The organism is Vibrio sp. ED004, from assembly GCF_023206395.1.
Lineage (GTDB): Bacteria > Pseudomonadota > Gammaproteobacteria > Enterobacterales > Vibrionaceae > Vibrio.
Genome location: NZ_CP066149.1, coordinates 230,685 through 288,355, shown reverse-complemented (window position 1 = coordinate 288,355; position 57,671 = coordinate 230,685). Strand labels below are relative to the sequence as shown.

General features: G+C 44.6%; 44 protein-coding genes and 5 pseudogenes (2 of these 49 cut by a window edge). 36 read left to right on the top strand and 13 right to left on the bottom strand.

Annotation, left to right across the window (positions count from 1 at the left end):
- Window positions 1-249: the 5' end (the start) of a bifunctional 2-polyprenyl-6-hydroxyphenol methylase/3-demethylubiquinol 3-O-methyltransferase UbiG gene (gene ubiG, locus ITG10_RS01175; protein ID WP_017632065.1), read on the bottom strand. Its footprint begins 498 nt before the window's first position; the window shows 249 of its 747 coding nt (coding positions 1-249); its start codon is at window positions 247-249; its stop codon lies off the left edge, out of view.
- Window positions 250-507: 258 nt separating this feature from the next.
- Between ubiG and gyrA the strand changes: the two genes are divergently transcribed.
- Window positions 508-3,168, top strand: coding sequence for a DNA topoisomerase (ATP-hydrolyzing) subunit A (gene gyrA / locus ITG10_RS01170; RefSeq protein WP_017632064.1), 2,661 nt, complete (start codon window positions 508-510; stop codon window positions 3,166-3,168).
- Window positions 3,169-3,342: 174 nt separating this feature from the next.
- Window positions 3,343-3,972, top strand: coding sequence for a tetratricopeptide repeat protein (locus ITG10_RS01165; protein WP_017632063.1), 630 nt, complete (start codon window positions 3,343-3,345; stop codon window positions 3,970-3,972).
- Between the two features lie 32 nt (window positions 3,973-4,004).
- On the opposite strand, the gene ITG10_RS01160 is transcribed toward ITG10_RS01165, so the two are convergent.
- Complete coding sequence (locus ITG10_RS01160) at window positions 4,005-4,349, bottom strand: rhodanese-like domain-containing protein (protein WP_017632062.1); 345 nt, start codon at window positions 4,347-4,349, stop codon at window positions 4,005-4,007.
- A 125-nt stretch (window positions 4,350-4,474) separates the two neighbouring features.
- Window positions 4,475-5,905 (bottom strand): ammonia-forming nitrite reductase cytochrome c552 subunit, encoded by a 1,431-nt coding sequence (nrfA, locus tag ITG10_RS01155; protein WP_026084373.1) that lies wholly within the window; start codon window positions 5,903-5,905, stop codon window positions 4,475-4,477.
- 482 nt (window positions 5,906-6,387) lie between these two features.
- On the opposite strand from nrfA, the gene nrfB reads away from it, so the two are divergent.
- The 15 genes from nrfB to ITG10_RS01080 all read left to right on the top strand — a co-directional run bounded on the left by nrfB (window position 6,388) and on the right by ITG10_RS01080 (window position 21,144).
- Window positions 6,388-6,972: a cytochrome c nitrite reductase pentaheme subunit gene (nrfB, locus tag ITG10_RS01150; RefSeq protein WP_017632060.1), complete on the top strand. Its 585-nt coding sequence runs from the start codon at window positions 6,388-6,390 to the stop codon at window positions 6,970-6,972.
- Window positions 6,973-6,975: 3 nt separating this feature from the next.
- Window positions 6,976-7,662 carry a cytochrome c nitrite reductase Fe-S protein gene (nrfC, locus tag ITG10_RS01145; RefSeq protein ID WP_017632059.1) on the top strand — a complete coding sequence of 229 codons (687 nt, stop codon included), beginning with the start codon at window positions 6,976-6,978 and terminating at the stop codon, window positions 7,660-7,662.
- Between the two features lie 2 nt (window positions 7,663-7,664).
- Window positions 7,665-8,639 carry a cytochrome c nitrite reductase subunit NrfD gene (gene nrfD, locus ITG10_RS01140; RefSeq protein WP_017632058.1) on the top strand — a complete coding sequence of 325 codons (975 nt, stop codon included), beginning with the start codon at window positions 7,665-7,667 and terminating at the stop codon, window positions 8,637-8,639.
- Window positions 8,640-8,770: 131 nt separating this feature from the next.
- On the top strand, window positions 8,771-10,687 hold the full coding sequence (locus tag ITG10_RS01135) for a heme lyase CcmF/NrfE family subunit (RefSeq protein ID WP_248386636.1): 1,917 nt from the start codon (window positions 8,771-8,773) through the stop codon (window positions 10,685-10,687).
- Window positions 10,668-11,222: a DsbE family thiol:disulfide interchange protein gene (locus ITG10_RS01130; RefSeq protein WP_026084372.1), complete on the top strand. Its 555-nt coding sequence runs from the start codon at window positions 10,668-10,670 to the stop codon at window positions 11,220-11,222. Before ITG10_RS01135 ends, ITG10_RS01130 begins: the two co-directional genes overlap by 20 nt.
- A complete protein-coding gene (nrfF, locus tag ITG10_RS01125; RefSeq protein ID WP_017632057.1) occupies window positions 11,219-11,659 on the top strand; it encodes a heme lyase NrfEFG subunit NrfF in 441 nt (146 codons plus the stop codon). Before ITG10_RS01130 ends, nrfF begins: the two co-directional genes overlap by 4 nt.
- An 89-nt stretch (window positions 11,660-11,748) precedes the next feature.
- Window positions 11,749-11,925 (top strand): hypothetical protein, encoded by a 177-nt coding sequence (locus ITG10_RS01120; RefSeq protein WP_017632056.1) that lies wholly within the window; start codon window positions 11,749-11,751, stop codon window positions 11,923-11,925.
- Window positions 11,926-12,173: 248 nt separating this feature from the next.
- On the top strand, window positions 12,174-12,770 hold the full coding sequence (gene ribA / locus ITG10_RS01115) for a GTP cyclohydrolase II (protein WP_017632055.1): 597 nt from the start codon (window positions 12,174-12,176) through the stop codon (window positions 12,768-12,770).
- Window positions 12,771-12,947: 177 nt separating this feature from the next.
- Window positions 12,948-14,207, top strand: a complete 1,260-nt coding sequence (locus ITG10_RS01110; protein WP_017632054.1) for an imelysin family protein — start codon at window positions 12,948-12,950, stop codon at window positions 14,205-14,207.
- A 112-nt stretch (window positions 14,208-14,319) separates the two neighbouring features.
- Window positions 14,320-15,708 carry a di-heme oxidoredictase family protein gene (locus tag ITG10_RS01105; RefSeq protein ID WP_017632053.1) on the top strand — a complete coding sequence of 463 codons (1,389 nt, stop codon included), beginning with the start codon at window positions 14,320-14,322 and terminating at the stop codon, window positions 15,706-15,708.
- Between the two features lie 176 nt (window positions 15,709-15,884).
- Complete coding sequence (locus ITG10_RS01100) at window positions 15,885-16,946, top strand: imelysin family protein (RefSeq protein ID WP_026084371.1); 1,062 nt, start codon at window positions 15,885-15,887, stop codon at window positions 16,944-16,946.
- A complete protein-coding gene (locus tag ITG10_RS01095; RefSeq protein ID WP_017632051.1) occupies window positions 16,936-18,024 on the top strand; it encodes a DUF1513 domain-containing protein in 1,089 nt (362 codons plus the stop codon). Before ITG10_RS01100 ends, ITG10_RS01095 begins: the two co-directional genes overlap by 11 nt.
- A gap of 81 nt (window positions 18,025-18,105) precedes the next feature.
- Window positions 18,106-19,644, top strand: a complete 1,539-nt coding sequence (locus tag ITG10_RS01090) for a L,D-transpeptidase family protein (RefSeq protein WP_017632050.1) — start codon at window positions 18,106-18,108, stop codon at window positions 19,642-19,644.
- Window positions 19,645-19,841: 197 nt separating this feature from the next.
- Window positions 19,842-20,390 (top strand): YcbK family protein, encoded by a 549-nt coding sequence (locus tag ITG10_RS01085; RefSeq protein ID WP_017632049.1) that lies wholly within the window; start codon window positions 19,842-19,844, stop codon window positions 20,388-20,390.
- 100 nt (window positions 20,391-20,490) lie between these two features.
- Complete coding sequence (locus ITG10_RS01080) at window positions 20,491-21,144, top strand: MBL fold metallo-hydrolase (RefSeq protein ID WP_017632048.1); 654 nt, start codon at window positions 20,491-20,493, stop codon at window positions 21,142-21,144.
- A 103-nt stretch (window positions 21,145-21,247) separates the two neighbouring features.
- Here ITG10_RS01080 and ITG10_RS01075 read toward each other — a convergent pair whose 3' ends face one another.
- Window positions 21,248-22,048 carry a DUF2982 domain-containing protein gene (locus ITG10_RS01075; protein ID WP_017632047.1) on the bottom strand — a complete coding sequence of 267 codons (801 nt, stop codon included), beginning with the start codon at window positions 22,046-22,048 and terminating at the stop codon, window positions 21,248-21,250.
- Between the two features lie 220 nt (window positions 22,049-22,268).
- On the opposite strand from ITG10_RS01075, the gene ITG10_RS01070 reads away from it, so the two are divergent.
- Together ITG10_RS01070 and ITG10_RS01065 are read left to right on the top strand one after the other, a co-directional pair.
- Window positions 22,269-22,661, top strand: coding sequence for a hypothetical protein (locus ITG10_RS01070; protein ID WP_017632046.1), 393 nt, complete (start codon window positions 22,269-22,271; stop codon window positions 22,659-22,661).
- A 123-nt stretch (window positions 22,662-22,784) separates the two neighbouring features.
- A pseudogene (locus ITG10_RS01065) lies at window positions 22,785-23,798 on the top strand (IS110 family transposase).
- A 249-nt stretch (window positions 23,799-24,047) separates the two neighbouring features.
- On the opposite strand, the pseudogene ITG10_RS01060 reads toward ITG10_RS01065, so the two are convergent.
- Window positions 24,048-25,254: pseudogene (locus ITG10_RS01060) on the bottom strand (IS256 family transposase).
- 586 nt (window positions 25,255-25,840) lie between these two features.
- On the opposite strand from ITG10_RS01060, the gene ITG10_RS01055 reads away from it, so the two are divergent.
- From ITG10_RS01055 to ltrA (ITG10_RS01005), 11 genes and pseudogenes are all read left to right on the top strand, one after another.
- Entirely contained in the window at window positions 25,841-26,935 is a 1,095-nt protein-coding gene (locus ITG10_RS01055; RefSeq protein ID WP_017631192.1) for a TRAP transporter substrate-binding protein, read from the top strand.
- A 208-nt stretch (window positions 26,936-27,143) separates the two neighbouring features.
- Window positions 27,144-27,689, top strand: coding sequence for a TRAP transporter small permease subunit (locus ITG10_RS01050; protein ID WP_017631193.1), 546 nt, complete (start codon window positions 27,144-27,146; stop codon window positions 27,687-27,689).
- Window positions 27,690-27,698: 9 nt separating this feature from the next.
- Window positions 27,699-28,982 (top strand): TRAP transporter large permease subunit, encoded by a 1,284-nt coding sequence (locus tag ITG10_RS01045; RefSeq protein WP_026084279.1) that lies wholly within the window; start codon window positions 27,699-27,701, stop codon window positions 28,980-28,982.
- Window positions 28,983-29,086: 104 nt separating this feature from the next.
- Window positions 29,087-30,442, top strand: coding sequence for a cache domain-containing protein (locus tag ITG10_RS01040; RefSeq protein WP_017631195.1), 1,356 nt, complete (start codon window positions 29,087-29,089; stop codon window positions 30,440-30,442).
- Complete coding sequence (locus ITG10_RS01035) at window positions 30,435-31,073, top strand: response regulator transcription factor (protein ID WP_017631196.1); 639 nt, start codon at window positions 30,435-30,437, stop codon at window positions 31,071-31,073. The genes ITG10_RS01040 and ITG10_RS01035 overlap by 8 nt, the downstream gene beginning before the upstream one ends.
- A gap of 169 nt (window positions 31,074-31,242) precedes the next feature.
- Complete coding sequence (locus ITG10_RS01030) at window positions 31,243-32,841, top strand: BCCT family transporter (protein ID WP_017631197.1); 1,599 nt, start codon at window positions 31,243-31,245, stop codon at window positions 32,839-32,841.
- Window positions 32,842-33,112: 271 nt separating this feature from the next.
- On the top strand, window positions 33,113-34,684 hold the full coding sequence (locus ITG10_RS01025; RefSeq protein ID WP_017631198.1) for a BCCT family transporter: 1,572 nt from the start codon (window positions 33,113-33,115) through the stop codon (window positions 34,682-34,684).
- Between the two features lie 925 nt (window positions 34,685-35,609).
- Window positions 35,610-36,458, top strand: a complete 849-nt coding sequence (ltrA, locus tag ITG10_RS01020) for a group II intron reverse transcriptase/maturase (RefSeq protein ID WP_348983566.1) — start codon at window positions 35,610-35,612, stop codon at window positions 36,456-36,458.
- Complete coding sequence (locus ITG10_RS01015) at window positions 36,455-36,535, top strand: group II intron maturase-specific domain-containing protein (RefSeq protein WP_248386815.1); 81 nt, start codon at window positions 36,455-36,457, stop codon at window positions 36,533-36,535. The genes ltrA (ITG10_RS01020) and ITG10_RS01015 overlap by 4 nt, the downstream gene beginning before the upstream one ends.
- Before the next feature lie 562 nt (window positions 36,536-37,097).
- A pseudogene (locus ITG10_RS01010) lies at window positions 37,098-38,981 on the top strand (methyl-accepting chemotaxis protein).
- 787 nt (window positions 38,982-39,768) lie between these two features.
- A pseudogene (gene ltrA / locus ITG10_RS01005) lies at window positions 39,769-41,051 on the top strand (group II intron reverse transcriptase/maturase).
- Window positions 41,052-41,407: 356 nt separating this feature from the next.
- Here the strand turns inward: ltrA (ITG10_RS01005) and cydC are convergent.
- The 3 genes from cydC to trxB form a co-directional block, all read right to left on the bottom strand.
- A complete protein-coding gene (gene cydC / locus ITG10_RS01000) occupies window positions 41,408-43,129 on the bottom strand; it encodes a cysteine/glutathione ABC transporter ATP-binding protein/permease CydC (RefSeq protein ID WP_017630575.1) in 1,722 nt (573 codons plus the stop codon).
- Window positions 43,122-44,906 (bottom strand): cysteine/glutathione ABC transporter permease/ATP-binding protein CydD, encoded by a 1,785-nt coding sequence (gene cydD / locus ITG10_RS00995; RefSeq protein WP_248386634.1) that lies wholly within the window; start codon window positions 44,904-44,906, stop codon window positions 43,122-43,124. The genes cydC and cydD overlap by 8 nt, the downstream gene beginning before the upstream one ends.
- Before the next feature lie 161 nt (window positions 44,907-45,067).
- A complete protein-coding gene (trxB, locus tag ITG10_RS00990) occupies window positions 45,068-46,027 on the bottom strand; it encodes a thioredoxin-disulfide reductase (RefSeq protein ID WP_017630577.1) in 960 nt (319 codons plus the stop codon).
- A 313-nt stretch (window positions 46,028-46,340) separates the two neighbouring features.
- On the opposite strand from trxB, the gene ITG10_RS00985 reads away from it, so the two are divergent.
- Window positions 46,341-46,718: a DUF6575 domain-containing protein gene (locus tag ITG10_RS00985; protein WP_017630578.1), complete on the top strand. Its 378-nt coding sequence runs from the start codon at window positions 46,341-46,343 to the stop codon at window positions 46,716-46,718.
- A gap of 253 nt (window positions 46,719-46,971) precedes the next feature.
- Here the strand turns inward: ITG10_RS00985 and ITG10_RS00980 are convergent, their stop codons facing one another.
- The 3 genes from ITG10_RS00980 to ITG10_RS00970 form a co-directional block, all read right to left on the bottom strand.
- On the bottom strand, window positions 46,972-47,520 hold the full coding sequence (locus ITG10_RS00980; protein ID WP_164913295.1) for a hypothetical protein: 549 nt from the start codon (window positions 47,518-47,520) through the stop codon (window positions 46,972-46,974).
- 632 nt (window positions 47,521-48,152) lie between these two features.
- The gene (locus ITG10_RS00975; RefSeq protein WP_017630580.1) at window positions 48,153-48,431 is read right to left on the bottom strand and encodes a hypothetical protein; all 279 of its coding nucleotides are present in this window, start codon (window positions 48,429-48,431) and stop codon (window positions 48,153-48,155) included.
- On the bottom strand, window positions 48,424-48,747 hold the full coding sequence (locus ITG10_RS00970; RefSeq protein WP_017630581.1) for a hypothetical protein: 324 nt from the start codon (window positions 48,745-48,747) through the stop codon (window positions 48,424-48,426). Before ITG10_RS00970 ends, ITG10_RS00975 begins: the two co-directional genes overlap by 8 nt.
- A 1,090-nt stretch (window positions 48,748-49,837) precedes the next feature.
- Between ITG10_RS00970 and ITG10_RS00965 the strand changes: the two genes are divergently transcribed.
- Window positions 49,838-50,494: a 2OG-Fe dioxygenase family protein gene (locus tag ITG10_RS00965; protein WP_017630583.1), complete on the top strand. Its 657-nt coding sequence runs from the start codon at window positions 49,838-49,840 to the stop codon at window positions 50,492-50,494.
- Complete coding sequence (locus ITG10_RS00960) at window positions 50,478-51,713, top strand: cysteine desulfurase-like protein (RefSeq protein ID WP_017630584.1); 1,236 nt, start codon at window positions 50,478-50,480, stop codon at window positions 51,711-51,713. Before ITG10_RS00965 ends, ITG10_RS00960 begins: the two co-directional genes overlap by 17 nt.
- A gap of 155 nt (window positions 51,714-51,868) precedes the next feature.
- Here the strand turns inward: ITG10_RS00960 and ITG10_RS00955 are convergent, their stop codons facing one another.
- Complete coding sequence (locus ITG10_RS00955; RefSeq protein ID WP_017630585.1) at window positions 51,869-52,540, bottom strand: type 1 glutamine amidotransferase domain-containing protein; 672 nt, start codon at window positions 52,538-52,540, stop codon at window positions 51,869-51,871.
- A 207-nt stretch (window positions 52,541-52,747) separates the two neighbouring features.
- Between ITG10_RS00955 and ITG10_RS00950 the strand changes: the two genes are divergently transcribed.
- Entirely contained in the window at window positions 52,748-53,632 is an 885-nt protein-coding gene (locus ITG10_RS00950; RefSeq protein WP_026084212.1) for a LysR family transcriptional regulator, read from the top strand.
- Window positions 53,633-53,916: 284 nt separating this feature from the next.
- Complete coding sequence (locus ITG10_RS00945) at window positions 53,917-55,209, top strand: GGDEF domain-containing protein (RefSeq protein WP_017630587.1); 1,293 nt, start codon at window positions 53,917-53,919, stop codon at window positions 55,207-55,209.
- Between the two features lie 125 nt (window positions 55,210-55,334).
- Here the strand turns inward: ITG10_RS00945 and ITG10_RS00940 are convergent, their stop codons facing one another.
- Window positions 55,335-56,159 carry a DUF2797 domain-containing protein gene (locus tag ITG10_RS00940; protein WP_029235797.1) on the bottom strand — a complete coding sequence of 275 codons (825 nt, stop codon included), beginning with the start codon at window positions 56,157-56,159 and terminating at the stop codon, window positions 55,335-55,337.
- Between the two features lie 304 nt (window positions 56,160-56,463).
- On the opposite strand from ITG10_RS00940, the pseudogene ITG10_RS00935 reads away from it, so the two are divergent.
- Window positions 56,464-57,671 (top strand): annotated as a pseudogene (locus tag ITG10_RS00935) (GGDEF domain-containing protein) (it continues 87 nt past the right edge of the window).

The following is a 57,671-nucleotide window of genomic DNA, read 5'->3' as shown; positions in this document are numbered from 1 at the left end:
CTCAACAGCCATACTTTCAGCCAAAATGCCGCCACCGCAGCCAACGTCGAGTACTTTCTTACCAAATAAACCTTCGGTCTTTTCTAGCACATAATTTAGGCGCAGTGGGTTGATTTGATGTAGAGGCTTAAACTCGCCTTTCAGATCCCACCAGCGCGACGCCATGTCTTCGAATTTTTTGATTTCTGCTGGGTCTACGTTCTGTGATTTAGTCATAATCGGCATTTCCAAGTTAAATAATGCATCCATGAAATTGCAGGCATTATAACTTGCCTTTTCGCCCTGACCAGAAGATCTACAATTTTGCTAGTTTATTGGATGTAAAGTGACCATGTTTCAGCAAGATATGATGCGGAGGTGCAATTTCTCATCAATTGATTGGCTACAAGGGTCACAAGATGGTAAAAGGAGAGGGAAAGTGATGCCTCCGTAGGTAAATTTGTGTTATATTTTTCGGTCTTATACGTATTCAAAAATACGATCTGACTATAGAGGGAAAATGGCTCTATGAGCGATCTAGCGAAAGAGATCACGCCCGTAAATATTGAAGATGAGCTTAGAGGTTCATACCTAGACTACGCGATGTCCGTCATCGTTGGTCGTGCCCTTCCAGATGTGCGTGATGGCCTAAAACCTGTACACCGCCGCGTTTTGTTCGCGATGAATGTACTAGGTAATGATTGGAACAAACCATATAAAAAGTCTGCTCGTGTAGTAGGTGATGTAATCGGTAAATACCACCCACATGGTGATAGTGCTGTATACGATACTATTGTTCGTATGGCGCAACCGTTCTCACTGCGTTACATGCTAGTTGATGGCCAAGGTAACTTTGGTTCTATCGATGGCGACTCCGCGGCTGCAATGCGTTATACCGAAGTTCGTATGGCGAAAATTGCTCACGAGCTCCTGGCTGACCTTGATAAGGAAACTGTGGATTACGTACCGAACTACGATGGTACAGAACAAATTCCAGCAGTACTTCCTACAAAAATTCCTAACCTATTGGTAAACGGTGCTTCTGGTATCGCAGTAGGTATGGCTACCAACATCCCACCACATAACCTTGGTGAAGTTGTTGATGGCTGTTTAGCATTTATCAATAATGAAGATATCACTATTGATGAGCTAATGGACTATATCCCTGGTCCTGACTTCCCAACAGCAGCACTTATCAGTGGTCGTAAAGGCATCGTAGATGCATACAAGACTGGCCGCGGTAAGGTTTACATGCGTTCAAAAGCGGATATCGAAGTAGAGAAGAATGGTAAAGAAACCATTATCGTTACTGAGATCCCTTACCAAGTAAACAAAGCTCGTTTGATCGAGAAGATTGCTGAACTGGTTAAAGATAAGAAAGTAGAAGGCATCAGTGCACTACGTGACGAGTCTGATAAAGACGGTATGCGTATTGTTATTGAATGTAAGCGTGATGCAGTAGGCGAAGTGGTTCTTAACAACCTATACGCTCAAACTCAACTGCAAACGACTTTCGGTATCAACATGGTTGCGTTGAATAACGGTCAACCACAGTTGTTCAACATCAAAGACATGCTTAAGTGCTTCGTAGACCACCGTCGCGAAGTTGTGACTCGTCGTACTATCTTCGAACTGAAGAAAGCGCGCGACCGTGCACACATCCTTGAAGCTTTGTCTCTAGCACTTGCTAACATTGATGAAATCATTGAACTGATCAAGAGCGCGCCAACACCAGCAGAAGCTAAAGTTGGTTTAGTGTCTCGTGGTTGGGATCTTGGTAACGTTGCTTCAATGCTTGAGCGTGCTGGTACTGATGCGGCTCGTCCTGATTGGTTGGAAGACCAATACGGCATCCGCGATGGCCAATACTTCCTAACGGAAACACAAGCACAAGCTATTCTAGAACTTCGTCTTCACCGCCTAACTGGCCTAGAGCACGAGAAGATTCTAGACGAGTACAAAGCACTTCTAGAAGAAATCGCTGAGCTAATGCACATTCTTGCAAGCACTGAGCGTTTGATGGAAGTTATCCGTGAAGAACTTCAAGCAGTACGTGAAATCTATGGCGACGAGCGTCGTACAGAAATCACAGCTGCAGTTCATGATATCGACATGGAAGAGCTGATTGCTCAAGAAGACGTTGTAGTAACGCTTTCTAACGCAGGTTACGTTAAGTACCAAATCCTAAGCGACTACGAAGCTCAGCGTCGTGGTGGTAAAGGTAAGAGTGCAACTAAGATGAAAGATGAGGATTACATTGAGCGTCTGCTTGTTGCTAATACTCACGATAACATCCTATGTTTCTCTACTCGTGGTAAGACATACCGTCTGAAAGTTTACCAACTGCCATTAGCAAGTCGTACTGCTCGTGGTAAGCCTATCGTGAACATTCTTCCTCTAGAAGAAGGTGAGCGTATCACGGCTATCCTGCCTGTTTCTGAGTTCTCTAACGAGAAATTCATCTTCATGGCAACAGGCGACGGTACTGTTAAGAAGACATCTCTGGATCAATTCGCAAACGTACGTGCTAACGGTCTAATCGCTGTTAACCTACGTGACGACGATTCACTGATCGGCGTTGACATCACTAACGGTGATAGCGACATCATGCTGTTCTCTAAATCGGGCAAAGTTGTTCGCTTTAACGAGGACAAAGTACGCGCAATGGGCCGTACTGCCTCTGGTGTTCGTGGTATGAAGCTTCCAGAAGACGATCAAGTGGTTTCACTGATTGTTCCTTCTAACGAAGGCGATATCCTAACTGTGACTCAAAACGGTTACGGTAAGCGTACTGAGCTAGCTGAATACCCAACGAAAGGCCGTGCAACGCAAGGTGTAGTATCTATCAAAGTCTCTGAACGTAATGGCCCAGTAGTTGGTGCTGTTCAAGTTGAAGAAGGCGATGAAATGATGATGATCACCGACGCAGGTACACTAGTACGTACTCGCGTAGCGGAAGTGAGCCAAGTTGGTCGTAACACTCAAGGTGTAACACTGATTCGTACTGCTGAAGACGAGAACGTTGTAGGTCTACAACGCATCGACGAAGTAGAAGAAGCTGAGATTGTAGAAGGCGAAGCTGAAGAAGCAAATGCTGAAGCAGTTAACGCTGAAGTTGCTGAATCAAGTGAAGAGCAAGCATCAGATGCTTCTGACTCTGAAAGTGATAGCGAGCAAGACACTGAGTAATCTCGATTACGCTAAGTAATTAAGCTTACCATTGAAAAAACCGAGCCTAAGTGCTCGGTTTTTTATTGCCTGTTGTTTATGGAGAATCGTTAAATACCAATAGCTATACCTTGATCAAGTTTGCTTTGTGGCGAAAGAGGTAGAGTGAATGGGCGGATAAAAAGGGGGAGTAAAATGGATATCTGGTTACTGGTTGCTTTGTTATTGATGAGCCTGTTTTTGGTGGTGATTGTCGTTGCATCAAACAAAAACAGTCGTAGCCTTAAGGGGAACCTTGTTATCTCACTTACCGCAGTGCTACTCAGTGGCATTATCTGGTTTCAAATGAAGCAAGAGCTGCCTCAGCCTCCTTCCAATGACAACGAAAATTACACCACAACAGATTTCCAAGATGAGCTGCAACAAAGCCTTAAGCAAGACCCAAATCAATCTGATTTATGGTTTAGGCTGGGCGGTGTTTATATGCAGAAAGGGGAGTTTGATGCGGCTTTTACCTGTTACGATTACGCGATTCGTTTAGATCCTCAAGCGCCTTCAGGCTTGTATGCCGCTAAAGCCACCGCACTTTATTATCTCAGTTCACAAGCGATGAGTGATGACGTCAACAGACTGCTAGAGCAATCTATGGATCTTGATCCGAACGATCGAACGGCCTTAATGTTAATCGCGACCGATCACTTCATCAGTATGCGCTATCAACAAGCGATCGATGCGTGGACTCAAATTCTCGACTCTAATCAGAAGGGGATTGATCGTGTTTCTATTATTCACTCGATCAACCAAGCCAAACAGATGATCCGATAAGCTTGGCATAATCGCTAGTCGTTTGTTTTTAGCTATTTACTTTCCTGCATTTCAATCAGGCCACCTGCGTTGTGGATTTGAGTAAACCCTTGAGCTTGCAAGAACTGATAGGCTTGTCCTGAGCGGTTACCACTGCGGCAATACAAGACAATCGGTTGGTCTTTATCTATGTTGGCAAAGTGTGTTGCGACCTCAGACAGTGGATAGTTTATGGCGTTGTCTAGATGCCCTTGCTTGAACTCCTCAGGAGTTCTGACATCAACCACTAATGCGCCTTTCTCAATTAACTCCCAACCTATATCGGCGCGCTCAGACGCATGAACGCCAGAACTCAACAGTGCAACGCACAATGCTGAAAGTGAAAATAAGGTTTTCATTGTTTATTCCTTGAATTGGCGAGTAGATCGGAGGTAGGTATTGATGTGTATTCCTCCAAAACCTAAAAAACCAGCCACACAATAATAGTGTGACTGGTTTTTACGTAATGGTCTATTTGAAGAAACTAGTATTCGTAGTTCGCTTCACGTTTTTCAGCTTGTTCTTCCCACTTAGGAACAACCGTGTCTAAGAAGTGTTGTTTCTCAGCGTTCATCTTATCCATGTCCATTCCTAGCGCTTTTTGAGCCGCTTCTTTGGTTGAGATATCAGGAATTTCTATAGGGTCGGTGATGCCTTTCTTCGCTAATAGACGAATGATCTTAGTACGAGCGTCGGCTGCACGGTCAACGGCTGTACCTAGAACCTCAAGCGCAACTTCTGGTGCATGCATATGAACACCATGAGATGCGATTGCGTAGTCCCAACGCCATTGAGCGTGACGAATATCCAGTAGGATTGGCTCCATCTCTTGCTCTGTTGCACCCGCTTCCCATGCCGCGCCTGCTTCAAAGTGAGCAGCAACGATTTGTTTCTCAGCAGTCAGCTTCATGTTTAGCACTTGAGCTTTACGGCTTGAAACGATATTACGCATGGTCTCTTTAGATTGAGTATGACAGTTGGCACACGTATCTTCGAAGCGGTCAAACGGGTTACCTACTTTATGATCGGTGTAAACCGTGCCGTCTTCTTTGGTGACTTTAGGCATATGACAGTCAGCACAAACGACTTTGTTTTTGCCGTGAATACCTTCACGCCATGTTTCATAGCCAGGGTGCTGCGCTTTTAGCATTGGCGCTTTAGATACCTTGTGCGTCCAATCCTTAAAGTTGATGTCATCGTAGTACTCTTCCATTTGCTCAACACGTGTCCCTTTATCCCAAGGGAATTTCACGCCTTTGGTTGGACCGGTGAAGTAGTATTCCACATGGCATTGTGCACAAACTGAAGCTTGTTGGTCTAAACGGCTCTGCTCATCAAACTTTTTACCAATCGCTTCGAAAGCGCGTTCAACATAAGGGCGTGTCACTTTCAGTGCTGGCTCGCCGTTTTTGAACTCATCGCTTTGGGTGTCATGACAGTCGGCACAACCAATAGGGTTGACGATCTCGTTACCAAGACGTGCCCACTTACCTTCGAAGTAGCCATCTTCACCGCGTTCTTCAATAACACGTGCAACGTCTGGGCTCTTACAGCTCCAACACGCCATTGGCATAGGACCTGAGTTTTCGTCGGTCGGACCGCCAGTACGCAAGGTTTGTCTTACATCGTCAATCGCGTAAAAGTGGCCGCGAGCTTTGTTGTAGTCTTTTGCGAACCCGTAGCCAGCCCACATGATCACCATGTTTGGATCTTCTTTTAGCGCATCTTCAATGGTTTCACTTTCTGACGTTTGTCTCCATGAGTGATATTGATCAGGGTGGTTCTGCTCGAACTGGTTGTTACGAGGATCACCAATTTCTTTTTGTTCAGACGCAGCAAAACTGGTTGCGCTTGCTAGTGATGCGCTAACCATTAATAGTGCTGTGACGGAATTACGTATCCAGTGCTTTTTCACAGTGATATCTCCAATATACTGATTTTTATACCAAGCGTTGTGAGTTTGCTATTCAAATTAAGAACTGGAGAATTCCTGTTTATATTAATTCATAAATAAACACATTTTGTTACGTGTCGGAAGTTTGCTTGTTTTAGATCAATTAATGGCAGTGACTTTAATCACGTTGAAGTTTATATAACCCTAAAGGGGTATGTATTGGCTTGTGGAGAGAAATTTAAGTGATAATTATTATCAAATATAACAAGCAATTACATACTATGCCCTTGTGATAAATAGGGTGATTGTGTTCACATATTAACCTTCGTGAATTTCGCATTACCTAATTAGAGGTATATTCTAAATATAGAAAGCGTTGTGGCTTATCCAAAATAAGAATTGATATCATTTAAACGTTAATAATATCGTTTAAGGGTACTTTTGTTTAACCGGAATATTATTTAGTTGAGAGTTAAATAATGCCGGTATAAGGAAAGGATAAAATGGGCAATATTAAATTGGCCATAGTCATAATGCTTAAATCCCTTCTAGCATTCTGCCTCTATGGTTATTCCATTCATGCTGTTGCTGAGCCTGCTGTTACGCCAGTAGGAGAATCAACAAGACATGAAGTCGAATTAATCCGCGACAAAGACTACAAGTGTGTTCAATGCCATAAAGATTCCAAAGAAACGATATTGGGTTCACACGGTAAGAGCGCACACGCTTTACTTGGTCGTGAAGTGAATTGTACCGATTGTCATACCTCTATTGGCCCCGATCACCGTGAAGGTGCACCTGAAGTGGTGAAGTATCGCGCGGCCCAATCAAAGCAGGGAACTGAAAAGGTCTTCCTCGATCCTAGCTTAATTCTAGACGCCAATAGCCAATGTATAGATTGTCATAAACCGGATGATCTGCGTGAAGCGAGCTGGACTCACGATGTTCACGTACAAAACTTAACGTGTTCAAACTGCCATGATGTTCATGCGACCGAAGCTAAGGTGCTGAGCTTAGATAAAAAGCAAACCATTAAGTTGTGCGTGGATTGCCATTCAGACTTCAACCAGAAGAAAGAAGGGGAGTAATCTATGAGCTGCTCAAGAAGAAACTTTTTAGCTGGCGCAGGCGCTGTGATTTTTACGACTGGGGTTGCAGGAACGGCGGCGGTAACAAGCCGTAAAACGTTGGCCAATGTTCAGGAAGATGGCACTAAGCGCTACGGGATGGTTCATGATGAAACCGCGTGTATCGGTTGTACAGCCTGTACTGAAGCGTGTCGTGAAGTAAACAAAGTGCCTGAGGGTGTATCGCGCTTAGAGATCATTAAGAGCGAACCTCAAGGCGAATATCCAAATGTTGATTACCGTTTTACCCGTAACTCTTGCCAACATTGTGATAATGCTCCGTGTGTGATGGTTTGCCCAACGGGTGCAGCCTATAAAGATGAGAAAACCGGCATTGTTGATGTGCACAAAGAGAAGTGTGTGGGTTGTGGTTACTGCTTATTAGCTTGTCCATATCAAGTGCGCTTTTTCCACCCAGAGAATAAATCCGCTGATAAGTGTAATTTCTGCCGTGATACTAACTTGGCTCAAGGGAAGTTACCTGCTTGTGTTGAATCTTGCCCAACTAACGCGCTGATATTCGGCGACCTGAACGACCCTAAGAGTGAGATAAACCAAGTGCTTCAATCGGAAGTGGTTTACAGAGATAAAGCCTACCTAGGGACTCAGCCAAAACTCTATAAAGTGCCACACCAAAAAGGGGAGATTTGATTATGAGTGCATGGGACACTGCTTTTCAGTCTGGTACCGTGGTATGGGACTGGATTATAGCTATTTATCTATTTCTGGCGGGGATGTCGGCGGGTGCCGTCATGATTTCTATTTACCTTAAACGAAAGGTCATTGAAGGTGACCCCGCTCATAATGGTGTGTTAAAGGCGACCGCTTTTCTTGCGCCATTTGGGATCATTTCAGGTCTGCTGATCTTGGTCTTCCATCTAACAAAACCGTTATCTTTTTGGAAGATCATGATCTTTTATAATCCAACGTCTGTGATGTCGATGGGTGTGATCTTATTCCAAGTGTATATGGTGATCTTATTCCTTTGGATCGGCATTATATTCCGAGATCAAATCGTAGTGTTCTTGAATGACCAAGCTTGGTTAAAAGGGCGACTCGATTTTGTTGGGAATTGGATTGGCAAAATAGAAGTGTTTGAAAATGCTTTGGAAATATTCTTAGCTATTCTTGCTCTGATGCTTGCCGCTTATACTGGCTTCCTGCTTTCGGCGTTAAATACCTTCCCAATGCTGAATAACCCAGTACTGCCGATTCTATTCTTATTCTCGAGTTTATCTTCGGGTGCTGCTGCGTGTATTTTGTTTGGTGTTTTGGTTTTCAAAGAATCGCCACACAGCATCAGTGTTTCTTGGATTCACGGATTTGAGCGTCCGGTTGTGATGTTCGAGTTGTTTGTTCTGGTGACTTTCTTTACTGGATTAGTATTTGCTGGTGGACAAAGCGAACAAGCAGTGTGGAACGCAATTGGTAGCGGCTTCTGGGCAAGTTGGTTCTGGTACGGCGTTATTGGGGTAGGCATGGTTTTACCCTTGTTACTCAATGCTGTCACGCCAGACTCTATTCGTCATAGTTCGGTGTATATCTTTTCCGTGACGTCTTTGAGCTTAATGGGCGTGTTAATGCTTCGAACCTTTGTTCTTTATGCTGGGCAATTAACACTCGCTTAATTCTGCTCAAGTTTGTTAGTGAGTAGATGTTGGATACTAGGCATCTGCTTACTAATTCTCTGTTTCTTTGCATAAAGAAGCTAACAACGGTTTTACTTGGTTCTGCTTTGGTGGAGCCTTATTGAGGTGATATGGTCGGTTCTTTGGGGCTGTTTAATTTAGTTTTGGTCGCTGTTCTTAGCAGCATTATCGCTGTGCATTCGATTTATCCAATGCTCGCCAGGCAATCACCGAATCTAGGTTTAATTCGCAGCTTCTCTCTTTCAAGCGCACTATTTTCCATTGGCGCTATTGTTCTGCTTGGCTATGCCTTTATCAGTGACGACTTCTCGATTCTATATGTCGCAGAACATTCTAATACACAGTTACCTCCCTTTTTCAAAATGGCCGCCGTGTGGGCAGGGCATGAAGGCTCATTGCTGTTTTGGGTACTGACCATCAGCTGTTGGTCCGGTGTTATCGCTTTGCAAAAACGCTACTCAAGTGAATATCAAAGCCGTGTGCTGTGGATGATGAATGTATTACTCGCGATATTCGCTTGGTTTACGTTATTTGCATCCAACCCATTTGAATTGAATTCAATCTTGCCGCTTGAAGGACGAGATCTTAATCCAATGCTGCAAGATGCCGGTTTGATATTCCATCCGCCGTTACTATATCTGGGCTACGTAGGGTTTTCGGTTGTACTGGCCTTTGCTGTCGCGGCCTTATTGGTGGATCCGATCGAGTTTGATTGGGTCGCTCATTGTCGAAGCTGGTGTTTAGTCGCGTGGATCTTTTTAACCGCGGGGATCATTCTTGGTTCTTGGTGGGCATATTACGAATTGGGCTGGGGCGGCTGGTGGTTCTGGGATCCTGTTGAGAACGCGAGCTTGCTACCGTGGCTCACTTCTAGCGCTTTGTTACATACCTTAGGTGTTGCCAAGGGCAAGCAACAACTGTTGAAATGGTCTCTGAGCCTTGCCTTCATTACGTTTTGTCTAAGTATTCTCGGCACCTTTATTGTTCGCTCTGGCGTACTCACTTCAGTACACGCTTTTGCGGTTGACCCAAGTAAAGGCATCGCACTGTTACTGATCTTGGTCGTGGTGTTGGTGAGTTCGTTTTCTCTGCTCATTGTGCGTGGTGAGTCTTTCGAATCGAGCCCAATCACGCACTTTGCCAGCAAAAGCTTTTTGAGTTTAGTCGCCGCACTCATTTTCGTTTTGGCAACGGCGGTTGTGGTGTTCGGTACCTTCTATCCCATGGTGTTTGAGCTGTTAGGTCTTGGAAATATATCGGTAGGCGCACCTTACTTTAACCTGCTAATAGCACCGTTAGCTTTACTCGCTATGGGCGTTGTTGGCCTTGCTCCATTACTCAGTATCAAACCCCAAGCGTCGAAAGGCGTTATGGCGTCAATCGCTCTGCTATCTATTGGTCTCGGTTTTACCTGCTATGTTGTGCAAGTAGAGAAGATTCAAGTGATGGTACTGGTGACGTGGGCTCTCGCGTTTTGGGTTGTACTGACTCATGTTTATGGTTTAGCGGTCACGCGCAGTTCCAAATTCCAACGCAAAGTCTGGGTGATGACGTTCGCACATGTGGGTGTCGCTGTGTTAGCGGTAGGTGCCGCGATGAACAGCTACCATTCGTTTGAGCGCAGCTATAAATTGAGCCCAGGAGAACAGGTTGAGTTTATGGACTGGATGCTTTCTCATCGTGATACTGAGCTTTATGTTGCATCGAACTTTACTGCCGAAAGGGCAGTGCTTGATCTAGAGGCTAATGAACGAAGCTTTTACATCACACCTGAAAGAAGGCATTACCAAGTTCGAGTCATGAACATGAGTGAGCCAGCAATGAAGTGGTTCTGGCATGGCGACGTGTATATCACCATGGGTGAAAAAGTGGATTCAACCGCTTACGCATTCCGCGTTCAATATAAGGCTTATGCTCGTTGGATTTGGTTCGGTGGGTTGATCTCTATTTTAGGTGCGTTGCTCTCATTGATTTATCGTAAAAAGAAAACCGTTAAGGCGTCACAGTATGAATACCAGCGTTCGTAACAAACTCATCACGCTTATTGTATTGGCACTGATAGTGGTGTTGGCATTTTTGTTCGGGCTTGATAACAAGCAGCAAACCACCACAGTATCGACGCAACAGAGATCGTTTCCTGAATTTACATCGATAGCGTTATCCAATAGCGAAGGAGTCACAGGGCAACAAGAACTGACGCGAACGGATATTACTGAGCACCCTTACCAGTTAGTGAATGTCTGGGCGTCATGGTGTGGTATCTGCAAAACCGAACACGCCTTTTTGCTCAAACTCCACGATAAAGGCATTCCTATTGTTGGTCTTAATTACCGAGATAACACAGCTGCCGCTATTAATGTGTTGTCGAACGATGGAAACCCATATTCAAAAGTCATTAGCGATCCTCAGGGGAAGTTAGCCTTGGAGTTAGGGGTCATCGGTACGCCGGAGACATACTTGGTTGACGCTTACGGCCAAATCATTAAGAAGCTACTGGGTGTGATTAATGAATCCGTATGGCAAAACGAACTTGCCATGTATTTTGATGGTGAGATTGGATGATGAAGTCTTTAATACAGATAGTCGTAATCTTGTCTGCAATTGCTACTATTAGCTTTCCGGCCATGGCTGAAGAGTTGTTTACAGCCAGTAATAAAGAGACAAGCATTCAGGTTGAGCTGTTTGAGTTTGAAAGCCCGGATCAACAGCAGCGTGCTATTAACTTGGCAAAAACGCTGCGCTGCCCTCAATGTCAGAATCAAAACCTGATTGAATCGAACTCGCCGATAGCAAAAGATTTACGTCTTGTTGTGTTTAATATGGTGAAAGAAGGGAAGAGTAATAATGAAATCACTCAATATATGACAGAGCGATTTGGCGAGTTTGTGCTTTATAAGCCAGCAATGAGCGCCTCAAACCTATTACTTTGGCTTTTACCAAGCCTATTATTTCTCTTATTTATATATTTATCAGTAAAAAGTGTTAGAAAGGGCTCATAAAAATTATGTATTAGTGTTTACCAATTGACCTGTATTTTGTAACATTGACCGATTATAAAGGCTAAGCACTGCTATATAAGGATGTATCTGTGGATAACGTAATCTCAAATTTAAAGAAAGAGTTCCATACTCGTGTCCAGTCAGACAAATGGGCAGAGAGATACAGTGCTAAGTCGAGCATTTCTACGCTAACTCAAGAAGAGTTAACCGAATTAGAGAATGCTTGGGTGCAACTTGTCATCTGGAAGCAAACTCAAGTAAGTTGAGCGTTCTGTAAAAAGTGTCACTTTAGCCGCAACTGTTTAATTTATAACCCCATGTTGGTCATTCCAATGTGGGGTTTTTTCTTACTTGAAAATTAATTGTTATATTATAACAATTTGTGCGTAGTCGACCTTGAAAAAAATTGTTAACAGCCTCATAGTGTCTATCATTAGATAGTTAGCTACAAAATATTGCCTAGACATATAATGTAGTGTCGTTAAATACATCGAATTTTCAAGTGAGTATAGCTATGGCGGAAGTACGTGCCAGAATAGATTTCAAAGTAGGGGCAACAAGCAGTATCGATGCTGAACTTCTGTCTTTTCATGGGTTGAAAACAGATAAAGAGCATGTTGCTGTGATATTTAAATCAGCAGACAAAACACAAGACATACCTCTTGTTCGTATGCACTCTGAGTGTCTTACTGGTGATGTTTTCCATTCTTCTCGATGTGACTGTGGCGAGCAGCTAGACGAAACCATTAGAATTATGGGTGAAACAGGCGGCGTAATTCTTTACTTACGCCAAGAGGGACGTGGTATTGGTTTGTACAATAAAATCGATGCGTACCGCCTGCAAAGCGAAGGTATGAACACCTATGAAGCCAATAACCACCTAGGTTTTGGTGATGACTTACGTGATTTTACTGAAGCCGCTGAAATGCTACGTGCTTTAGGTACCACAAAAATCCGTTTAGTAACCAACAACCCTAAGAAGATCAACGAGCTGAAATCCTTTGGTATTGAGATTGAAGAAGTGGTGAATACTTCTGCTCATATCAAGTCAGGTAATGAAAGCTACCTGAAGGCGAAAGTTTCACATGGTAAGCATAATCTGGATATCTGATCAGCCTTCTTTGTTACGCTTAACACAAAAATGTTCAAAGACCTCACAAATGTGAGGTTTTTTTGTATTTATCTTGCAATAAAATTGTAAGTTTGTATTATTCAAATCCGTAGTGCAAATGATAATGGTTTGCACTATTACTACGAATAATAATTTAAAGCTCAACAAGGATGCTTCATGACCATTAAATCTTTAGTGACAAAAGCCGTAACTTCGTCACTCATTTTTGCCTCTGCTTCTTCTTTCGCAGCAGTAACTCAAGATCAAGTTGTAGAACATTACGCAGATATTGCACATGCAGTGTTTGCAGACTCAGTAATTACAGCAAAAGCGTTGAACTCTTCTATTGATACCTTCTTAGCTTCTCCTTCTGCTGGCAACTTTGAACAAGTAAAACAAGCTTGGCTTGAGTCTCGTGTTCCTTACCAACAATCAGAAGTATTCCGCTTCGGCAACGCTGTTGTTGATGATTGGGAAGGCCAACTAAACGCATGGCCACTAGATGAAGGCCTGATTGACTATGTATCTTCTGATTACCAATATGAGCTCGGTAACGAAGGCGCTAGCGCAAACATCGTGGCGAACAAGACTTTCCAAATTGGTCAGACTACTGTTGACTCAACGAACATCACCCCTGAGCTAATCGCAGACCTTAACGAGATCGGCGGTTCTGAAGCGAACGTAGCGTCTGGCTACCACGCAATTGAATTCCTACTTTGGGGCCAAGATCTAAACGGCACAAACGCAGGTGCAGGTGAGCGTGCTTACACTGATTTCGTTGTTGGCGCTGAGTGTACTAACGGCAACTGTGACCGTCGTGGCGCATACCTAAAAGCATCAGCTGAACTACTTATCCAAGACTTAGAGTGGATGGAAAAACAGTGGGCTGAAGGTGAGAAAGGCAACTACCGTCAAGAGCTTCTTTCTGAGTCTAGCGAGAACGGCCTACGTAAAATGCTATTCGGCATGGGTTCACTGTCTCTAGGTGAACTAGCGGGCGAGCGTATGAAGGTTGCACTAGAAGCGAACTCAACTGAAGACGAGCATGATTGCTTCTCTGATAACACGCACAACTCTCACTACTACAACGAGCAAGGCATCTACAACGTTTACACGGGTCTATACAAACGTGAAGACGGTACTTTGCTTTCAGGTCCAAGCCTGTTTGATCTAGTAGAGCAAAAAGATGAGCAAGCTGCGAAAGAGATCCAAAAGCAGTTTGACCTAGCACGTGCACAAGTAGGCGAGCTAGTAACGTCTGCAGAGAAAAATAACCAGCACTTCGATCAGCTAATCGCTGCTGACAACGCTGCAGGTAACGCGCTAGTAAACAAAACAATTGTTGCGCTAGTGTCTCAAACAGCTGCAATTGAGCGTGCTGCGGGTGTGATTGGCATTGATAGCCTAAACCCAGACACAGCGGCTCACGAGTTCTAAGAACCCGAGCCGAAAACCAATGTAAGGGCTCTCATTGAGCCCTTAATTGTTTGCTATTCAAGAAAGTCACTTCCAAATAAAAACTAAAATCAAAAACACAGCAAGGCAATGTATGAAGTCGTATCTCTCAGCCTCACTATTAACCGCACTGTTTTTCGCATCTCCATTACACGCCCATGAAACCTACTCTGGTGGCAAAACGACCGTGAAGAAAGAGGGAGCAAACGCTTTTTCTCTTCCCGCAGCCAATCTGCCAATGAGCAAACGCTTAGATTTCAGCGTGGGTAACAGCTTTTTTAGAAACCCTTGGGTTCCAGCACCGTCATCAACTGATGCTCGTGATGGATTAGGACCACTGTTTAACACCAACGGCTGTCAAAATTGCCACATCAAAGATGGTCGTGGCCACGCGCCAGAAAAAGGCGATGAGAACGCAGTATCCATGTTGGTTCGTTTGAGTATTCCGGCTGAAACGCCAGAACAAAGACAGGCATTCATTCGAGATGGCGGCATTCCTGAACCAACTTACGGCGGTCAGCTACAAGATTTCGCACTTCAAGGTGTTAAGCCAGAGGGTAAAGTGAACATCAGCTACACCGATGTTCCTGTTGAATTCAAAGACGGCACGGTTGTTACTCTGCGTAAACCTACTTTAAAAATCACGGAACTCGCTTTCGGTGAGATGCACCCTAAAACTGAATTTTCAGCTCGTGTTGCGCCACCAATGATCGGTCTTGGTTTGCTCGAAAGTATTCCGCAAGAAACGATTCTTGGTTTCGCGAAGCAACAAGCAGCGGACAACCAAGGTGTATCAGGCAAAGCCAATTACGTTCTTGATGTTCGAACAAACAAAATGGCATTGGGTCGTTTCGGTTGGAAAGCGGGGCAGCCAAACCTAATGCAGCAAAATGCGGCAGCGTTTAACGGTGATTTGGGCTTAACAAGTAGCTTGTTCCCGAATGAAAACTGTACATCAGCGCAATCAACCTGTGATGACTTCCCTAATGGTGGTGAACCAGAAGTTAGCGACAACATTTTAGATTTTGTTGAGTTCTATTCGCAGCATCTCGCGGTACCTATTCGTCGTAATGTCGATAACCCAGGGGTTGTTCAAGGTAAAAAACTGTTCAAAGAGATTGGTTGCCAAAGTTGCCACCAAGCTGAAATTCGCACAGCAGAACGTGAAGGCTTACCTGCGTTGTCTAAACAGCTAATCAGCCCATATACCGATATGTTACTGCACGATATGGGTGAAGGCTTAGCCGACAATCGCCCAGAGTATCTAGCGAATGGACGCGAGTGGCGAACCACGCCATTGTGGGGATTAGGCTATACCAAAGAAGTGAATGGTCATACGTTCTTACTGCATGACGGTCGTGCAAGAAACGTTATGGAGGCCGTACTTTGGCATGGTGGTGAAGCAGAAATGGCAAAACAAAAAGTATTAGCTTTGAGTAGCAGTGAACGCGAAGCACTACTGGCGTTTTTGAATTCGCTGTAGTCGGGCTGAGATGTAGAGTTTCGACTCCTCTGTTAACTTAAAGAGCGAGCTAACCCCAAGAATAAGTGCGCTAAAAGCACATTACCGCTGAACTTGTAGGAATACGAGGTCAGCGGTCGTTTCGAATTTAATGAACTCATATAATTAAAAGAAAAATTAGGAAGTAAGGTAACAGCATGACACATAAATTTTTGTTAATGCCTTTATCGGTATTAGTCATAGCAGGCTGTCAATCATCGGGTGAGCAAGCCGCTTCATCTGAGGTTAACGGGGTGTCTTATCAAGCAGACACAACGAGTCATATTAGTCGCAGTGTTTATCAGCAGGAGTTTGATTCTGCAATCCTATTTGCCGAGCAAGCTAATGAGCTAGAAATCTTGATGCAGGGCTACTGCCAAACCAATGATGTTGAGTTAGACGCTTTGAAAAATCAGTGGCAGCTCACTATGAACAGTTGGATGGCACTGCAAGGCCAAGAAAGAGGCCCTACAGCCGCACTTGAAGAGAGCTGGAATGTTCAATTCTGGCCAGACAAAAAGAACACTACCGGCCTAAAAATGCGCCAGCTCACGCAGCAGGATAAAACTTGGTCTCAAGATGAGATTGCGCAACAAAGTGTGACTGTTCAAGGGCTAGGCGCGTTGGAATGGTCGCTTTATGACGGGCAATCGCCACTACTTCAAGACAAAGCGCTAGGATGTCTATCATCACAAGCTATCGCACAAAACTTGGCAATGAAATCGGCCTCTATTGCAGAGGCTTGGCAGGTTAACCCTTGGTTAGCGCTAGACGAGATGCGTTGGGAATCTGAATACATCGCTTTACTGACTAATCAACTTGATTACAGCATGAATAAGCTGAGTCGACCAATGGCAAAAATTGGTCATCCTCGCCCTTACTTCTCAGAATCATGGCGTGCTCAAACCTCAATGACTCAGTTGAAAGCTAACGTAGCAACGCTAGAGAAACTGTACCTAGCCGATGGCAATGGTCTTGATGGTTTATTGAGAGAGAAGGGCTTAAATGACCTTGCCGATCGTGTTGCTGCTCAGTTCACACTAACGTTAGATACTTGGCCGACCGATTCTAGCTTGTTTACTCTACTGCAGAGCAAAGAGGGTTACCGCGATGTGCTGACGCAATACAACAAACTCGAACGTTTGAAGTATCTGATTCATGAAGAAGTGGCGATAGAGCTTGGCGTGGTAATAGGATTCAATGCTACCGATGGTGACTGATACTACACGAAGAACGTTACTCAAAGCTGCACTGGGTTGTGCAGCTGTTCCAGTACTTCCGTTTGGGTGTGCGAGTCGCTCTGGTGATTTAAGTACATCTAATGCCCCTCAGCTGATTGGTTGTGCGCTTAACGGTCGTGGTCAATACTCTGCAGTTGTGGCTGACGAATTTGGTATGCCATTGAGTCAGTTGCCGATTCCTGCTCGTGGTCATGGCGTTGCTATTTGCCCAACATCATCACATGCAGTGGTGTTTGCCCGTCGCCCTGGTGACTATTTTATGGTGTTTGATTACAAAAACGGTCAGCAGATCAAAATGGTGGTGAAAGGTAACAACCGCCATTTCTATGGTCATGGCGTTTATTCGTTAGATGGCAAGTTACTGTATGCGACCGAAGGAAAAACGGACACCAGCCAAGGTGTGATCGGTGTGTACGATGTCGCGCAAGGGTATCGTAAAGTCGAAGAGTTCACTGGTTTCGGTATCGGCCCACATGAAGTGATCATTATGCCTGATGGTAATCTTGCGATTGGCGTTGGTGGTGTTCATACAGATGGCAGAACACCAAAAAACTTAGATTCAATGCAACCGAGCTTGAGTTATGTCTCTCCCGAAGGCGTGCTGCTTGATCAGGTTGAATTGCTAGACAAGAAGCTAAGCATTCGACATTTAGCTCATGATGGCGCTGAAACCGTGCTTTGTGGTCAGCAATATCGCGGTGAACCGGATGAGTATCCTTCGCTGTTGGCGATGCACACTAAAGGCGGACAGTTTGAATCTCTGAACGCAGAGCCTGAACAGTGGGCAAGGTTTAATCACTATATCGCAAGTATTGCGGCGTCAGATGATTGGATTATTGCTACCTCACCACGAGGCAATTGCTACGGTATCTGGTCTAAAGAGACGAAAGAGTTAGTGGAACTGTCTGCGCTATCCGATGCTTCTGGTGCTGTGCTACTTGATGGTGAGTTTAGACTCAGTTCTGGAGCGGGCGGTGTGGTCAGCCAACGCAAGCCTTATGAGAAATCAAGCCAGCAATCATCCGTCCAGTGGGATAATCATTGGAGTGCAATCTGATTCATAAAATCCCTTAAAAAATAACATGCTTACTCCCATTTCTTTGCCATACTTATGGGATTACTGGTGACGGAGTTAAGCATGTTAGCGAAATACTTCTGCGGATTATTGGTGTTAGTTTCTGTGCATGCATGGAGCTATACGAGTTCTGACGAGAGCCGTTTCATTCCGGCTGATTCAGAACTCTCTTTTATGCTGATTTATCCAGAGCTCACCCAGAGTATTTATCAAGACTCTTCTCTTCCTATCCTTTGGGATTCTCCTGAACTTGTTAAAGCGTTTGAATTCCAACTGTCGCTGTTAGAACAAGCGCAAATGGCACCGCTTTTCGAACGACAAATTAAGCAAATCCGCCAGTATCAATCTCGCCGCCAATGGCAAGAGTTAGACATATTATTAACAGATACCTTTATCTACTACCTCAGCTACGTTGAAAATGCGCCACTGGCCGGCAAAGAGTGGTACTTCTCGGGTAAGCTGCACTCTAAGTTGCCACCGCCTTCTCCGCATATTCTGATGAGACTGAAAAGCAGCGTCGCCAATGATTACTTATTGGAGATGGTGTTATCTTACGCGCCTCCTGTGGGGGACTTTGACCAATTCAAGGCAACCTATTCCGTGTTGGAAACCGCCTCTGAACTCAATATCGAACGATACCGACAGAAGGGCTTGAAACGCTTTGGAGACACGCTCTCAGACAAAACGACTCTGGTTGAGCGTATTGCACTCGTCGGCGTTGATACCTCGATGATAGCGGTCGATTTCCCGGAGTTCGATCGAGATTTGAAAACGGCGATTAAATCTTTCCAACGAATGCACGGTCTTACAGATGATGGGATCATTGGGCCAGACACGATCAAATGGATCAATACGAGTTTTGATGATCGGTTGAAGTCTTTAGCTCTGAATGCTGAACGCGTTCGCTTGTGGCCAACAGACCGAGACTCTCTCATTGTCGTTAACGTACCTAGCTTTGACATGAAGTATTGGGAAGATGGCGAAGAGGTGTTTGAGTCGAAAGTTGTGGTCGGAAGAAAGTCGAGAAAAACGCCGCTTTTAGAGATAAATCTAGATTCAGTCATCTTAAACCCGACTTGGAACGTGCCATGGAAAATCATGGTAAAAGACATCCTACCTAAGGTCAAAGCCGACGAAAGCTACCTTGAAACACACAATTTCCAAGTGATCGATGGTTGGCGTTCAATGGAAACCGTCGACACAACTGAGATCGATTGGCAGACCATCAACTTCAATTCTTTCCCATATCGAATGCGTCAGCAGGCAGGGTCGCGCAACGCACTTGGATTGTACAAGTTCAATACGCCTAATAAGCGTGCGATTTATCTCCACGATACACCAAGTAAAGGCCTGTTTAATGACGATTTCCGTGCATATAGCTCAGGTTGCATACGCGTTGAGCATGCAGAAGAACTGGCTGAGTTGTTGTTTGCCACTAAGGTAAGAAAAGTACCGAAGCAAAATGGTGACCTTGCTCCGAACACCAAGGTTCGACTTAAGAAACGAATCCCTGTGCACATCATCTATCAAACCGTGTTGTTTGAAGAAGGAGGCATCCAGTACCGTGGTGACATCTACCAATATGACAAAGAGGGCGGTTGATCAAACTACGACCAATAAAGGTGATCTTGACCAAAAAATGACAACCAAGCTTCTATTGATAAAATTATAATGACTATCAATAACTAACCGTGCAAAGGTTACAAATACTAACGTTTTGCGCGGTTTTTGTACGTTGACGCAGCAAATTCCATTATGTATCGTGCATTTTTCGTTCGATCTAATTGGTTTTTTGCTGTATGTCTCAAAGTTTATTTTCACGCCGTCAGTTTCTGACTTACGCTGGTGGTACTGCTGTTGTCGCCTCACTTACTCCTTCTATCGCTTTTGCTTCATACCCTGATCAACCAAGAACGATTAGCATGAATAATCTTCACACTGGTGAACGATTAGAGACTTGTTATTTTGATGGTACTAACTACGTTGGTGACGAGATGGCACGTCTGAGCAAACTATGCCGCGATTTCCGTCGCAATGAAATTCACCCTATGGATAAGAACCTGTTCGATCAGATTACTCAGATTCAGAATATCTTAGGTATCCAAAAAGAAGTCCAGGTCATCTCTGGTTATCGTTCTCCGGCAACCAATGAAGCCCTTCGCTCTAACTCGAGCGGTGTGGCTAAAAAGAGTTACCACATGCTAGGCAAAGCGATCGATTTCCGTATCGATGGCGTTGATTTAAAAGAGCTGAGAGACGTAGCTAAAAGCCTGAAAGCGGGTGGTGTTGGTTATTATGCGCGTAGCAACTTTATCCATATCGATACAGGCCCAGTCCGCAGCTGGTAGAGCTAGGATGAATTGAAGGGCGATACGGTAGGCACTTGTCAAAGTAGACATCCAATGTCATAGTTTGCCCAAATTTCAGTTTGCCCTCTAAGGTTTGTATATGTCTCTTAAGTATCAAGTTGTACCTGTTACCTCTTTCGCTCAAAACTGCTCGATTGTGTGGTGTGATGAAACCATGGAAGGCATCGTTGTCGATCCAGGTGGCGACATCCAACAGCTAGCCGCAATTATCGAAGAGTTGGGTGTTAAGGTTGTGAACTTGGTGCTGACTCATGGTCACTTAGATCATGTTGGTGGCACGGTGCCACTTGCAGAGATGTTGAACGTTGAGATTGTTGGCCCACATAAGGCAGACAACTTCTGGCTGCAAGGTTTAGAAAACCAGAGCCAGATGTTTGGGTTCCCACTGTGTAAAGCGTTTGAGCCAAACACTTGGTTAGAAGAGGGCGATAAAATTACTTTTGGTAATCAAGTTATCGATGTGATTCATACGCCGGGCCATACTCCAGGTCACGTTGTACTGTTCAGCGAACAAGCACGTCTAGCGTTCGTGGGTGATGTGTTGTTCAATGGCGCAATTGGCCGAACTGACTTTCCTCAAGGTGATTTCAACACACTTATCGCTTCAATCAAGACTAAGCTTTGGCCACTAGGCAGTGACGTAACATTTGTTCCGGGTCATGGTCCAGAATCGACATTCGGCCGTGAGCGTGCATCAAACCCGTTCGTCGCAGATGAAATGCCTCTCTACTAAGCCTGTTATTGAAAACTAAAACGATTGAAAATGAAGCTTAGCTTTTCTTATGAAAGCTAAGCTTTTTTATTGGGTGCGAGTTTGTTTTCAAACCGGTTTGATTTTAATCAGCAAGGTGCTCGGCAGCCGCCAAGTAGCGTCGAGCCAGACCAACAAACTCTTCTCCACTAATATTCAAATCATGGGTTGATATGAAAATGTCATAACCGTGGAAGCCTCTTTGGTACTTCATTCTGTTGGCAAGCATCGCCTGTAACCCTGAATAGTCTTTGATCACCGCGTTTTGATTATTTGCTTCATCGTGTGAATCGGCATCCATTTGTGTTTGTTGGGCGCTGAAACTCACGTCGTCGATATTCTTTGCTTCTTTATATTGGCTTAATTCAACACAGCCGTTTTCGGTACAACGCGTGTGGTAGTGCGATGAGTCTAAAACCATGTCTTCAAAGTTCGACTCTTTACCTGCTTGTTTCGCTCCCAAGTACAAAAGTGCACGTTGGCTGAGCAACAATTCACAGGTGATCTTAGGGCAGATTGAATCGAGGTAGGGTGAGTAGTCTTTGACCTTAATTCCGACCCACGGCAGAGGTTGATGCCAACCATCTTGTTCGTAAGTGCAAAGGCCAATTTTTTGGATGTTGCTCCATTTCAAAACCCAACCGCCTTTATAGAAATGCTGCTGAAAATGAGTCGGAGTCAGCGTGAACATCACTCGGCTGCGCAGCATCAAATAATAGCCGGTTCCCAGAAGGGTAATACTGCAAAAAGCACCAACGATCAGTAACTTTGGGTTGTCGCTGTAGAGTGCAACGATTAAGCAAATGAAGCCCAAAATAACAGCTAGGATACGGTACGAGCGAGTGAATGAAGGCAAAGAGAAATTAGTAAGATGACGAGTGTCCATAGGCAACACCAAGTTTTCATATTTTTGTCTGGATGGATAACCAGTGTATATGACCCTGAATTGATAAGTCGATGTTTAAATAATAGACGCTAGTAGACAATATCGGTATTTTTCGTCGACTTTCGACGCTTCACTCTACAAATAGCTCCTGTTTTTTGGTATAAATCGCGCTTCAAATTTTCACCACTGCGAAAAGAGCAGTGAACTGGAGAAATATTCAATGAGACTTGCTCATAAGCGTAAGGTGCAGGCTAAACTGCAGAAACGCACTAAAGCGGCTGTAGTTAAAGCAGTGGCAACGCCGAAAAAAGCGAAGCCTGTCGCAGAGAAAGTTGTAGCAGAAAAAACTGTAGCAGCAAAACCAGCGGTAGAGAAAACAGTAGCAGCAACTAAAGAAGTTGCAGTAGCACTGACTCCTAAGCAACAACAAGTTCTAGACATCGTTGTTAGCAATGCTGAAGGCATTAACCCTAAAGGTATCGGCCTAGAAGCTGGTCAAGAAGACGCGAAAGCAGCTTCATGGGCAACAGGCGCATTGAAAAAACTTTTTGAAGAAAACCTAGTAGCGAAAGAGCAGCTAGCAGGTAACAAGGTTATCTACAAAGCTATCTAATCCTGTGGGATTACATTCGCTTCGTTAAGTTTTTAAGCCTCGATTATCGAGGCTTAATTATATGGTCCGCCTCACTCTCAAGCCCTTAAGCTTAGAGTAGGCTCTCAGAATGAGGTGAACCATATGTCTTCTATTCATATTTTAGGTATCGACCTAGGTAAACACTGCTTCCATGCTATCGCACATAACCGTTGTGGGGTGGAGGTGCTTCGTCGTAAATTTAATCGCAATCAACTCTTAATCTTTCTTAGTAAAATAGAACCAACAACTATTGCTTTCGAAGCTTGTGGCGGTGCTCATTGGCTTGCTCGAAAGTGTGGTGAGCTTGGTCATCAACCCCGACTTATTCCTCCTCAGTATGTAAAGCCTTATGTCAAAGGCAATAAAAACGATTTCATCGATGCTTCAGCGATCGCAGAGGCTGCGAGTCGACCGACCATGAGATTTGTGGCTGTAAAAGTGAAGAGGCTCAAGTCATCGCAGCGATTCATCGAGTCAGAGATAGTTATATCAAGGAGAGAACCGCCACTATGTCGCGGATCGGCGCGATCTTACTTGAGTTTGGCCTTAGCTTTCCCAAAGGGCATGCAAAGATGAAGTCTCTGTTTCAATGGTTAGCAGAACAAACAGTATCACTACCAAAAGCTTGCTATGTGAATTGATATCTATCCATGAACACTACAAGTACCTCAATGAACAAATCAAAACCCAAGATATCAAGCTTCAAACTATTGTTGATAATAACGAAAGTGCTCAATTATTAAAAACTATCCCTGGAATTGGCGATCTTACCTCCACATTGTGTATTGCTGATGTAAGCTCTCCGAGTAATCTTCACCAATGGCCGCGAGATGGCGGCTTGGTTGGGACTTGTACCAAGGCAATTCTCAACGGGAGGAAATACCAAGCTACTTGGTATGAGTAAACGAGGAAATAAGCACCTCAGAAACCCTGTTTATCCATGGCGCAAGAGCTGTACTCTCTAGGCTAGAGACGACAGGGAAAGTGTTTGGAGAGTGGCTTGTGAACCTACGAGCCACCAAACCATTTAATGTAGTGGTAGTTGCATTAGCCAACAAGCTAGTGAGGATAGCTTGGGCGGTGTTATACCACCGCCAAGCTTTTAAGGCTGTTTAGCTATAACCAAGTTTGCAACGCCAATGAACGTGATGACAAAAACGGTCAATCGGCCAGATTAAGAACCTGACACAAAAAATAGCAATCAATGCTTTGGGCTTTTTAAGGATAATCTGGCGCGGATATCATCGTGGAGCTGGGAAGCTAGTGCTCCCAACAAGGACTCCGAATACATTAGCGCAAACCAACTCCGTTATTACTTAATTGTAGTTGCAAGACCCTGTAAATAATTCTGTGTAACTGTCGGGGTTACATATATTCAGTTAATCGGTCTTCGAACATAATCATAAAGCGGTTCAGGGCTTGTCGCCAGTTTCTAATTGGCATCGTCCATCTTTTGGAGGCATCCTGGATCGCTAAGAAGATCACCTTCCTTGCCGATTCATCTGTCGGGAACAGCTTACGCTTTTTAATCGCTTTTCTAATAACACTATTAAGTGATTCTATGGCATTAGTCGTATAAATTGCTCGCCTAATATCTTCTGGGTAGTTGAAGAGCGTGTTCAGGTTATTCCAATGTGCTGTCCAAGAGCGGCTGATCTGAGGGTATTTGCCATCCCATTTATCTGAGAACCGCTCTAGCGCTAGCAAGGCTTCATCTTCTGTCTTCGACTGATAGATCTTCTTAAGATCGGCAGCCACAGCTTTATAATCTTTCCAAGGTACATACCTAACTGAGTTTCTCACCATATGGACGATACAGAGCTGGATCTGAGTATTTGGGAATGCGGCATTAATGGCATCAGGAAAGCCCTTCAGACCATCGACACAAGCAATGAGAATGTCTTTTACTCCGCGGTTTTGTAGCTCTGTTAGCACAGCAAGCCAGAACTTAGCACCTTCCGTCTCTGACAACCACATGCCAAGCAGCTCTTTGACCCTCCATGTTCACGCCTAGCGCAAGATAAACAGCTTTGTTGATGACTTGTTTATCTTGCCTGATTTTAACGACAATGCAGTCGAGATAAACGATTGGGTAGACTTCATCTAATGGGCGAGATTGCCATTCAACAACCTGCTCTAGAACAGAGTCCGTCACCTTAGATATAAGGGTTGGTGAGACATCCGCATCGTATATTTCCTTGAATGTGGCTACGATTTCTCGGGTCGTCATGCCTTTAGCATAGAGGCTTAAGATTTTGTCATCCATCGACTGGAAACGAGTTTGGTGCTTGCGAACCAGCTTTGGTTCAAAGCTTGACTCACGGTCACGAGGAACGTCTATCGGCACTTCACCATCATCAGTGATAATAGACTTGCTGGTATACCCATTACGTGAGTTGGAGCTGGGTTTTGGGGAGTGTTTTTCGTAGCCAAGGTGCTCATCAAGCTCAACATTCAATGCTGTCTCAACAGTCACCTTGGTTAACATTTTTCGGAAGTCATCAAGATCAGATTCTGTCTTAATTGATTTAGCTGCTTCACGAGCAAAAGCTTCAAGTGCTTTCTTATCCATACTATCCATCCTTAGCCTTTAAGGCTTAAGTCTAGACAGTTACACAGAATTTAGGACAGTCTCTAGTTGCAATAACGGGGCGGACCATACATTTTTGTGTCTGTCATAAAGTTCATTTACCGCTTATTCTCATCTACCGGTTATTCCCATTCCAAGCGACCGTTTAACTTACTATCTCTAATCTCTAATCTCTAATCTCTAATCTCTAATCTCTAGCTTTGCTTCTCATCAGCAAGCCCTAAAGTAGGGCGCCTAACTAAAAAGTGCGTGTGACTTTCCCTAAAATGCAGCAATGGATAGAGCTTCATCACGAAATGGGAATCAATTGTTAATAGCGGTTCATTATAACTACTTAGGTATTTATCAATACGCATTGCCTTAGTGAATGTCCAAACTCCTTTGAAATCGACACTATTCAATCATCTCCTACGTAGTTCTACTTAATCCTTTGGTCTAATACGTAACTTTGTTAACGCCATGCGTGCGTGCTCTCCCTGATATCTTGTTGCCTCATCACGGTGCACTCTTATGTTGAATCATAAAAAATACTCATAGAAAGAGTGTTAACCCAACAAAGGACGTGAACATGAGTCTCATTTCTAACTCCCTCACACGAGTTTTTAAAAACGTTGCAGTAACTGCTGCGGCTTGTTTAGCTTTGGTCGCTACTGGTGCTACAGCCGCTGATAAGGTTTACCGTTTAAAACTTGCGGAAACGTGGGGACCAAACTTCCCAGTTTTCGGTGATGCAACTAAGAACATGGCAGCGATGGCTGAGAAGATGTCGAATGGTCGACTGCAAATCAGAATCGATTCAGCAAACAAACACAAAGCCCCTCTTGGCGTTTTTGACATGGTTAAGTCTGGTCAATACGACATGGGTCACTCAGGCTCTTACTACTGGAAAGGTAAAGTTCCAAACACTCTTTACTTCACTTCTATGCCTTTCGGTATGACGCCAGCAGAGCAATACGCGTGGTTCTATCACGGTGGTGGTATGGAGTTGATGGAGCAGGTTTACTCTCCACACAACTTGATGTCGTTCCCGGGCGGTAACACAGATATCCAAATGGGTGGTTGGTTTCAAAAAGAGATCAACAGCGTTGAAGATCTACAAGGTCTGAAAATGCGAATCCCAGGATTTGCAGGCGAGATTCTTGCTGAGCTAGGTGCTAAACCGACCAACATTGCCCCTGGTGAGCTATACACGTCTTTAGAGCGTCGCACGATTGATGCGCTCGAGTGGGTAGGCCCATCACTGGATTTACGAATGGGCTTCCACAAAATCGCGCCTTACTACTACACAGGTTGGCATGAGCCGGGTTCAGAGCTTCAATTCCTAGTGAACAAACGCACATGGAACAAGCTGCCTGAAGACCTACAAGAAATCTTGCGTGTTGCAATGCGTACTGCGGCTTACGACATGTACACACAAGCTACGCACGAAAGTGGTAAGAACTGGGTTTCAATGAAGACAGAATACCCAGATGTACAAGTGAAAGATTTCCCGCCTGAAGTAATGTCGGCACTGAAAGAAGCAAACGATCGCCTACTTGCTGCACATGCTGAGAAAGATGAGTTGGCAAAAGAGATTCAAGCTTCTCAAGCTAACTACCTAGAGCAAGTACGTTCATGGACGGATATTTCACACAGAGCTTATCTAAATAGCCAAGCGAAATAATCGACAGTTGTTGAACTGAAGCTAAATGAACCCAAAGTTTTTTTGTTAGTTAACTAAGAGTGACTAAGCGGCGGGTTCATTTTAACCATAATAATTAAATGCCCAAGAACCCTTTCTATGTTGTGCCTATTGTTAGCTATAAACTGAATCGTTTTTAGTTGGGTTAGCTGTACTGCGCGATGTCTTTTCAAATTCCATGGAGTCGGGAATGCGAAGTCTAATTTATATTGAACGCCTGTTTAATCGTATCGGTGATGCACTGGGATGGCTTTCCAGTATGTTGTTTATTCTACTTATCGCTAACGTTGTTTATGACGTTGTCATGAGATATGCCTTCAATGATGTGTCAATCGCCTTCCAAGAGATGGAATGGCACCTTTTCTCTGCCGTTTTCCTGTTAGGTGTTCCTTATGCCATCAAGGCTGGTGGTCATGTCCGAGTGGATGTGTTCTACGAGCAACTGAGTTTTAAGGCGCAAGCCATTATTGACCTGCTCGGCACACTGATTTTTCTGATGCCTTTCTGTTTGTTAGTCGCTTGGTTTGGCATTGATGTTGCCAAAGAGAGCTATGACCTCGGCGAAACCTCTGGTGACCCAGGTGGCTTGCCATATCGCTGGATCATCAAAGCTATGATCCCACTGTCATTCTTCTTAATGGCACTGAGTGGCGTGGGCTTGATCCTGCATTCACTGAACAAGATTTTTAATCCGCACCTTATCCATGCAAACAATCTTCATACAAAGAACAAGTAGAGGCTGAACATGATTGGAATAGTAATGTTTTTCGTAGCCTTGTTTGCACTTTTACTTGGCTTCCCTGTAGCGTTCACCTTTGGTGGTATTGCGTTAATCTTTGGTGTTTGGGCTGAGGGCATCGAAATGTTTGCCTTCATGCCATATCGAATTCAATCAATCATGGAAAACACGGTGCTGATGGCCGTTCCATTGTTTGTTTTCATGGGGCTTGTTCTGCAAAAGACCAAGCTTGCTGAACAGTTGCTTGAGTCTATGGGACGACTGTTTGGTGGGGTTCGTGGTGGTATCGCGATCTCTACGGTATTGGTAGGTTCACTGCTTGCTGCTTCAACCGGCGTGGTAGGTGCTTCTGTGGTTGCAATGGGACTTATCTCTTTGCCAGTTATGCTCAAGTACAACTACGACAAGGGCTTAGCGTGCGGCACTATCTGTGCGTCTGGTACGTTAGGGCAAATCATTCCGCCATCCATCGTATTGATTCTGTTGGGTGACGTATTGGGTGTGCCAGTAGGAGACTTGTTTCAAGCGGCGATTTGGCCGGGCGTGATGCTGGTCGGCGCTTACATTGTCTATATCCTGATATACGCAAAACTGCACCCTGAAGCGGCTCAACCAATTGAGCGCGACGATTCAATCAGCCGCAAGCAAGAAGTGTTTAATGCACTAAAAGCGATTCTTCCACCTTTAGCGCTAATCATTGTCGTGCTGGGTTCAATCTTTGCAGGTGTTGCTACGCCAACAGAGTCTGCAGCATTAGGTGGTGCGGGTGCGATGATACTAGCACTGCTTTACGGACAGTTTAGTTGGTCGATGGTTTATGACGCGTCGAAAGAGACGGTGAAAGTTACGGCGATGGTATTTGCTATCTTGCTGGGTGCGACCGCCTTCTCAATGGCGTTTACTTATACTGGTGGCGACTATCTGGTAGAAGAGTGGATGCTGCAGTTACCGGTTGAGAAATGGGGCTTCCTGATCATTACCATGTTGGTGATTTTGATTCTTGGTTTCTTCATCGACTTCGTAGAGATCTGTTTCATCATCGTGCCGATCATTGCGCCAGTTGCTGAGCTGATGGGCATTAACATGACATGGTTCGCTATCCTTATCGCGATGAACCTACAAACCTCATTCCTAACTCCGCCGTTTGGTTTTAGCCTGTTCTACCTAAAAGGCGTAGCACCAAAAGGTGTGACAACGAAAGACATCTACCGTGGTGTGATGCCATTCATTCTGATTCAAATCCTCGTACTTGGATCACTTCTCGCTTTCCCTTCTTTCTATGGAATGTGAGTGAAGCCAAGAATGTGAATGATATGTTTCAACGGCTATCTATAACTTGATAAAGTAAAACGGCTTATTGATGTTCAGTAAGCCGTTTTTTGTGAGGGAAAGGAATGCCTCTAAAAGCCAAACTGATTTTGTTGACATTGCTCCCGTTGCTGCTCGTAACGGCGAGTATTAGTTGGATCTCGCTGCACCAGACCAAGACGTTAGGCGCTAAAGAAGTTGAGATCTTTAGAGACAGCTTAATCAAGTCGCGTGAAAACGCCCTCAAAGACACGGTTGATCTAGCGTTCGACGCCATAGAGCACGTTTATAACGACCCAAATATCCAAGAAGCTCAAGCCAAAAAAGAAGTTCGAACCATATTGTCTAAACTTAGATATGGTTCTGATGGTTATTTCTTTGCATACGACCGCCACGGGACCAACTTGGTTCATCCAATACAACCCGAATTGATTGGTCAAAACTTACTCCAACTGCAAGATGAAGATGGCGATTTTCTGATAGAAGCCTTGTTAAGAGAAGCGCAAACCGGAGGTGGTTTTCACCAGTATTTGTGGCAAAAACCTTCGACGGGCGAGGTGGTGTCTAAGCTGAGCTATGCCGCGTGGTTAGAGCGATGGGACTGGATGATTGGCACTGGCTTGTATATTGAGGACGTCCATCAAGAAGTGGCGTCGATGCAGGCTGCGATTAACAAGAATATTGAAACCACGTTCTTTTCTATTGTGGTGATTCTGAGCGTGACGGTTGCGGTCATTATCGTGCTGACTTTAGCCATCAATATGCATGAACACAGGATTGCGGATAACAACTTAAAGGAACTGGCACATAAGACGGTGATGTTCCAAGAAGACGAGAAGAAGCACCTCGCACGTGAGTTACATGATGGTATTAACCAATTATTAGTGTCGAGTCGTTGCCATTTAGAACTGCTTGGTAATAAGCTGCAAAATGAAGACCTTAAAGCACATTTGAACAAATCGCAGCATTCACTGATGCGAGCGATAGAAGAAGTGAGGCATATCTCGCATCAACTGCGCCCAAGTTCATTGGATGACATAGGCTTAGAAGCTGCATTGTCCTCTTTGCTGTTAGATTTTCAGGCGCACTCGGGTATTGAGGTGGAAACCTTGTTTAGTACTCAACAGGGTCAGTTGAAATCTGAAGCCGCGACAACCTTGTATCGAGTGGTACAAGAGTCTCTGAATAACATAGAGAAACACGCACAAGCGACCAAAGTAAGGGTTATCGCGCAGCAAATTGGCAATGTACTGCAATTACTGATTCAAGATGATGGTGTCGGTTTCAACACTTATAAAGCGATGGAAAAACGAGGGATCGGGCTGCGGAACATGAGAGAGCGAGTGGAGTTCATCGGCGGTGACTTTGAACTGATGAGTGAGATTGGCCTCGGAACGGAAATTACGGTGTTACTGACACTAGAGGGATTAATGAATGAGTGAAGTTATTCGAGTTGTGATCGCTGACGATCACCAAGTGGTACTGGATGGCTTTATGGCGAGATTGGAACTCGAGCCAGATATTAGCGTGATAGGTACGGCTAGCAATGGGCTAGAAGCGGTAGAGATAGTTAAGACTCTGCACCCTGATGTGGTGTTGATGGATATCAGCATGCCGATCATGAATGGCATTGATGCGACCCACCTGATTAAAGAAGAAGACCCTGAAGCTAAGGTGTTGATGCTGACCATGCATAACAACCGTGAATACATCATGAAGGTGATGCAGTCGGGTGCAGTCGGCTACATGTTGAAAGAGATCTCGGCTGAAAAAATGGTGCAGGCAATCAAAACGGTCAATCAAGGCTCAACCTATTTCTGTGAAAAAGTGACGCAGAATTTGTTTACGCAGCCGATTTCTCCCACGCCGTCCGTTAAGAATCCATTGAGTAGACGTGAAGAAGCGGTGCTGAAATTAGTCGCAAAAGGGGAGAGCAGTAAAGAGGTCGCGAAGGCACTGAATATCAGCTATCGAACGGTAGAAACCCATCGACAAAATATTAAGCATAAGCTCGATATTCACTCTACAGCAGAGCTTGCTAAGTACGCGGTCAACTCCGGGCTTGTGGACTGATCTTACGCTAAATTACATTAAATGTGTAATTTAATTACTAAATGTGTAATTTAGGCCTCCTTTATGGAGGTTTTTTTAGTATTTTTGCGACAGGTTGATATTCTTCTTTTCGAAATTTAAGCGCCGAACGCAATGTTGCAAACTGTGCGCTGCAAATTAGAGAGGAAGCATGGAGCCTGTAAAAGATAGGTATAGTATTGAAAATACCGATTATACAGTAGGACAAGATAACGTTCAGAAATGGGGTTTTGATGTACATAACCCAGTATTTGGAATCAGTGCAGGAGCGATCATTCTCTTCCTGATTGCACTTCTAGTCGCAGATTCAGAAACCGCAAAAGCGGCACTTGATGGAATCAAATGGAAAGTCATCGGTAATTTCGATGGTTTCTTCATGTGGGCAGCAAACATCTTCGTTATTTTCTGTTTTGCCCTCATTGTCTCCCCGTATGGCAAGATACGTATTGGTGGCAATGATGCCAAAGCAGAGCACTCAAACCTGTCTTGGATGTCGATGTTATTCGCAGCGGGAATGGGTATTGGTTTAATGTTCTGGGGCGTCGCTGAACCTGTAGCTTACTTCACAGGCTGGTATGAAACGCCATTAGGTGTTGAAGCTTACTCACCAGAAGCGGCGAAGTTGGCTCTTGGTGCAACTATTTATAACTGGGGTCTTCACGGTTGGGCGATTTACGCTGTTGTTGCTCTAGCGCTTGCCTTCTTCACCTTCAATAAAGGTTTGCCTCTATCAATCCGTTCCATTTTCTATCCAATCTTGGGTGATAGAACTTGGGGTTGGTTCGGTCATATTGTTGATATCGTCGCTGTACTTGCAACGCTATTTGGTCTTGCCACTTCATTGGGCTTAGGAGCTCAACAAGCAACAAGTGGTATTAACCATGTGTTTGGTACCGATGGCGGTATTGGCATGCAGCTGATTGTTATCGCAGTGGTCACTTTCTTGGCGACAATGTCAGTGGTTCGCGGCATCAATGGCGGTGTGAAGGTTCTGAGTAACGTCAATATGTTGGTCGCTTTGGGTTTGCTTATTTTTGTTACCATTGCTGGTGGCATGGCGGGCATTAAAGCTATCCCAACCGCATTAATGGGCTACATTGAAAACTTTATTCCTCTAAGCAATCCTCATGGTCGTGGTGATGAAGCGTGGATGCAAGGTTGGACCGTATTCTATTGGGCATGGTGGATGTCTTGGTCTCCATTCGTTGGCATGTTTATCGCTCGTATCTCTAAAGGTCGTACGATTCGTGAATTCATCGTTGCGGTACTGTTCATCCCAACGACAGTCATCATCATTTGGATGGCTATTTTCGGTGGCATCGCGATTGACCAAGTGGCGAACAAGGTGGGCGAGATTGGTGTGAATGGTCTGCAAGATATTACACTTTCTCTGTTCCACACTTACGATGCGTTGCCAATGAGCTCTGTTCTTTCAGTGGTTTCGATTGGTTTGATTATGGTGTTCTTTATCACCTCTTCAGACTCAGGTTCATTGGTTATCGATAGCATTACCTCTGGCGGTAAAGTCGATGCACCTGTTCCACAACGCGTATTTTGGGCGTTGATGGGCGGCGCGATTGCAGCGGTTCTATTGTGGGTTGGTGGTACTGAATCTATTCAAGCACTGCAAGCTGGAACAGTATCGATGGCGCTACCATTTGCCTTCATATTATTGCTTATGTGCCTAAGCTTATTGCTAGGTTTACGAACAGAAAATCAATTGGTTAAGCATCAAAGTGCTTTGAGCTAAAAGTATTTTTCATAAAAAGGTCGACGGGGTCGACCTTTTTTTCGGCATAAACTTGAGTAATTACGTGAATTTTGTTTGAAATTCCATCGAACCGATTCTGCTTTACTGAAAACAACAAGTTAACCTGCTAAACTTCAGACATCCAAGTATTTGAATTATTGTGACAACAGCTTGTACTACTTGGATTGTAGGTTCGAGTTTGTAATTAAGTCACAGGTAAGTAAGGGATACGTGGTCAATAGACCCTATTAGTATTCCGTAGAGAGGGATAATGACTAAAGGTATAGATAAATACAGTATCGACAGTACGGATTACACTGTCGGTCAAGATAACGTCCAAAAATGGGGTTTTGATGTTCATAACCCAGTATTTGGTATCAGTGCGGGACTTATCGCTTTGTTCCTGATCGGTGTTCTTGTTACAGATACCGCTTCAGCAAAGGCTGCATTAGATGGCGTTAAAGGCCAGATTATCAATTCGTTTGATTGGCTTTTCATCTGGTCGGGTAATATTTTCGTAATTTTCTGCTTGGGCTTGATTGTTTCTCCATACGGCAAAATCCGCCTTGGTGGTGTTGATGCGACGGCAGATTACTCATTCTTCTCTTGGCTATCGATGCTGTTTGCCGCAGGTATGGGTATCGGCTTGATGTTCTGGAGTGTGGCTGAGCCTGCAGCTTACTTCACGGGTTGGTTTGAAACGCCGTTAGGTGTTGAGCCAAACACACCAGAAGCGGCTAAATTGGCATTGGGTGCAACCATGTATCACTGGGGTCTACACCCTTGGGCGATTTATGGTGTAGTGGCACTGTCACTTGCGTTTTTCTCTTACAACAAGGGGCTGCCTCTTTCAATTCGTTCTATCTTTTACCCAATTTTAGGTGATAGAGCTTGGGGTTGGGCTGGTCACATTGTTGATATTCTTGCGGTACTTGCAACGCTATTTGGTCTGGCTACATCGCTAGGTCTTGGTGCACAACAAGCGGCAAGTGGTATTCAGCATGTATTCGGCATCGAAGCGGGCTTAGGGCTGCAAGTTATTGTGATTACAGCGGTGACTTTATTGGCGGTAGTATCAGTACTTCGTGGTATTGATGGTGGCGTTAAAGTTATCAGTAACATCAACATGCTGGTTGCTTTCTTACTGCTTATTTTAGTGGCTCTAATCGGCTACGCGGTGACACTAGGTTCTATCCCAACTACATTGATGGCGTACATTGAAAATATTATTCCGCTGAGCAACCCTCACGGTCGTGAAGATGAAACGTGGATGCACGGTTGGACTGTATTCTACTGGGCTTGGTGGATTTCATGGTCTCCATTCGTAGGTATGTTTATCGCACGTGTTTCTAAAGGTCGTACGGTTCGTGAGTTCATCACAGCAGTTCTGATTGTACCGACTACAGTGACTATCATCTGGATGTCAGTATTCGGTGGCATGGCGATTGACCAAATCGTGAATAACATTGGTATTCTTGGTCAAGACGGCCTAACAGATGTATCACTAGCTATGTTCCAAATGTTTGATGCACTGCCGTTTGGTACTCTGCTATCAATTATTGCGGTTGTATTGGTTCTAGTATTCTTCATTACATCTTCTGACTCAGGCTCGCTAGTAATCGACAGCATCACCGCAGGTGGTAAAGTTGATACACCAGTGCCTCAACGTGTGTTCTGGGCATTCCTAGAAGGTGCGATTGCTGTAGCTCTATTGTGGGTTGGTGGTACTGAAGCAGTACAAGCTCTACAAGCGGGTGCAATCTCGACGGCATTGCCATTCACCATCATTCTATTACTGATGTGTGTGAGCTTGCTAATGGGTATGCGTACAGAAAAACGCTAGGCTTTTTAAGCTGAAATCTACAGCAATCTATACGCAGTAGAACGGTAAATAATATGAAGGCAGAAGAGGAAACTCTTCTGCCTTTTTTGTTTGCCCAGCGAAGCTGGCAAACCCGTTAGGTTGAAAGAAACCTGAATCACCCCGACTGAGGGGAAGATAATCCGAATCGCAAGGGCGTTGCTGGCTAACGGCAGGGTCTGAAGGAAGCGATAGGAAGTTAACAGTACACAACGCAAGTAAACCTGCTTCGGCAATATAGGTGGGTAAGCGTCCGAAATAGCGCGAAGCCCTATACTCAGTCAGACCTATGCTGTGCTTGAGGGTGGCATTGTTAACAGGGAGCCAGTGCAGTAACTGGGGAAGCCTGACACCACAGCCAAAAGTCTGGAAGCACAAACTCGAAGCGAAAGCTAAGAGCTGTGTTGGTGCGAGGTGGCAGATGAATCCGTAGTAGTGAGTAAGGCTAAGCCCGAGAAGCCCAGTAATGGTGTGGAGGAGAAAACTTAGCTGACCATCAGCATCAAGTCTGATGGAGCACTGAAATGCCAAAAGCACTCAGTGCTGCGAAGGGAGGAAGTACACTTTAAATCTGTGATGAACAGATGTTTTTTCAGTGATACCCAAACCGAATCGCTATCGGGGTATTCCTAGTTTGGTTGATTGTGGAAGCAAGATACTGAGCTAAGAAACCGTATAGGGGAGTAACTCTGACACACTTCAGTAAATTGCCATTGAGCTAGAAGGCTGAATAGCAGAGAGAAATAACACCCACACTGGACATGAAACACTTGTCCCCACACAGCACACAGCACACAACCCAAGGAGAGAAAGTGCGAGTTTATTACAGTTTATATGGTCATCTGCTCAACAAAGAGAGGCTGTATAAAGGGTTTAAAAGGTAAAGAAAGCGAAAGGCGCGGCTGGAATAGATGAGCAGAGCCTGAGCGACTACGCCGAAAATCTGAGTGATAACCTCGATCAACTCCTCTCTGAACTCAAAACCAAGCAATACAAACCTCAGCCAGTCAAACGAGTAGAGATACCCAAAGAAGACGGAGGGGTACGATTGCTTGGGATCCCAACCGTTAGGGACAGAGTTGTCCAACAAGCACTCAATGATATCCTCACCCCCATCTTCGAAGAGCAATTTCACCCATCAAGTTTTGGGTATAGACCGAATCGAAGTTGTCACGATGCAATCAACAAATCCACGATGTTTATCCGCCGATACGGATTACAGCACGTCGTAGATATGGACTTGTCGAAGTGCTTTGACAAACTCGACCATGAGTTGATCCTCAAGAGCATCAGAAGGCGAGTCACAGATAGCAGCGTGTTAGAGCTGATAAAACAGTTTCTGAAAAGTGGCGTGATGATAGACGGTAGTTGGCAGGAGACAGAGCTAGGAAGTCCACAAGGTGGTGTTATCAGTCCTTTGATTGCCAATATCTACCTTGATGCGTTCGATCAGGAAATGCGAAAGCGTGACCATAGGCTCGTTCGTTATGCGGATGACATACTCATCTTCTGTCGTAGCAAGGCAGGAGCAGAGAATGCCCTTGCACAAGCGACGAAGATCCTAGAAGGAGAGCTTAAACTCACAGTGAATCAGACGAAATCACATATAGCGCACAGCCGTGATGGCGTGAAGTTCTTAGGTGTAGAAATCGGGAGTCAATTTACCCGCATTCAAACTAAGAAACTGAAAGGGTTCAAAAGTAAGTTAAAGCGACTGACAAAGCGAGGTGCGGTAATCCACTTGAGCAAGTCATAAAAGCTTTAAACCCAGTGTTAAGAGGGTTCAGTCAATACTTCAGGATCACCAATAACAGCAGAGAGTTTCAAGGTTAGCAGGGGTGGCTACGAAGAAGACTTCGTAGTATCCAGTTGAAACTTTGGAAGAAGCCTCAACGGTTACACCGAAGGTTAAAACAGTTAGGTATAAGCCGCCGTTCCAACATATCTCAATGACAAGTTGGGTCAGTGCAGCGAGTCCCCTATCAAGCTATGCGATGCCAAATCAATGGTTTAATGACCAAGGATTGGTAAATCTTGGAACAATAAGGACAGGGCATGTGTTCAGCCAATATGCTGAATGGAAGTGTGCATGAGCCGTATACGAGGTCCGTACGTACGATTCTGTGAGAGGGATGAGGCGGTAACGCCTCACCCTACTCGATGTTTCTATTGACCGTGTTTTTTGTCTCTTTTTAACATGTGAAGTGCGATATAAATTCTAATAACCGCAGAGTTAATGCCGCCTTAAATTTGGCGAAATGCCAAGGAATTGGCATTAGTTAAGCTTATGGTTTGCTTAAAATTATATTCCAATATTAAATGGTGAAATCGCTCGAATTTAATACTGATATTGGGTAGTATGCGCGAGATTTCCCACCACTCGTGAAACTTTGACATGAAACTAACACTAAAGCAGAAATTGATAGGTGCTAGCCTATCTGCTGTTGTCGTTATGGCTACAGCGTTGACTTGGTTGTCAGCAAACCAATTATTTGAACAGACTCGTAATGGCGTATACCTACGAGCTGAGAGCGTATCTGAAGCAGCATCTGAAGGTATTAAAAACTGGATTGATATCCGTACCGATATCGCATCAGCATTTAATGAGTTTTCACGAGAAAGTGATGTTGTTCCTTTCCTTAAGTAAGCTCGTGTAGCGGGTGGCTTTGACGATATCTTTTTAGGTACTCCAGAAGGCGGAATGTACCGTTCACACCCTGAACGTAATCGCGCAGATTACGATCCACGTCAACGTCCTTGGTACCAAGAAGCAAACGCAGCCGGTAAGCAAATCATTACCACGGCTTACCAAGATGCGATCACTAAAGCACTGTTAGTCACTATCGCAGAACCTGTTCGCCATAATGGCCAACTTGTTGGTGTAGTGGGTGCGGACGTACTTATCGACCAATTGGTTAACGATGTAATTAGCCTAGATGTAGGTGACAACGCTTACGCAATGCTAATTGATGCCTCTGACGGTACATTCCTAGCTCACCCAGATTCAGCACTAAGCTTGAAGCCAGTGAGCCAGCTTTCAAACGATATCTCTATGCCTATCATCGAGAACGCAGTGCGTACCGGTAGCATCGAGATCATTAAAGAACGTGGCGCAGAGAAGCTGCTTTACTTCACGAAGGTACCTAACACTAATTGGATCTTCGCAGTTCAGATGGATAAAGCAACGGAAGAAGCGAACCACTCAACGCTACTTACTCAGCTGATCATCACTGCTATCGTTATTACCCTAATCGTAATCGTACTGGTGTCTTGGTTAGTGAGCTTCCTATTCCGCGACCTAAACCGTGTTTCAGCGGCACTTGAAGAAATTGCTTCAGGTGAGGGTGACCTTACTCAACGTCTTGAACCTAAGAGTGACGACGAAATCGGTAAGCTTGCTGAAAACTTCAACCGTTTTGTGGGCAACATGCACACCATGGTGATCAAGCTAAGCGAAGTATCTGCTGCGCTAGGCAACCAAGCTCGTCAAACGGCTTCTCAAGCTGAAGAACGTAGTGCTCGTATCCAAATGCAACAAGACGAAATCAACATGGTAGCGACAGCCGTTAACGAAATGGCTGCAGCAACACAAGAGATCGCGGGTAATGCAGACCACACAGCTCAGAACTCATCTGAAGCGGTTGGCGCGTGTGAGCACGGTACTGGTCAAGTAACACAGACTCAAAGCTCTATCCAAAACCTTGCTCAAGAAGTTCAAATCGCAACCAACGTGATTCTAGAACTTGAAGAGCACGGTAATAGCATCAACACTATCCTGTCGAACATTCAAGGTATCGCTGAACAAACTAACCTACTTGCACTTAATGCGGCGATTGAAGCTGCACGTGCAGGTGAGCAAGGTCGGGGTTTCGCAGTAGTAGCGGATGAAGTTCGTGTTCTGAGCCAACGTACACACGGTTCAACGCAAGAGATTCAACAGACTATCGAATTGCTTCAAGGTACAACAGGCAAAGCGGTTAACATCATGAATGATAGCCGTACACTTGCTGAAACTAGCGTTGATGACGCTAACTCAGCGGCTGCAAGCCTAACGCAAATTCATGCTGCTGTTGAACGTATCAGCGACATGGCAACACAGATTGCTTCTGCTGCAGAAGAACAAGCGTCAGTAACGTCTGAGATTACTCGTAACACTGAAGGAATCCGTGACGTATCTAACGAGCTAGCAGACGAAGCACACCAAGCTGCAGAGCAAGCAGCACAGCTTTCTGAACTGTCTCACGAGCTAGAGAGTGAAATCAGCCGCTTCAAGCTTTAAGCGCTAATTCGTAATTTAAAAGCCGAATGTGAATATCACATTCGGCTTTTTTGTTTGCCCAGCGAAGCTGGCAAACCCGTTAGGTTGAAAGAAACCTGAATCACCCCGACTGAGGGGAAGATAATCCGAATCGCAAGGGCGTTGCTGGCTAACGGCAGGGTCTGAAGGAAGCGATAGGAAGTTAACAGTACACAACGCAAGTAAACCTGCTTCGGCAGTATAGGTGGGTAAGCGTCCGAAATAGCGCGAAGCCCTATACTCAGTCAGACCTATGCTGTGCTTGAGGTGGCATTGTTAACAGGGAGCCAGTGCAGTAACTGGGGAAGCCTGACACCACATCCAAAAGTCTGGAAGCACAAACTCGAAGCGAAAGCTAAGAGCTGTGTTGGTGCGAGGTGGCAGATGAATCCGTAGTAGTGAGTAAGGCTAAGCCCGAGAAGCCCAGTAATGGTGTGGAGGAGAAAACTTAGCTGACCATCAGCATCAAGTCTGATGGAGCACTGAAATGCCAAAAGCACTCAGTGCTGCGAAGGGAGGAAGTACACTTTAAGTCTGTGATGAACAGATGTTTTTTTCAGTGATACCCAAACCGAATCGCTATCGGGGTATTCCTAGTTTGGTTGATTGTGGAAGCAAGATACTGAGCTAAGAAACCGTATAGGGGAGTAACTCTGACACACTTCAGTAAATTGCCATTGAGCTAGAAGGCTGAATAGCAGAGAGAAATAACACCCACACTGGACATGAAACACTTGTCCCCACACAGCACACAACCCAAGGAGAGAAAGTGCGAGTTTATTACAGTTTATATGGTCATCTGCTCAACAAAGAGAGGCTGTATAAAGGGTTTAAAAAGGTAAAGAAAGCGAAAGGCGCGGCTGGAATAGATGAGCAGAGCCTGAGCGACTACGCCGAAAATCTGAGTGATAACCTCGATCAACTCCTCTCTGAACTCAAAACCAAGCAATACAAACCTCAGCCAGTCAAACGAGTAGAGATACCCAAAGAAGACGGAGGGGTACGATTGCTTGGGATCCCAACCGTTAGGGACAGAGTTGTCCAACAAGCACTCAATGATATCCTCACCCCCATCTTCGAAGAGCAATTTCACCCATCAAGTTTTGGGTATAGACCGAATCGAAGTTGTCACGATGCAATCAACAAATCCACGATGTTTATCCGCCGATACGGATTACAGCACGTCGTAGATATGGACTTGTCGAAGTGCTTTGACAAACTCGACCATGAGTTGATCCTCAAGAGCATCAGAAGGCGAGTCACAGATAGCAGCGTGTTAGAGCTGATAAAACAGTTTCTGAAAAGTGGCGTGATGATAGACGGTAGTTGGCAGGAGACAGAGCTAGGAAGTCCACAAGGTGGTGTTATCAGTCCTTTGATTGCCAATATCTACCTTGATGCGTTCGATCAGGAAATGCGAAAGCGTGACCATAGGCTCGTTCGTTATGCGGATGACATACTCATCTTTTGTCGTAGCAAGGCAGGAGCAGAGAATGCCCTTGCACAAGCGACGAAGATCCTAGAAGGAGAGCTTAAACTCACAGTGAATCAGACGAAATCACATATAGCGCACAGCCGTGATGGCGTGAAGTTCTTAGGTGTAGAAATCGGGAGTCAATTTACCCGCATTCAAACTAAGAAACTGAAAGGGTTCAAAAGTAAGTTAAAGCGACTGACAAAGCGAGGGTGCGGTAAGCCACTTGAGCAAGTCATAAAAGCTTTAAACCCAGTGTTAAGAGGGTTCAGTCAATACTTCAGGATCACCAATAGCAGCAGAGAGTTCTCAAGGTTAGCAGGGTGGCTACGAAGAAGACTTCGTAGTATCCAGTTGAAACTTTGGAAGAAGCCTCAACGGTTACACCGAAGGTTAAAACAGTTAGGTATAAGCCGCCGTTCCAACATATCTCAATGACAAGTTGGGTCAGTGCAGCGAGTCCCCTATCAAGCTATGCGATGCCAAATCAATGGTTTAATGACCAAGGGTTGGTAAATCTTGGAACAATAAGGACAGGGCATGTGTTCAGCCAATATGCTGAATGGAAGTGTGCATGAGCCGTATACGAGGTCCGTACGTACGGTTCTGTGAGAGGGATGAGGCGGTAACGCCTCACCCTACTCGATGTGCGTGCTAGTTAGAGTTATGAACCCAAATTAGTTGTTCGGGCAACCTGGAAACTTAGCTTTAAGAGCCACACGAGTCGGGAAGTACTGCTTCATAAATTTAACCATCGCAAGGGCGCTAGCTTGTCGTTATTAAGCTGTTTGGGTATTTGCATTAAGGTCTGTAATTATTGGAAGTGACTGGTCAGCGTGATGGGAGAAGGGTGCAGTCCGGGAGTATCACAGACATTAAAAAGCCCGAGTATGAACTCGGGCTTAGAATGGTTTTCTTTGTAGCTAAAGAGAAGCTAGATTGCCTGACGAAGTTGGAAGTAACGTCCTTTTTCGTTCAGTAGTGTCTCGTGAGAGCCGTTTTCTACAATCTCACCTTGTTCAATCAGAACGATAGAATCCATCGATTCCAGACCAATCAAACGGTGCGTAATGAAGATAACCGTCTTGCCTTCAAAGTGCTTCTCGAACAGTGCCATGATGCTCTGCTCTGTTTGCTTATCTAAGCCTTCTGTTGGCTCATCCAGCAGTAGGATAGGGGCATCATGAAGGATTGCACGTGCAATACCAATACGGCGCTTCTCACCACCAGACAGTTGACGACCACCGTCACCTAACCAGCTATCAAGTGCAGTATTCTCAAGCAGCTTTTCTAGGCCAACGTCTTTAAGGATGTTCGCTAGGTGATCATCATTGGCATCTGGTTTTGCAATCAGCAAGTTGTCGCGCAACGTGCCGTTTAAGATGTCGACACGTTGGCTTACCACACTGATAGATTCACGCAGTTGTGATTCGTTCCATTGTGTCAGCTCAATGCCCGCGATAGAGATGTAACCCTTTTTCGGATCCCAGTAGCGAGTTAGAAGCTGAATCAGTGTCGATTTACCAGAACCCGTTTGACCCACAATCGCGACTTTATTCGTAGCAGGGATAGTTAGGTCAACAGCGTTCAGAACACTGCGCTCAGAGTCAGGGTAGTTGAACGTTACGTTTGAGAACGTAATATCAAGCGGCTTGTTGATGTCGAGCTTCTCTTCAGCGAACTGAACTTCAGGTTCTGACAGAATCACTTCATTCAAGCGACGTGCTGATGACAGAGTTTGACCTAAATGCTGGAACGCGCCTGCAATAGGCATCAATAGTTCAAAACTTGCCATAGTCGCGAACGCCATTAGCGCGATGAACGGATCTGGTGCATTACCACCCACGCCGTCAGCCGCAAGCCAAAGCATCAGAACCAGCGTCAAACCGTTGAACAGCATGAGCGCTGCTGAAGCCATACCGGTTAGGTTAGCGTTCACAAACTGATTCGCCATCAGCTTGTGTTGCGTCTCTAGAATCGCATTACGGTAACGCTCTTCCGCACCGAACAGAGTCAGTTCGCTGTAGCCTTCAATCCAATCTAGCGTTGTAACACGAAGGTCTGCTTTGTTTTGTGTCAGCTCACCACCGTTACGTTTGCCCAGCTTGTAGAACAAGACAGGCCAAACTAGCAGCATGATCAGAAGGATAGAACCCAAGATCAAACCAAGCGAACTATCGAACCACATCAAGAACAGAGTCAGGAAGAAGATACCCAACACACCAACCGTCACTGGGCTTACTAAGCGCAAGTAAACGTGGTCCATGGCGTCGACATCGGCAACCAAGCGGTTAAGTAGGTCGGCGTCACGTAGGTTTGAGATACGACCTGGGATCAGCGGAGCTAGCTTCTTGAAGAAGAAGATACGCAGATCAGTCAGTAGCTTGAATGTCGCATTGTGGCTAACAACACGTTCACCCCAACGACCCGCAGTACGGCTCATTGCCAGACCACGTACACCGCCACCCGGCAGCATGTAGTTGAAGGTTTCACGCGCAATCGTAAGGCCAGCAACCGCAGAAGTTGAAATGAACCAACCCGATAGCGTTAACAAGCCGATAGAAGCCGACAGAGTAGCAAAAGCCAATAGCATGCCTAGCGATAGGCCAAACCAATGCTTTTTATAGAGTTTCAGGTAAGGCAGTAAATCACGCATCTAAATTACCCTTATTATCTTGTTGAGCTAAGTTCGCGTTTAGCATCTCTTCGAATAAACCACCCGCAGTCGAAAGCTGAGAGTAATGACCTTGTTCCACAAGACCACCGTCGCGCATAACCAGAATGTTATCGACTGATTGAAGAGGAGCAAGTTGGTGCGTCACAAGCAGGGCAGTGCGACTTTCGATGTTGCTGTTAATGCCTTTCATCACTAACTGCTCACTGCGAGTATCTAGGCTGGCAGTCGGTTCATCTAACAACCAGAATTGGCCGTTTTGAATCATTGCACGAGCCAAAGCCAAACGCTGAGATTGACCAACAGACAGGCCACCTGAACGATCAGAAATCATGTAATCCAAGCCATGCTCGTTTACAAACTCGTTAGCAAAAGATTGCTCAAGTGCGTTTTGAACAGTTTGATCGGTAATATCTTGCTTACCTAGAGTGACGTTGTCACGAATACTGCCGTGAAGCAACAATGGGTTTTGGCCAACCCAGCTGATTGTCTTACGCCAAGATGCCAAGTCTAAATCACGCAATTCAACGCCATTGATTTTCAAGCTTCCTTCATAAGGCATGAAACCAAGAATGGCGTTGATCAAACTTGTTTTACCCGCACCGCTTGGGCCAACTAATGCAGTTGATTGGCGAGTATTCAGTGCGAACGAAATAGGGCCAACCAGTTGAACACCTTCAGGGCTCAATACTTTAAGGTCTTGAGCCTCAATATTGATGCCTTGAGCTGGGTCCAGTTGCGTGTCACCTGATTTAACCTTAGTGATGTCGGTTTCTAGGAACTCAACAATACTCTCGGCTGCGCCCACTGCTTGTTGCTTCGCGTGGTAGAAAGTACCTAAGTCACGTAGAGGCTGGTAGAACTCAGGAGCCAAGATAAGGATAAACAAACCAGCGAATAGCGTAATGCCAACGCCGTAGTGACCGAAGTTAAGCTCGCCGATGTAAGTGAAACCAAAGTAAACCGCCGTCATCGCAATAGAGATAGACGTGAAGAACTCAAGCACAGCAGAAGACAAGAAAGCGATCTTCAATACATCCATAGTGCGCGTTCTGAATACCTCTGATGCACCTTTCAATACTTCTGTTTCAGCGCTAGTACGGTCGAAAAGACGAATCGTTGTCATGGATTGCAAACGGTCGTAAAAGTGACCTGAAAGACGCTGAAGCGCTTTGAAGTTTTTACGATTTGCATCGGCTGCTTTCATGCCAACCAATGCCATGAACATTGGTACCAGTGGCGCAGTCAGCAAGAAGATAAGGCCAGCTGCCCAGTTTACTGGGAACACCACGACCAAAATAATGAATGGAATCATTACCGACAAAGACATCTGAGGTAAGTAACGAGAGAAGAAGTCTTGCATGTCTTCAACTTGTTCTAGCAACAAGGTTGCCCACGTACCTGCAGGCTTACCTTTGATGTAAGCAGGGCCAAGTTCGCGTAATTTATCGAGAATGAGCTGCCTAATGTAAAAACGGATCTGTTCACCACAGCGATAACCTGCGATTTCACGACCCCATGTACAGCCCGCACGGCCAACGACCGAAAGTGCCAAGCCAGCAAAATGACCAACCAGTTCAGACTTATCGACATTCTCGATGATCAACTGGTGAAGAATAGAGGCGAGAAGAGCTGCTTGAGCAATTAAAAACACGCTTGAAAGTACGCCAAGGCTAATCGCAATCATAAGCCAGCGTTTCGCTAACTTACTCTGTTGCTTAAGCCACTTGTTCAAGCTGCGTTGTTTTTTCTTATCCATTATGAAGGCTTAATGATAATTATTATTTGTTGAGGGCGGCTAGTATACAAAAGAAAGCCCAGTGGATATACCACTGGGCTTTAGGGATTTACAACAAAATGTGATGACGCCCTGCATCTACTGAGGCGAGAGCACCGATAATCAAATCTGCAATCTCAGATTTACTTATCGTTAAGGCCATCTAGGAAGCGTTCAGCATCCAGTGCAGCCATACAACCTGTACCAGCAGAAGTGATTGCTTGGCGGTAGTTGTGGTCCATTACATCACCCGCAGCGAACACGCCAGGGATGCTTGTTTGTGTTGCGTTACCTTCAAGACCAGACTGAACGATGATGTAGTCATCTTTCATATCAACTTGGCCCTTGAAGATTTCAGTGTTTGGTTGGTGACCGATAGCAATGAATGCGCCCATTACTTCGATGTCTTCTGCCTTATCAGACTGAGTATCTTTAATACGAACGCCAGTTACGCCCATATCGTCGCCTAGAACTTCGTCTAGCGTGCGATCAGTGTGAAGAACAATGTTGCCGTTCTCTACTTTGTCCATTAAACGCTTCACTAGAATCTTTTCAGCGCGGAACGTATCACGGCGGTGAACTAGGTGAACTTCAGACGCGATGTTAGACAGGTAAAGTGCTTCTTCAACAGCCGTGTTACCACCACCAACAACCGCCACTTTCTGGTTGCGGTAGAAGAAACCATCACACGTTGCACAAGCAGAAACGCCACGGCCTTTAAATGCTTCTTCAGAATCTAAACCTAGGTACTTAGCTGATGCACCCGTTGAGATGATCAATGCATCACACGTGTACTCACCAGAATCGCCTTTAAGACGGAAAGGGCGGTTAGATAGGTCGACTTCGTTAATGTGGTCGAACAGGATCTCTGTTTCAAAGCGCTCTGCGTGCTCTTTCATGCGATCCATTAGAGCTGGACCCGTTAAACCTTCAGCATCACCCGGCCAGTTTTCCACTTCTGTTGTGGTTGTAAGCTGACCACCTTGCTGCATACCCGTAACAAGTACTGGGTTTAGGTTTGCACGAGCAGCGTAAACTGCAGCTGTATAGCCAGCAGGGCCAGAACCAAGAATCAATAAATTACAGTGCTTTACGTCGCTCATGAGGACTCCGAAATTGAAATTGTTTTTATTTATAATCGCTTAGGATTGTATGGAAAATATGGAGGCAATAAAAGTGTAAACAAGGGCAGAAGTGTAATTAATCGTTATACGTTAGAACTTAATGGAGACAAACGTTTTCGTGGCTTAAAGATCGGCGAGACCACCGTCTTCTTCAAGGGTTGTTGCTGCCGTCTTTTCGATTTCGAACGGGCATATCAAAATACGCCCAAATAACTGTATATAAAAACAGTATTTAACTATAGGATTATAGGCAAGGTTTGATAGGCAACGTTAGAAAGATGAGGAACGAGCAATGAACTTACTCCCAACAGGCACACAGCTAGGTAAATTGGAACTACTGGAAGTGTATCAAGACGTCTTAGGGCCGAAGTGCTTTTCGGTCAAGAATGAAAATACCCAAAGGTTTATGGTGTATTGGAGTGGGGACTATGACAACGGCCAGTGCATTAAGTGGGCTTACATTCCGGTAACCAAACCATTGCTAGCCAGTTTGCTAAATAAAGAAGTGAGCTTTCACGATGTATTCTACCGTTCAGACAAGCTGTATTTAGCGACTATCTACACAAACGAAGTAGGTAAGCCCGCGAAAGTCGAACAACTGAATGCTACTAACAAGCACTTAATAAACCTACCGCCCGTTGATTTTGAAATCGACCTTGAAGGAGTCTAAGGGGAGATAAATTGGTGTGACAAAAGAATAGAGATAATTTAGAGTTCACGATTACAAGCTGGAGTTGCCTACGGGTCAACTTTTGTCTGCTCAAAAAAATTTGTTAGGTATGGCTTTGCTAGAGGTTCAATCTGAGTTAGAAATAAAAATCTTCGACTCATGTTATTAAACTGGCTAGAGTTATCTCAAGGAATAGTAAAGAACCTAGTTAATAGCGAGAAGTTGACAACAACATTACCTAAGTATTCACGTGTCAGCTTCTTCTAATAGCAACCAGTACTACATTTTCTCGATTAAAATCCCTAGACGCATCAATAGATGGGTGCGATTCATCATCAGGGCGTTCAAGCCCCCAAATCTTGGGTTCCAGTTCTTCTTTGGTATAATTATAGACAATAGGGTGGTCATCACTGTCACACATCGTAAATGGGTCACCATTAGCAGGACGAATGATGATATTAATCTCAAGCTCATCGTGGTCACCTAGCTTAAACTTCCATAATGCAGAACCATCACGCGTCTGAATTTCATCACTTACTAGTAAATGGTGCTTGGCTATAAGCTCGTAAGCAGTACAACCTAAACCTATACCTCGATAATCAGCATTAAAATAAGCACTTTTAATTTGGACTCCATTATCTAAGCAAGGGGCTTGATCATTTAGCTTAACAAAATCAATATTCCCGACGACTTCTAAGACATTGCCGTCTTCTATTAACTCAACTGATACAGTACCGGAGTCTTCGTTTTCTAAAAGTGAAAATTGAACTGAAATGCTATCTGGTCCAACGTCTTCTAACATTAGGACTTCTAAAGGAGTGTCTAGGTGAAATTCTCTTAACTCTTCGGAGCTTAGAGGAATTTTGTCATGAGTGTCTGCAATGATGGTTGGAGCCATAAACCGTTATAATAGCCGTTACTGATATACGTACGGCCATTATTCCACGATTCAATTAATGTGCAACCAAAATCTTATTAGATGTGGTAGTTTCGGGAAGGCAACTAACAATCCTATTAAGTAGCTCATTTCGATCTAGCTTTACGCCCCAGTTCTCAGGTTGTAAAGCAGCAATTTTAACAGAGCCACTAGTTTTACTTACCTGTAGGTGAGCTAGCGGTATTACTTTCGATTTTGATTCCCAATGTGATTCTACGACGTAGTATTGGGAAATTACTTTTGATTCATTTGATACAAATATAGAGAACCTAACACCGCTTGGGGCCGTGAAAGTTTTTTCAGTTGCAACAGCTTTAGTTTTCAACCTGTAGGAAGAAAGTGTCTGTAATCTCATAGCAACCTCATACTTATATTAATCATATACAATATAATACATCACAGCGGATGAATTTGCACCTCGATTTTTTGAGCTAAATTAGTAAACGTTAGAGTAAGGTAGTTTGGACGTGAGCCACCGGAGTCTAAGCTCCCAAAAATCAAGAAGCGCGTGGTTTCTTGATATTGTTGAATGTAGCATCTACCATCTGCTTGCCAAAGTCACCCATACTATGATGCATTGTAGACAAAAATTGCATGGTATTTTGAGCTGCGCCAACTAAAGTCCACTGACAGTTATTGAATTCACAAGACTCTAAGGATATTGGTCCATCACCGGCATACTCAATCACGCAGTTTGTAAAAGTGCATTTCTTATATATCGTGTTATCCAAACCAATTGTTGTATTTTCGAATTTACAATCAGTAAATTTATTCATCTGAAAACCTAAAACCTTGCTCTACTTGAGTCGATTTAACGTGAACTTCTGATACTAGACTCTTGTTATTTGAGGCTAGGAAACCCTTGTCATCATTGAAATCACTAGGTGCATATAATACTGCATTATTAAAATTAAGCGTTAAAAAAAACATAGTGACCAATAGAGTTGGGAACCCAATCAAAAACCAGATGTAAATAGACTGGACTTCAGCACCGATAAACGGCAACACCAGCGTAGCACTAATCTCAACAATACCAGCAAATATTGCAATGATAGTGAGTGGATTCTTTATAGTGGTTACTTGATTGTTCACTTATTTCTTCCTATGTAGGTTACTTTGCCTACCGACGATAGTAACCCTATATGCATCCAGTTTTTCGAAGAGCAAATATAACTGTCAAATCTATGAAGAGCAAATGGTTAATCTAGCATTACTTAGAAGTGTTAACGGATACGTGGGGTTTGATATTTAAGTCGAATTTACCCCTGTGATACATCGCGGAGATTAACAGCGAACAGCATGTGAATGAGTAAAAGGCCTAGTCAATATTGGTGCATTAACGTGTGAGGGATGAACGCCTAATATTTGTGAATACATGCCGATGATTTTGAAGCAACCTCCATTGTTCAGACCCGCTCAAACGCTCACCTCTTAGTTGCCTGAAACCACTAAATAAATTCCTTTCGCAATATTCCCCTTCAAGCATTTCACATAAATCACATCACCAATTCGAATTAGGCGGCACGGCAGTTGAAACTGAGCATTATCGACATTCAGTTGTGTTATTGAGCATAACGATAGGTATTTGAGGTTAGAGCTTAATAGAGGTAAACATCTTCGTGGTTGAAAGGTAAGTGAGACCAATGCGTGAAAGGAAGCAAATTGATTGAGGGCGGCCGAGTTCCCCCCGAACTCGACCTGTTCCAGACGCGCAAGCAAAGGCGTTTGGTTTCTGGCTTACTGATAAATTAACCAATTTCAGTTTGTTGTGTAAATAATCAATAGCTTGGCGATTGATAGGTAGGTCGTATTTCGCTGTGCAAAAGCATAGAAATGAATGATGGCGAGCGTGATGCCTGAATTCATGCAAGAAGGCTGGCGTATTGAAGCGAAAGGGCTGACACAATATGAAAGACCACCTGCTAGTTAATAATATCGTTAAATTTAAATTTACAGAGATTTATAACTAGCTAGTGGAGTGTGCTAGTTTTAAGAGTTGGTCATCTTTTATTCTGGTGTTATACACTACTTTTGGATTCCAGGTTGGAGTTATTGTCTTAATTATTAAATCTGACGGGATAAATGGTTGTTTAATGTTGATTTGGCAAGATCTTCAAGTATCCTTTATGTAAATAAAACGTTAAATATCGAAAGTAAATTAACAATCATTAAGGAGTCGATGATGTTACACGCTCACGAAAATACCCTACATATTACCCACCTCAGTAACCACGCAGTTAAGGAGTTGTCACCATCATTCTCTAAGCTACCAAGCACAGAGCATGCGGATGGTCAGTTCCGATTGAGAAGGTACTCAGTGGTTGAATTCAGTAATGGACAAGTCGTTGAGCTAGACAAACATAACTTTGTTCAGTCTGAAGACATTAATCACTTTCAAGGTGACGTTGTTCGTCAGTTCGAACCGATTGAAGCGAATATTTTAGGCAGTGAAGGCATGCAAGAGATGTGTGAACTGTTTATTGAAACCAACGGGCTTGAAGACGGGCAGGAAATCGAAATCCATCAAATCCGCATTGCCGCTATTTTTGAAGAAACTCAGGTTGCACCAGAAGGTGTTCACCAAGACGGCTTCGACCACATCGCGATCATTGGTGTTACTCGTCACAACATCGTTGGTGGTGAAGTGATGCTTTATCAAGATAGCCACGAAGCACCGTTTTTCAGAAAAGTGTTAGGCGATGGTGAAGTCGCAATGCTAGCCGACAGCAAGCTTTGGCACAACGCACAGCCGATTCGTACCATAGACCACGATGAGATGGGCTATATGGATGTGTTTGTTCTAACGGCTAAGGATGCGCGCAATGTCCTTCACTCTTAATGATGTGCGCCAGCAGTTTAGCGCGCTAGGCCAATACCATAATGGCAAGCCAGTGACCTTTTTTGATGGGCCGGGTGGCTCTCAGGTTCCTGAAAATGTTTTAGCATCTATGACGGAATACCTAGGGCACTTTAATTCAAACCTCGGCGGTCATTACTTTTCTAGCCAGAAGACCACAGGTTTAATGCAGCAAGCGAGAGAAGCGGCACAAGCACTGCTTAATGCGGAGTCTTCTGGCAACGTTGTGTTCGGTGCGAACATGACATCTCTGACCTTTCAACTTAGCCGAGCGATCAGCCGCGATTGGAAAGAGGGCGATGAGGTTATCGTCACTGCGTTAGACCATTACTCGAATGTATCGAGCTGGCAGCAAGCGGCCGACGACAAAGGCGCGATTGTTCGCCAAGTTCGTGTAGACGAGTCGGATTGCAGCCTAGATATGGCGCATTTTGAGTCTCTGCTAAATGAGAAGACCAAGCTGGTTGCTGTGACGTTTGCTTCGAACACCACTGGCTCGATTGTTGATATGGCGAAAGTTATTGAGCTTGCACATCGGCACGGTGCGCAGGTTTATGTTGATGCTGTGCATTATGCTCCTCATCATCTGATCGATGTTCAACAACTGAATTGTGATTTCTTAGCGTGTTCAGCTTATAAGTTCTTCGGCCCGCATGTGGGTATTGCTTACATTGCACCTCAATGGCTGCATACGTTAAAGCCTTACAAGGTAGAGCCTGCCACTAACATTGGTCCAGGTCGATTTGAAACAGGAACACAAAGCTTCGAAGGCCTTGCCGGTGTGATAGCAGCGGTGGATTATTTAGCGCAGTTTGGTGAGCCAACAGATTCACTGCGTTCTCGTTTAGAGCAAAGCTACGCGCTTTATAACAAACATGAAAGCCTGCTGAGTGAGTACTTCCTAAAACGCTTAGGCGATCTGGAAGGGGCGAAACTTTATGGTAAAACGGAGTTTGATTCGAACCTCAGAACGCCAACGTTCGCCATCACCTTTGATAACCACTCGCCAGAGTTCATCGCTAAGAAGCTGGGTGAGCATAATATCTGTGTGTGGAACGGACACTTCTACGCTCTAGGTTTGGTGAAGCAGCTGGGTATTGAAGAGCAGGGCGTGGTGCGTATTGGTTGTATGCATTACAACTCGATTGAAGAGATCGACTTGCTGTTCAATGTGCTTGAAGGGATCTTGCGAAGCCATTAGTAGAAGTAATTAGCAATAAGGCACTAGCACTTAATAGCGACAGAATTAGAAAAGAGCATACTTCTCTCAATAATATTGAGTAGGAAGTATGCTCTTTTTCGTTTCACCGCGCTTATTTAGTTAGCGCCAGTGACTTAATCAAGACAGCGATTCGACTAAGAGAGCTGCTCAACAATGGCGACACCCACTGCGTGTGCGCTGGTTGGGTTCTGACCTGTAATCACTCGCTCATCAACAATCACAAGCTCTTGCCAAGGTTGAACCTTGTTGAAACGTGCTGCACTACGAGCAAGCGACTCTTCCAGTAGGAATGGAATGTCGTTGATGGTGCCAAAGTCGATCTCTTCTTCACGTGTAAAGCCAGTCACCGATTTAGAGCTTAGTAGCTTCTCGCCGTTGCTCAGTACGATAGGAAGTAGGGCTGCTGGGCCGTGACATACTGCCGCGACAATACCACCATCTTCATAATGCTTTGCGGCGATGCTAGCGAACTGCTCGTTGGCTGCTAAGTCTGAAAGCAAACCGAATCCACCTGGGTAGAAGATAGCGTCGTAGCTTTCTGCATTGATTTGGCTTACTGGAATCGTGTTGTTAATGCGGTTTTGGAAATCATCATCCGCCAAGATATCAGCATTAACCACATCTCCCTCAATATCCGTTCCGTAGAGTGGCGCTTTGCCACCATTGATAGAAGCGATGTCGTATTCGAACCCAGCAGCCATGATCTCTTTCAGAGCGTGGGTAAGTTCTGGAGCGTAAGTACCGTTAGCTTGGTCTGTATCGCCAAGTGTTGCGTGGTTAGTTACTGGAATTAGTATTTTTTTCATGATTCATCCCTTTGAGCTGCTGTTTTTTATTTAGGTGCAGACGCTTTTCGTTAGGCGCTTAGAGCTTAGATCTAGGTACCGTGTTGTTACTTAGCTATCGTCGTCTTGTTGTATCTAATACTAGTTCCAAACCAATTAGGTGATAATATGCGAAACAGGCAAAACATTGTTGCTATATAGCAAAGATAGAATGCGAGTAGATTAAGTATGGATAGCTTTGAAGGGATTAATGAATTTGTTGCGGTCGCCGAATGCCACGGCTTTTCAGCTGCCGCCAAACAGTTAGGTTGCAGTACCAGCCATGTGAGTCGGCAGGTTTCAAGATTGGAAGAGAGAGTGGGGGTGGCTCTGCTTGCGCGTTCAACACGTATGGTGAGTTTGACCGAGTCTGGGCATACTTATTACCAACAGTGCAAAGACTTGGTGATTGGGCTGCAACAAGCGAATGAACAAGTCACGTCTCAGCAAACTCAGCTTAGCGGTACTTTACGTGTCAGTGCGGCGGGCGCATTTGCTGAGAATCATGTTGCCGCGGCGCTGATGGAATTTGCGAAAGATCATCCTGATCTGACTATTGAAATGAACTTCAACACCAAGATGGTGAACTTCATCGAGGATGGTATCGACTTCGCCATTCGCTACGGTCGATTAGACGATTCAGGGCTGGTGGCAAGAAAACTGGTTGATCGCCCGATGGCCGCGGCAGCAAGCAAAGATTACATTGCTGAGTTTGGTACGCCAGCGAATCCAGAACAACTCAAGTTGCACAGCTGTATTATCGCCAACAGTGACCAGTGGTTGTTCGAGAAGGATGGAAAGCCGCTAACTGCAGTAAGAGTGCATGGTCGTTGGAGAAGCAACAATTCAAGCGCGGTACTGAAAGCTTGCGAAGAGGGGCTTGGTATCGTTTATCTTCCTAAAAGCAGCTTCAATGGTGGCCTTAGCAATGGAAAACTCGTTCCTGTGTTAGAAGAGTATTGGGGATCGGGCACAAGCAGTTGGATTGTTTATCAGAACCGTCGTTTTCTTCCTCAGAGAGCACGGTTGGCTATCGACTTCTTAGTTTCCTACTTCTCTGATTGGAATGAATAGCTCGTAGGTTTAAAAGAATAGCGAACAGGATTTGAAGTGGTAGGGGGCGGGTTCTTTCATCAGATTAAAGCCAAAAATAGAAAAGGATAATGGTTACATTGGTATAGGTTATCTATTTCTGTTTTTTGACGCGAATAATGGGATTGAGATGCTTGTCTACTTTTACTAACTCGTGTTAACGATTGAGTTGTAGAGAAGGCCGCGACAGTACGATATACTAGATGGCATATTAATGTCCCTAGCGTGTGATAGATTGTGTGGAAGCGTTGGCAGGATGTGTTGTTATGCTCCAGTTCGTGAAGTATAGCTATAATGCGGAGTTGGCAATGTCTTCAATAAATTTCGAATCCACGTACGGCGTAATAACTATTCAAGATATGAATGTAGTTAGTGTTGACGCTAATTATGCTCGTATTTATGGATACCAATCACCCGAAGAACTACTTTCCAATATAGATAGCTTTCTGGACCTCATTCCAGAAGAGTTTCACGTTCTCGCCTACCAAAATTACCTTGAAACCGTCAGTGGTCAACGCGACCCGCAGGTGCATACTTACACCAATGTTGATCGCCATGACAGAGAGTTCACTGTGTTCTCTATCGACCATGTCACTGAATGGCAAGGGAGGCCAGCACTGCAAGTAACGGTTATCGATCTTTCTCCTGCGATTCAGCTACAAAACGTAGTGCGCGAGCAAGACAAGATGTACCACGATATGATCATGCAATCCGGTCAGGGCATCTTGGTTCATCGAGATTTTAAGCCGTTAATGGTTAACCAATCTTGGGTAAAACTTCAAGGTGGAGAGTCGATTGAGCAAGCCTTGAAGCTAGACTCTATACTCGATTTGGTACCGAAGCAAAATGTCGAAAGCATCTATCAACGTTACCAATCGGTGATTTCGGGTAAGCCTTCAGGCATGAGCAATGTGGTCGAAAATATTGGTTTAGATGGTGTTCATCGCTTCTTCAATATCTACGATAATGCGATCACTTGGAAAGGCCAGCCTGCGGTTCAGGTCGTGCTCGAAGACGTGACTCAAAAGGTGATGTTGGAAAGACAGTTAGTTCACCAAGCGAATTACGATGAAATGACCGATTTGCTTAACCGCAGAGCGATTTATGAGTGGCTGAGAGAGCACCTTGTCTCTGAGATTCACCTCGTGTGTATGCTGCTCGATATCGATGACTTTAAATCGATCAATGATACCTACGGGCACATGGTGGGTGATGAGGTGATTTGCGCATTGGCTGATATTACCAAACGTAATGTTGAGGCTGTGGGCGGTGTTGCAGGTCGATGGGGCGGTGAAGAGTTCATCGTATTTATCCCAAATGCGTCGCCTCAGGTTTCGCGTCAAGTCTCTGATCAGATCCGAGAGCAGTTTAATCAAACCGAATTTAAGATTGATGAGCACATTCGCTTTAATGTGAGTGTGAGTATCGGTGTGAGTGATAGCCGAGCTTGTGAAGGAACGGTTTCTATCGATGCGCTTGTGAATGTGACCGACCAATCCCTTTATCGCGCGAAAGCGGCTGGTAAGAATCGCGTGTGTGGCGATGTGGTCGCGCTTTAGATCCTGATAATAAGTAACACTGGTTTTTAATTTAAAATGCCCTGAAGTAATGAGCTTCAGGGCATTTTTCGTTTTGGCTATCAGCGACAGATCGCTAACAATTAGAAGCGCTCAAGTTCTACAAATTATGCAGAAACCTCAACTTCGTAAGAGCCAAATTTACGGATGTTAATTACGCCCGTATCTAAGATTAGGTATTGGCCTTTAATGCCTTGCAGCACACCAGATACCTCAGGGTTCTTATCGAAGTTGTGCGACACAATCTTAACTGGGTGCTGTTCAACTGGGTAGCTCAATGAAGTGATGTTCTCACTCAGAATTTCGATAGCATCGTCACCAAACTTTGCTCGGATCTCTTGGATTTTATCCTCAACCAATGGCAACAGTTCTTTTGCTTTTTCGACCAATTCCATATCGTCGCCATCGCCTTTTAACAGCGTGCGCCAGTTGGTTTTGTCGGCGATGTGTTTTGCCAATTCAACTTCAATCAGGCCAGAAATCTGACGAGTTTTTACTTTCAAGATAGGTAGGCCTTGAGTCGCACCTTGGTCAATCCAACGTGTTGGGATTTGAGTGTGACGCGTGATACCAACCTTAAGGCTAGACGTGTTCGATAGGTAAACGAAGTGATCAACCATGCAGTTTTCTTCACCCCATTGAGGCTCGCGACACGTTCCCTCATCGTAGTGACAAGTCTCTGGTTTCATGATGCACATGTCGCAGCTCGCTAGCTTTTTCATGCACACAAAACAGTGGCCTTGAGAGTAGCTCTTTTTGGTTTTCTTACCGCATGAGCAGCAAAAAATATTGCCAGTGTGGGTGAGGTTGATGGTTTTACCAATCAGAGGGTTTAGTTCTACAAACTCTTCGCCTACAGGCAAACGGTAGGTAACCGCGCCATCAAGGGAAGCACTCATCTTTTTGAGTGTTCCTTTTGCTAATAAAGACATGACATTACTCGTTGTATTTTGATTATTATTTCGTCGACTCGATTGCGCTGTGAGCAGGCAGTACGGTTAACGATGATTATGCGATGAGTATAACAAATAGAACCTGTTTTTATACGCAATATTACTTGATTCTGGCCGTGAATAATCAACAGCAAATACATGCATAAAAATATAGTATGACATTTTGTTCGGGCGTGATATAACGTTTTTTAGTGATTTATTGGTATTAAGATCACTAATTTATCTGACTTGTTTTTTTATCGTGAAATCCCAACTATAGGGACCTTAAGCCGGAAGCTTAAACGTGAAGTGGATCCATAAGATTGTTATATTTCTCGTTATCGCAACGCTTGCCATTGTGCAGTATTACCGTGTGAGCGGAAATCGTGTGATAACAGCAATAACCCCTGATAAATATGAATTTATCGCTACCAGCGATCGAGTTGATAGGGGCGTCAGTACATCCCAATTATCCTACGAAAATGGGCAGTATATTCTCGACTGTGAACTTAAAGAGTCGGAATATCCTTGGCCTTATTGCGGCCTGTCGATTCGTATTAATCCAGACATTACCGAAGGCCTCGATCTCTCTCAGTATCACACCTTTAGAGTAAATATTGATTACCATGCGGAGGCGGACTCTAGTGGCCGTTTGAGAACTTACTTACGCAACTACAATCCTGCTTATTCTGTTCCTGATGACGAGTCACACACAAGTACAACGGGATGGAGTTTTCTCCAGGAATCGATGGTGGTGTGATTGAGATTCCGATCAAAAACCTGCAAGTGATGACATGGTGGTTAGCCGACAATGATGTGGCGTTAGAGCACTCAGCGCCGGAATATTCGAACGTGAATATGGTCGAATTTGCTACCGCATCGGGTGCGAAGCTAGGCCATCATCGAATTGTTATTCGCAGCATTGAGTTTGAAGGCTCGTATATCTCTGCGGAAAGCTTGTTCTTGATCTTGCTATTTATCTGGGTCGGCACGGGCACTGTGTTCTTACTTTCAGAATTACATCGCTCAAGAAAGCGTATGGTGATTGCAGAGAAGAGACACAACCACTTAAAGAACGTGAACCGAGCATTGAGAGAACAGAACTTTGAATTCTCTGAGAAAGCGCACCGTGATGAGCTAACGGGGATTCTCAATCGACACGCAGTTCGTGATTGGTTGAAGATGCAATCGCAGCACGTGAAGCAAGGCCACGGTAAGCTGAGTATGCTCTATCTCGATATTGATTACTTTAAGAGTGTGAACGACAAATACGGACACCAAATGGGTGACCATATTCTGCGTGAATTCAGCATGGTAGTGGGCAGCTCTATCAGTGCGATCGATAAACTGGTGCGTTGGGGCGGTGAAGAATTTATCGTTTTTTGCCCAGAGACTGATCTTGGCGAAGCACAAAGAAAGGCTGAGAAAATTCGACTCTTAGTCAGCCAGCACCTTTGGGTTCATGGCGACCCGCTGACTTGCAGTATTGGCATCGCTGAGATGAAACAAGAG

Excerpts from the sequence above, each read along its gene's own strand:
- gyrA (WP_017632064.1), top strand. The coding sequence starts at position 508 with ATGAGCGATCTAGCGAAAGAGATCACGCCCGTAAATATTGAAGATGAG.
- ITG10_RS01165 (WP_017632063.1), top strand. The coding sequence starts at position 3,343 with ATGGATATCTGGTTACTGGTTGCTTTGTTATTGATGAGCCTGTTTTTG.
- ITG10_RS01160 (WP_017632062.1), bottom strand. The coding sequence starts at position 4,349 with ATGAAAACCTTATTTTCACTTTCAGCATTGTGCGTTGCACTGTTGAGT.
- nrfB (WP_017632060.1), top strand. The coding sequence starts at position 6,388 with ATGGGCAATATTAAATTGGCCATAGTCATAATGCTTAAATCCCTTCTA.
- nrfC (WP_017632059.1), top strand. The coding sequence starts at position 6,976 with ATGAGCTGCTCAAGAAGAAACTTTTTAGCTGGCGCAGGCGCTGTGATT.
- nrfD (WP_017632058.1), top strand. The coding sequence starts at position 7,665 with ATGAGTGCATGGGACACTGCTTTTCAGTCTGGTACCGTGGTATGGGAC.
- ITG10_RS01135 (WP_248386636.1), top strand. The coding sequence starts at position 8,771 with ATGGTCGGTTCTTTGGGGCTGTTTAATTTAGTTTTGGTCGCTGTTCTT.
- ITG10_RS01130 (WP_026084372.1), top strand. The coding sequence starts at position 10,668 with ATGAATACCAGCGTTCGTAACAAACTCATCACGCTTATTGTATTGGCA.
- nrfF (WP_017632057.1), top strand. The coding sequence starts at position 11,219 with ATGATGAAGTCTTTAATACAGATAGTCGTAATCTTGTCTGCAATTGCT.
- ribA (WP_017632055.1), top strand. The coding sequence starts at position 12,174 with ATGGCGGAAGTACGTGCCAGAATAGATTTCAAAGTAGGGGCAACAAGC.
- ITG10_RS01110 (WP_017632054.1), top strand. The coding sequence starts at position 12,948 with ATGACCATTAAATCTTTAGTGACAAAAGCCGTAACTTCGTCACTCATT.
- ITG10_RS01105 (WP_017632053.1), top strand. The coding sequence starts at position 14,320 with ATGAAGTCGTATCTCTCAGCCTCACTATTAACCGCACTGTTTTTCGCA.
- ITG10_RS01100 (WP_026084371.1), top strand. The coding sequence starts at position 15,885 with ATGACACATAAATTTTTGTTAATGCCTTTATCGGTATTAGTCATAGCA.
- ITG10_RS01095 (WP_017632051.1), top strand. The coding sequence starts at position 16,936 with ATGGTGACTGATACTACACGAAGAACGTTACTCAAAGCTGCACTGGGT.
- ITG10_RS01090 (WP_017632050.1), top strand. The coding sequence starts at position 18,106 with ATGTTAGCGAAATACTTCTGCGGATTATTGGTGTTAGTTTCTGTGCAT.
- ITG10_RS01085 (WP_017632049.1), top strand. The coding sequence starts at position 19,842 with ATGTCTCAAAGTTTATTTTCACGCCGTCAGTTTCTGACTTACGCTGGT.
- ITG10_RS01080 (WP_017632048.1), top strand. The coding sequence starts at position 20,491 with ATGTCTCTTAAGTATCAAGTTGTACCTGTTACCTCTTTCGCTCAAAAC.
- ITG10_RS01075 (WP_017632047.1), bottom strand. The coding sequence starts at position 22,048 with ATGGACACTCGTCATCTTACTAATTTCTCTTTGCCTTCATTCACTCGC.
- ITG10_RS01070 (WP_017632046.1), top strand. The coding sequence starts at position 22,269 with ATGAGACTTGCTCATAAGCGTAAGGTGCAGGCTAAACTGCAGAAACGC.
- ITG10_RS01055 (WP_017631192.1), top strand. The coding sequence starts at position 25,841 with ATGAGTCTCATTTCTAACTCCCTCACACGAGTTTTTAAAAACGTTGCA.
- ITG10_RS01050 (WP_017631193.1), top strand. The coding sequence starts at position 27,144 with ATGCGAAGTCTAATTTATATTGAACGCCTGTTTAATCGTATCGGTGAT.
- ITG10_RS01045 (WP_026084279.1), top strand. The coding sequence starts at position 27,699 with ATGATTGGAATAGTAATGTTTTTCGTAGCCTTGTTTGCACTTTTACTT.
- ITG10_RS01040 (WP_017631195.1), top strand. The coding sequence starts at position 29,087 with ATGCCTCTAAAAGCCAAACTGATTTTGTTGACATTGCTCCCGTTGCTG.
- ITG10_RS01035 (WP_017631196.1), top strand. The coding sequence starts at position 30,435 with ATGAGTGAAGTTATTCGAGTTGTGATCGCTGACGATCACCAAGTGGTA.
- ITG10_RS01030 (WP_017631197.1), top strand. The coding sequence starts at position 31,243 with ATGGAGCCTGTAAAAGATAGGTATAGTATTGAAAATACCGATTATACA.
- ITG10_RS01025 (WP_017631198.1), top strand. The coding sequence starts at position 33,113 with ATGACTAAAGGTATAGATAAATACAGTATCGACAGTACGGATTACACT.
- cydC (WP_017630575.1), bottom strand. The coding sequence starts at position 43,129 with ATGCGTGATTTACTGCCTTACCTGAAACTCTATAAAAAGCATTGGTTT.
- cydD (WP_248386634.1), bottom strand. The coding sequence starts at position 44,906 with ATGGATAAGAAAAAACAACGCAGCTTGAACAAGTGGCTTAAGCAACAG.
- trxB (WP_017630577.1), bottom strand. The coding sequence starts at position 46,027 with ATGAGCGACGTAAAGCACTGTAATTTATTGATTCTTGGTTCTGGCCCT.
- ITG10_RS00985 (WP_017630578.1), top strand. The coding sequence starts at position 46,341 with ATGAACTTACTCCCAACAGGCACACAGCTAGGTAAATTGGAACTACTG.
- ITG10_RS00980 (WP_164913295.1), bottom strand. The coding sequence starts at position 47,520 with ATGTTAGAAGACGTTGGACCAGATAGCATTTCAGTTCAATTTTCACTT.
- ITG10_RS00975 (WP_017630580.1), bottom strand. The coding sequence starts at position 48,431 with ATGAATAAATTTACTGATTGTAAATTCGAAAATACAACAATTGGTTTG.
- ITG10_RS00965 (WP_017630583.1), top strand. The coding sequence starts at position 49,838 with ATGTTACACGCTCACGAAAATACCCTACATATTACCCACCTCAGTAAC.
- ITG10_RS00960 (WP_017630584.1), top strand. The coding sequence starts at position 50,478 with ATGTCCTTCACTCTTAATGATGTGCGCCAGCAGTTTAGCGCGCTAGGC.
- ITG10_RS00955 (WP_017630585.1), bottom strand. The coding sequence starts at position 52,540 with ATGAAAAAAATACTAATTCCAGTAACTAACCACGCAACACTTGGCGAT.
- ITG10_RS00950 (WP_026084212.1), top strand. The coding sequence starts at position 52,748 with ATGGATAGCTTTGAAGGGATTAATGAATTTGTTGCGGTCGCCGAATGC.
- ITG10_RS00945 (WP_017630587.1), top strand. The coding sequence starts at position 53,917 with ATGCTCCAGTTCGTGAAGTATAGCTATAATGCGGAGTTGGCAATGTCT.
- ITG10_RS00940 (WP_029235797.1), bottom strand. The coding sequence starts at position 56,159 with ATGTCTTTATTAGCAAAAGGAACACTCAAAAAGATGAGTGCTTCCCTT.